General features: G+C 74.4%; 38 protein-coding genes and 2 pseudogenes (1 of these 40 running past the window's edge). 20 read left to right on the forward strand and 20 right to left on the reverse strand.

Going from position 1 to position 57,671, the window contains the following annotated elements; genetic code table 11:
• From BLR33_RS03310 to BLR33_RS03330, 5 genes are all read right to left on the reverse strand, one after another.
• Nucleotides 1-1,029 (reverse strand): hypothetical protein (locus BLR33_RS03310; protein WP_093782753.1); only part of this gene is annotated, 1,029 nt, incomplete at its 3' end.
• 242 nt (nucleotides 1,030-1,271) lie between these two features.
• Nucleotides 1,272-2,144, reverse strand: a complete 873-nt coding sequence (locus BLR33_RS03315; protein ID WP_093782754.1) for a carbohydrate ABC transporter permease — start codon at nucleotides 2,142-2,144, stop codon at nucleotides 1,272-1,274.
• Nucleotides 2,145-2,197: 53 nt separating this feature from the next.
• Nucleotides 2,198-3,145, reverse strand: a complete 948-nt coding sequence (locus BLR33_RS03320) for a carbohydrate ABC transporter permease (RefSeq protein WP_093782755.1) — start codon at nucleotides 3,143-3,145, stop codon at nucleotides 2,198-2,200.
• 11 nt (nucleotides 3,146-3,156) lie between these two features.
• The gene (locus tag BLR33_RS03325) at nucleotides 3,157-4,497 is read right to left on the reverse strand and encodes an extracellular solute-binding protein (protein WP_245771131.1); all 1,341 of its coding nucleotides are present in this window, start codon (nucleotides 4,495-4,497) and stop codon (nucleotides 3,157-3,159) included.
• Between the two features lie 670 nt (nucleotides 4,498-5,167).
• Nucleotides 5,168-6,175 carry a LacI family DNA-binding transcriptional regulator gene (locus BLR33_RS03330; protein ID WP_093783230.1) on the reverse strand — a complete coding sequence of 336 codons (1,008 nt, stop codon included), beginning with the start codon at nucleotides 6,173-6,175 and terminating at the stop codon, nucleotides 5,168-5,170.
• Nucleotides 6,176-6,485: 310 nt separating this feature from the next.
• Between BLR33_RS03330 and BLR33_RS03335 the strand changes: the two genes are divergently transcribed.
• Nucleotides 6,486-8,315, forward strand: a complete 1,830-nt coding sequence (locus tag BLR33_RS03335; protein WP_093782756.1) for a glycoside hydrolase family 2 protein — start codon at nucleotides 6,486-6,488, stop codon at nucleotides 8,313-8,315.
• Nucleotides 8,316-8,642: 327 nt separating this feature from the next.
• Here BLR33_RS03335 and BLR33_RS03340 read toward each other — a convergent pair whose 3' ends face one another.
• Nucleotides 8,643-9,521, reverse strand: a complete 879-nt coding sequence (locus tag BLR33_RS03340) for an alpha/beta fold hydrolase (protein ID WP_093782757.1) — start codon at nucleotides 9,519-9,521, stop codon at nucleotides 8,643-8,645.
• 565 nt (nucleotides 9,522-10,086) lie between these two features.
• Between BLR33_RS03340 and BLR33_RS03345 the strand changes: the two genes are divergently transcribed.
• On the forward strand, nucleotides 10,087-12,555 hold the full coding sequence (locus BLR33_RS03345) for a BTAD domain-containing putative transcriptional regulator (protein ID WP_093782758.1): 2,469 nt from the start codon (nucleotides 10,087-10,089) through the stop codon (nucleotides 12,553-12,555).
• A gap of 686 nt (nucleotides 12,556-13,241) precedes the next feature.
• Nucleotides 13,242-14,015: an SDR family oxidoreductase gene (locus tag BLR33_RS03350; RefSeq protein ID WP_093782759.1), complete on the forward strand. Its 774-nt coding sequence runs from the start codon at nucleotides 13,242-13,244 to the stop codon at nucleotides 14,013-14,015.
• Between the two features lie 102 nt (nucleotides 14,016-14,117).
• Here the strand turns inward: BLR33_RS03350 and BLR33_RS03355 are convergent, their stop codons facing one another.
• The 3 genes from BLR33_RS03355 to BLR33_RS03365 form a co-directional block, all read right to left on the reverse strand.
• On the reverse strand, nucleotides 14,118-14,972 hold the full coding sequence (locus tag BLR33_RS03355) for a fumarylacetoacetate hydrolase family protein (protein ID WP_093782760.1): 855 nt from the start codon (nucleotides 14,970-14,972) through the stop codon (nucleotides 14,118-14,120).
• 90 nt (nucleotides 14,973-15,062) lie between these two features.
• Nucleotides 15,063-17,858: an FAD-binding and (Fe-S)-binding domain-containing protein gene (locus tag BLR33_RS03360; protein WP_218136609.1), complete on the reverse strand. Its 2,796-nt coding sequence runs from the start codon at nucleotides 17,856-17,858 to the stop codon at nucleotides 15,063-15,065.
• Between the two features lie 180 nt (nucleotides 17,859-18,038).
• Nucleotides 18,039-19,220 carry a LuxR C-terminal-related transcriptional regulator gene (locus BLR33_RS03365; protein ID WP_093782761.1) on the reverse strand — a complete coding sequence of 394 codons (1,182 nt, stop codon included), beginning with the start codon at nucleotides 19,218-19,220 and terminating at the stop codon, nucleotides 18,039-18,041.
• A gap of 183 nt (nucleotides 19,221-19,403) precedes the next feature.
• Between BLR33_RS03365 and BLR33_RS03370 the strand changes: the two genes are divergently transcribed.
• The 6 genes from BLR33_RS03370 to BLR33_RS03395 all read left to right on the forward strand — a co-directional run bounded on the left by BLR33_RS03370 (nucleotide 19,404) and on the right by BLR33_RS03395 (nucleotide 26,502).
• Nucleotides 19,404-20,162 carry a hypothetical protein gene (locus tag BLR33_RS03370; RefSeq protein WP_176930105.1) on the forward strand — a complete coding sequence of 253 codons (759 nt, stop codon included), beginning with the start codon at nucleotides 19,404-19,406 and terminating at the stop codon, nucleotides 20,160-20,162.
• Nucleotides 20,149-20,562, forward strand: coding sequence for a hypothetical protein (locus BLR33_RS03375; RefSeq protein ID WP_093782763.1), 414 nt, complete (start codon nucleotides 20,149-20,151; stop codon nucleotides 20,560-20,562). The genes BLR33_RS03370 and BLR33_RS03375 overlap by 14 nt, the downstream gene beginning before the upstream one ends.
• Nucleotides 20,559-21,632, forward strand: coding sequence for an ATP-binding protein (locus BLR33_RS03380; protein WP_093782764.1), 1,074 nt, complete (start codon nucleotides 20,559-20,561; stop codon nucleotides 21,630-21,632). Before BLR33_RS03375 ends, BLR33_RS03380 begins: the two co-directional genes overlap by 4 nt.
• Nucleotides 21,629-21,823: a hypothetical protein gene (locus tag BLR33_RS03385; protein ID WP_093782765.1), complete on the forward strand. Its 195-nt coding sequence runs from the start codon at nucleotides 21,629-21,631 to the stop codon at nucleotides 21,821-21,823. Before BLR33_RS03380 ends, BLR33_RS03385 begins: the two co-directional genes overlap by 4 nt.
• A 68-nt stretch (nucleotides 21,824-21,891) precedes the next feature.
• On the forward strand, nucleotides 21,892-23,286 hold the full coding sequence (locus tag BLR33_RS03390; RefSeq protein WP_093782766.1) for an esterase/lipase family protein: 1,395 nt from the start codon (nucleotides 21,892-21,894) through the stop codon (nucleotides 23,284-23,286).
• A 45-nt stretch (nucleotides 23,287-23,331) separates the two neighbouring features.
• Nucleotides 23,332-26,502 (forward strand): CHAT domain-containing protein, encoded by a 3,171-nt coding sequence (locus BLR33_RS03395; RefSeq protein ID WP_093782767.1) that lies wholly within the window; start codon nucleotides 23,332-23,334, stop codon nucleotides 26,500-26,502.
• A gap of 271 nt (nucleotides 26,503-26,773) precedes the next feature.
• On the opposite strand, the gene BLR33_RS03400 is transcribed toward BLR33_RS03395, so the two are convergent.
• From BLR33_RS03400 to BLR33_RS03410, 3 genes are all read right to left on the reverse strand, one after another.
• Nucleotides 26,774-29,296 carry an excinuclease ABC subunit UvrA gene (locus BLR33_RS03400; RefSeq protein ID WP_093782768.1) on the reverse strand — a complete coding sequence of 841 codons (2,523 nt, stop codon included), beginning with the start codon at nucleotides 29,294-29,296 and terminating at the stop codon, nucleotides 26,774-26,776.
• Between the two features lie 103 nt (nucleotides 29,297-29,399).
• Nucleotides 29,400-29,993, reverse strand: a complete 594-nt coding sequence (locus BLR33_RS03405) for a TetR/AcrR family transcriptional regulator (RefSeq protein WP_245771133.1) — start codon at nucleotides 29,991-29,993, stop codon at nucleotides 29,400-29,402.
• A gap of 470 nt (nucleotides 29,994-30,463) precedes the next feature.
• Entirely contained in the window at nucleotides 30,464-31,330 is an 867-nt protein-coding gene (locus tag BLR33_RS03410; RefSeq protein WP_093782769.1) for an SDR family NAD(P)-dependent oxidoreductase, read from the reverse strand.
• Nucleotides 31,331-31,463: 133 nt separating this feature from the next.
• Between BLR33_RS03410 and BLR33_RS03415 the strand changes: the two genes are divergently transcribed.
• Both BLR33_RS03415 and BLR33_RS03420 read left to right on the forward strand, forming a co-directional pair.
• Entirely contained in the window at nucleotides 31,464-32,033 is a 570-nt protein-coding gene (locus BLR33_RS03415) for a TetR/AcrR family transcriptional regulator (protein WP_093782770.1), read from the forward strand.
• 570 nt (nucleotides 32,034-32,603) lie between these two features.
• On the forward strand, nucleotides 32,604-33,341 hold the full coding sequence (locus tag BLR33_RS03420) for a peptidoglycan recognition protein family protein (RefSeq protein WP_093782771.1): 738 nt from the start codon (nucleotides 32,604-32,606) through the stop codon (nucleotides 33,339-33,341).
• On the opposite strand, the gene BLR33_RS03425 is transcribed toward BLR33_RS03420, so the two are convergent.
• Nucleotides 33,335-34,972, reverse strand: a complete 1,638-nt coding sequence (locus tag BLR33_RS03425; RefSeq protein ID WP_093782772.1) for a hypothetical protein — start codon at nucleotides 34,970-34,972, stop codon at nucleotides 33,335-33,337. The two genes, BLR33_RS03420 and BLR33_RS03425, sit on opposite strands and share 7 nt — an antisense overlap.
• A 96-nt stretch (nucleotides 34,973-35,068) precedes the next feature.
• On the reverse strand, nucleotides 35,069-36,043 hold the full coding sequence (locus tag BLR33_RS03430) for an aldo/keto reductase (RefSeq protein WP_093782773.1): 975 nt from the start codon (nucleotides 36,041-36,043) through the stop codon (nucleotides 35,069-35,071).
• Nucleotides 36,044-36,554: 511 nt separating this feature from the next.
• On the opposite strand from BLR33_RS03430, the gene BLR33_RS03435 reads away from it, so the two are divergent.
• A complete protein-coding gene (locus BLR33_RS03435) occupies nucleotides 36,555-37,454 on the forward strand; it encodes a GH25 family lysozyme (protein ID WP_093782774.1) in 900 nt (299 codons plus the stop codon).
• A 154-nt stretch (nucleotides 37,455-37,608) separates the two neighbouring features.
• Here the strand turns inward: BLR33_RS03435 and BLR33_RS03440 are convergent, their stop codons facing one another.
• Together BLR33_RS03440 and BLR33_RS03445 are read right to left on the reverse strand one after the other, a co-directional pair.
• Nucleotides 37,609-39,375, reverse strand: coding sequence for a serine/threonine protein kinase (locus BLR33_RS03440; protein ID WP_176930106.1), 1,767 nt, complete (start codon nucleotides 39,373-39,375; stop codon nucleotides 37,609-37,611).
• A gap of 142 nt (nucleotides 39,376-39,517) precedes the next feature.
• The gene (locus BLR33_RS03445; RefSeq protein WP_093782776.1) at nucleotides 39,518-40,378 is read right to left on the reverse strand and encodes an aldo/keto reductase; all 861 of its coding nucleotides are present in this window, start codon (nucleotides 40,376-40,378) and stop codon (nucleotides 39,518-39,520) included.
• A 434-nt stretch (nucleotides 40,379-40,812) separates the two neighbouring features.
• On the opposite strand from BLR33_RS03445, the gene BLR33_RS03450 reads away from it, so the two are divergent.
• The gene (locus BLR33_RS03450) at nucleotides 40,813-42,810 is read left to right on the forward strand and encodes a S53 family peptidase (RefSeq protein ID WP_176930107.1); all 1,998 of its coding nucleotides are present in this window, start codon (nucleotides 40,813-40,815) and stop codon (nucleotides 42,808-42,810) included.
• 619 nt (nucleotides 42,811-43,429) lie between these two features.
• Entirely contained in the window at nucleotides 43,430-44,620 is a 1,191-nt protein-coding gene (locus BLR33_RS03455; protein ID WP_107408834.1) for a polysaccharide deacetylase family protein, read from the forward strand.
• Between the two features lie 76 nt (nucleotides 44,621-44,696).
• On the opposite strand, the gene BLR33_RS03460 is transcribed toward BLR33_RS03455, so the two are convergent.
• From BLR33_RS03460 to BLR33_RS03470, 3 genes are all read right to left on the reverse strand, one after another.
• Nucleotides 44,697-46,922 carry a transglycosylase domain-containing protein gene (locus BLR33_RS03460; RefSeq protein WP_245771134.1) on the reverse strand — a complete coding sequence of 742 codons (2,226 nt, stop codon included), beginning with the start codon at nucleotides 46,920-46,922 and terminating at the stop codon, nucleotides 44,697-44,699.
• Between the two features lie 258 nt (nucleotides 46,923-47,180).
• The gene (locus BLR33_RS03465) at nucleotides 47,181-47,765 is read right to left on the reverse strand and encodes a universal stress protein (RefSeq protein ID WP_407639627.1); all 585 of its coding nucleotides are present in this window, start codon (nucleotides 47,763-47,765) and stop codon (nucleotides 47,181-47,183) included.
• 103 nt (nucleotides 47,766-47,868) lie between these two features.
• Nucleotides 47,869-49,137: an SLC13 family permease gene (locus BLR33_RS03470; protein ID WP_093783234.1), complete on the reverse strand. Its 1,269-nt coding sequence runs from the start codon at nucleotides 49,135-49,137 to the stop codon at nucleotides 47,869-47,871.
• A gap of 982 nt (nucleotides 49,138-50,119) precedes the next feature.
• Here BLR33_RS03470 and BLR33_RS03475 point away from each other — a divergent pair.
• The 4 genes from BLR33_RS03475 to glpK all read left to right on the forward strand — a co-directional run bounded on the left by BLR33_RS03475 (nucleotide 50,120) and on the right by glpK (nucleotide 55,360).
• The gene (locus BLR33_RS03475; protein ID WP_143031616.1) at nucleotides 50,120-51,985 is read left to right on the forward strand and encodes a helix-turn-helix domain-containing protein; all 1,866 of its coding nucleotides are present in this window, start codon (nucleotides 50,120-50,122) and stop codon (nucleotides 51,983-51,985) included.
• Between the two features lie 181 nt (nucleotides 51,986-52,166).
• Complete coding sequence (locus BLR33_RS03480; protein ID WP_093782780.1) at nucleotides 52,167-52,460, forward strand: zinc-ribbon domain-containing protein; 294 nt, start codon at nucleotides 52,167-52,169, stop codon at nucleotides 52,458-52,460.
• 377 nt (nucleotides 52,461-52,837) lie between these two features.
• Complete coding sequence (locus BLR33_RS03485; RefSeq protein ID WP_093782781.1) at nucleotides 52,838-53,686, forward strand: MIP/aquaporin family protein; 849 nt, start codon at nucleotides 52,838-52,840, stop codon at nucleotides 53,684-53,686.
• A 156-nt stretch (nucleotides 53,687-53,842) separates the two neighbouring features.
• Nucleotides 53,843-55,360, forward strand: coding sequence for a glycerol kinase GlpK (glpK, locus tag BLR33_RS03490; protein WP_093782782.1), 1,518 nt, complete (start codon nucleotides 53,843-53,845; stop codon nucleotides 55,358-55,360).
• A 99-nt stretch (nucleotides 55,361-55,459) separates the two neighbouring features.
• Here glpK and BLR33_RS03495 read toward each other — a convergent pair whose 3' ends face one another.
• Nucleotides 55,460-56,146 (reverse strand): DUF4232 domain-containing protein, encoded by a 687-nt coding sequence (locus BLR33_RS03495; protein WP_107408835.1) that lies wholly within the window; start codon nucleotides 56,144-56,146, stop codon nucleotides 55,460-55,462.
• A gap of 131 nt (nucleotides 56,147-56,277) precedes the next feature.
• On the opposite strand from BLR33_RS03495, the pseudogene BLR33_RS35570 reads away from it, so the two are divergent.
• Both BLR33_RS35570 and BLR33_RS35575 read left to right on the forward strand, forming a co-directional pair.
• Nucleotides 56,278-56,745 (forward strand): annotated as a pseudogene (locus tag BLR33_RS35570) (TerD family protein); the annotation flags it as partial.
• A gap of 480 nt (nucleotides 56,746-57,225) precedes the next feature.
• Nucleotides 57,226-57,671: pseudogene (locus BLR33_RS35575) on the forward strand (VWA domain-containing protein); it runs 269 nt beyond the window's last position.

The following is a 57,671-nucleotide window of genomic DNA, read 5'->3' on the forward strand; positions in this document are numbered from 1 at the left end:
GCGTCCTGTGGGTTGGAGCCAGGTGGTGTTGAGGGTGCGGGCTGCTTGGTAGAGGGGTGTTTGCTGTCCGTCGGTGGTGATGAGGGCTTGGGTGTAGCCCTCGCCTCGGGCGGGGTCGGGGGTCCAGTAGGTGAAGTACTGGATGCCTTTGCAGCCGTAGGCGAGGGAGGTGTTGATCTGCCAGGCGAGTTGTGACGCGGTGGGGACGGCGTGGCCGTTGAAGCCGGTGGACTGGATGTAGGTCCAGGCGGGGATGCGGGCTGTGAGGGCGGCTTCGCGGATGATGGCCCAGGTGTCGAAGTAGGCGGTGTCGATGCTGCCGTCGGCCAGGATCGGGTACCGGTCGAACGAGATCAACGACGGACGCACCGCATTCACGAACCGCTGCACGAAGTCCGCGTACGCGCTGCCGTTCCCCCGGTTGATGTTCACGTACGGCAGCAGGCCGGGGGCGAGGCCGCGCAGGATCGCGGCGAGCGCCCCCACGGTCGGGAAGCGGGTGGCGGGCGGCTCGTCGTAGAGGCTGAAGCCGGCGAACGAGGGGTGGGCGGTGTAGGCGTCGAGGGCGGCCCGGGTCCAGGCGGTGGCGTCGGCAGTGGTGAGCGAGGACGGCACCGAGCGGTCGTCGGTCACCGTCAGGTAGTGCGCCATCGCCAGCATCCGCGGGTCGTCGGCGACCAGCACCTTCAGGCCCACCTGGTCGGCGAGGCCGAGGGCGTGGGCGGCGCTGCGGGCGTCGAAGAGGTAGTTGCCGGTGATCACGAAGGTGAAGCCGGCGTCGGCGATCTCCTGGTAGCGGGCGGCAGTGCTCTCGTACGGGGGCGGCGGCCAGAAGACGCCGATCGGGAAGTCGTCCCCGCCGGTCAGCGGCAGGCTCCCGGGCGCGGGCGGGTCCGCCGGGGCGAGCCGGCCGGCGGCGGCCGCGCGGCCGGTCCCCGCGGCGAGCATCCCGGCGCCGAGCCCCGCCCCCAGCAGCAGGGCGCGGCGGTCCACACCGCGGGACGGGAAGGGGGGCACGGGCTGCGGCACGATTGCACTTCCTTCGCCGGGGCCGCCGCCGGCGGCCGTGAAGGGCGCGCGCACGAGCCGATTACGGCCGCGTACGACGCGCCTGCGACAAAGGAATCATCCTGAACTTCGGGCATTCCGGACCTTTCGCCACGCAGGGCCCGCGGTGGCCCGGCGTAAGTAGGACAACCCGTCGGCTACGGCGGGCGGGTTGCGCCAAGGCGCGGCCGGGGCAGGCGCCTGCCCGGTGCCGCCGGGGCGCCCTACTTGATGCCGGTGGTGGCGATGCCCTGCGTGATCTGCCGCTGGAAGAGCAGGAACACGGCGATCAGCGGCAGGAAGCCGAGCACGGAGGAGGCCATCACCTCGGCGTACTGGATGTTGCTGTTGTTCACCAGCGAGGCCAGGCCCACCGGGATGGTCTGCATCTTCGTCTGGTTGAGCACCAGCAGCGGCCACAGGAAGGAGTTCCAGGAGGTGATGAAGGTCAGGATCGCCACCGTGGAGATCGCCGGGCGGCAGATCGGCATGCACACCGCCGCGTACACCCGCCACCAGCTCGCCCCGTCGATCCGCGCGGCCTCGATCAGCGGTTGCGGGATGCCGCGGAAGAAGGCGTGGAAGACGAAGACGGACACCGGGGCCGCGACCGAGGGCAGCACCAGTGCCCAGTACGTGCCGAGCAGGTGCAGCGAGCGGTACTCGATGAACTGCGGCAGCACCAGCGCCTCGCTGGGCAGCATCAGCCCGGCCATCACCAGCGCGATCACCGCGCCGCGGCCGCGGAACCGCAGGAAGGCGAGCGCGAAGCCGGCCATCGAGCAGAAGGCCACGGTGAACAGCACCGCGAGCACCGAGATCACCAGGCTGTTGAGGTACCACGAGCCGATCGGGTAGGTGTCCCACGCGTAGGAGTAGGCGTGCAGCGACCAGCCGCCCGCGAAGAGCGAGGTGGGGTGCTGGGTGATCGAGCCGTCGTTGCGCAGCGAGGTGGTCAGCGCCCAGACGAAGGGCACCAGCCAGATCAGGGCGAACAGTGTCAGGCACGTGCCGCACAGCCGGTTGAAGAGCCGTCCGCCGTCGACCGCGGACGCGCCCGTGCGGGCGGCCGGCCGCGGCTGGGTGATGGTGCTCAAGGGGTCCTCCCCTTCCGTGTGTTCGGGTGGCTCTGCCGGCTGTTCATCGGCCCTCAGGCCGCGGCGTGGGACGCGCGGCGGCGGCGCAGCCCGTACCAGGCCGCCGAGATCGCGACGATGACGACGAAGTAGACCATCGTGGCGGCGGCGCCGTAGCCGCCCCGGTACGAGGTGAAACCGGTGTCGTAGATGTACTCGATGACCGGGCGGGTGGACTGGCTCGGGCCGCCGCCGAGCAGCAGGTAGATCTGGTCGAAGACCTTCAGCGAGGCGAGGATCTGGAGGATCAGCACCAGGCTGGTGGTGCGGCCGAGCAGCGGCACGGTCAGGTGGCGGATCTGCTGCCAGGGACCGGCGCCGTCGATCGCCGCGGCCTCGTAGACCTCCGGCGGGATGTCCTGCAGGGCGGCGGTGTAGAGGACGAAGTTGAAACCGAAGGTCCACCACAGGGTCATCAGCGTCACCGCGGTCCAGCCGCCCGAGGTGCTGCCGATGAAGTCGGGCACCGGCAGGCCGACCGCGCTGAACACCTTGGTCGCCAGGCCCACCTGCGGGGTGTAGATCCACAGGAAGATCAGCGCGACCACCGAGGACGGCACGACGTAGGGCGCGAAGAACGCCAGCCGGTAGAAGGTGCGGCCGCGGCGCATCCGGCCGGCCAGGATCGCGGCGGCCAGCGCCAGGACCACCAGCGGCGGGGTGGTGAAGAGCGTGAAGAGCACCGAGTGCCACATCGCCTCCCAGAACAGCGGGTCCGCGCAGACCTTCGTGTAGTTCGACACGCCCACCCAGCCGCCCAGGCCGGACTTGACGGTGGTGGTGTTGAAGAAGCTCAGCACGATGCCGACCAGCAGCGGGCCGACCAGGAACACCAGGTAGACCAGGAGGAAGGGGGCGCTGAGCAGCAGGCCGGCCCGCCGCTCCGAGCGGGGCGGGCGTCCCGGGCGGGCGGCCGGGACGGCGGCGGCCGGGGCCGGTCGCGTCGAGGCGACGGTCGTCATGGGGCTGCCTCCTACTTCATCCGGACCGGCGGGCGGGCCGTGGTGTACCGCTTGAGGTCGCCGCGCATCGCCGAGACCGCGGCCTTCGGGCCGGTCCGCCCGGCGAGGACGTCGATGATCGTGGCGCCCACGGTGTTCTGGAAGTCCGAGCCGGCGCCGGTGTACCAGGCGACGGGGTCGTAGACCGCGCTGAAGGCGGCCTGCACGTAGTTGCGCTGCGGCGACTGGTCGAGGAACGCCTTGCTGCGCTGGGTCGGCAGCCAGGCCGGGACGTGGCCGCCGTGCGCCCAGATCGCGCTGTTGTCGAGCAGGCTCCGCACGAACAGCGCAGCATTGCGGGTGCGGCCGGCGGAGCGGCGCGGGTTGTGCGGGATCACCAGGGCGTGCGAGTCCGCGTACGCCACCGGCTTGGGGCCGAGCAGCGCGGGGAAGGGCACGACGTTGAACCGGAACCCCTTGACCAGGCGGTACGAGGGGATCTGCCACTCGCCGTCGAAGAGGAAGCCGGCCTTGCCGGTGCTGAACAGGGCGTTGGCGCCCGAGCCGTTGAGGCTGCTGGGCATCAGGCCGCCGGAGGTGAGGCTGCGCATGAAGGCGAAGGTCTCCTCCATGGCGGCGGCGTCGATCGAGATCTTCGTCCCGGAGTCGGTGACGACCGGCCCGGCCAGGCCGGAGTAGATCATGCTGAAGAACCGCCAGGCGGTGGACGGGTCCGCGGTGATCGACATCGCGGCGCCGTACTGGGCGCCGGCGTCCTTCATCGCCTTGAGCGCGCCGGTGAAGTCCTCGGCCCCGCTCATCGGCTTCAGGTCGTCGCCGGCCGCGTTCAGCAGCCCGGCCTTGCGGGCCAGGTCGATGTTGTAGAAGAGCACGAAGGGGTGGGTGTCCAGCGGGACCGCGTACACCGTGCCGTCGACGGTGGCCTTCTTCCACGCGGCCGGGGTGAAGCGGTCCGGTGTGACACCCATGCCGGTCAGCCCGGTGTCCGCGATCGGCTCCAGCAGGCCGGAGGCGGCGAGCAGCGGCAGCCGCGAGAGGTGCGAGATGCCGACGTCCGGGGGTGTGCCGCTCGCCGTGGCCAGGGCGAGCTTGGTGTAGTACGGGTTCCCCCAGCCGAGGATGGTCGCCTCCACCGAGGTGCGCGGGTACGCCTTGCGGAAGGCGTCCTCCATCAGCACCATGTTGGCGCCGTCGCCGCCGGTGAAGAGGTTCCAGAAGATCACGTCGGCGGTGTCCGGCTGGGAGCCGGTGAGGCCCGAGGCGAGCGGCGAGGAGCAGGCGGCGGCGAGGCCGCCGGACAGGGCGAGTCCGCCCAGCGCCAGGAACCGCCGGCGCGCCAACGCTCCGCTCATAAGAGCAATCACCTCGTTACGTCGGTGTGAACGGGTTCGATGGCGGGAACCTTGGCACACGATTTGCATCGATGCAATACCTCAGCCCGAAACCGGGGGCTGCGCCCCCTGGTCCGCCCACCCCCCACTCGGGGTGGCCCCCGCACCTGCCGGCTGCCGCCGCGATGAGCTATGGGGCGGCTTCTCGCCGTAGGGGTTCGCCGACGCTGCCGCCTGCAGGGCCCCTCTGGCTGGTCGCGCAGTTCCCCGCGCCCCTGAAAAACCTCGCCCTTCGCGCGCAGGGCGAGGACCTCAGGGGCGCTGGGGGTACCCCCAGGCGAAGCTCTGGGGGAGGGACTGCTCCCCCAGAGGGGGTACCCCCAGAAGAGACCACCGGCCTCAGGACGGCATCGGACCCCCGTGAGGCAGACGGGAACCCGAAAGGGGCGCGGGGAACTGCGCGCGACGAGCCAGGCACCGGGCGGAGGTCCGGGGACCCTCGGAACCCGGCAGACGGGGCGGGCTTTTCAGGGGCGCGGGGAACTGCGCGCGCAACCGGCCACCGGGCGGCAGACGGCGACGACACGGGAGCCCAAGCGGCGAGAAGCCGCCCCGTAGCCCAATCGCCGCGGCAGGCGGCGACGAAACAGGAACCCCGACGGCGAGAAGCCGCCCCGTAACGAGGTGGCGGCTAGGTCGGGGATCCCGGGCGAGCCCGGAGGGAGGACGCGCGGACGACCAGCCGGTACGGCGTGGCCTCCTCGCGGGGGGCCACGCCGGCCGCACCCTCCTGCTCCGCGAGAAGCGACAGCGCGCGCTCGGCGATCACGTCGAGGTCCGGCGCGATCGAGGTGAGCGGCGGATGCGTGTACGCGGACTCCTGGATGTCGTCGATCCCGACGACGGCGACGTCGTCGGGCACCCGCACCCCGGACTCGTCCAGCGCGGCCAGCGCCCCCACCGCGAGCGCGTCGTTGAAGGCGAAGATGCCGTCGGGCAGCGGCCCGCTGCCGTCCAGGAGTTCGCGGACGGCGGCCCGGCCGTGCTCGCGGGTCCAGTCCTCGACCGGCACGACCAGCCAGTTCACCCGCCGGATCTGCGCGGCCGACAGCGCCTGGCGGTAGCCCTCCGTCCGCTGCCGCCCGTTCTCGCTGCCGTTGCGGCCGAGGGCGACGATGCGGCGGCAGCCCTGCTCGACCAGGTGCCCCACCGCCGTGCGGGCGGCGGCCACGTTGTCGATGCCGACCCGCGGGAAGCGGTCGCCGACGCTGTGCTCGCCCAGCATGACCAGCGGGAAGTCGGCGGCGCGGGCCGCGTCGTCGTCGGCCGGCACGGTGAGCGCGCTGAGCAGGACCCCGTCGGCCACGTTGGTGAGCCCGCCGGACAGGATCCGCCGCTCCACCTCGGGGTCGCCGGCCGTGGACTCGACCAGCACCGTGATCCCGCGCCGGGCGGCGGCCGAGATCACCGCCTGGGCGAGCTCGGCGAAGTAGGGCTCGGCGAGGAAGGGCACGGCGAGGGCGACGAAGCCGGTGCGGCCCGAGCGCAGGCCGCGGGCGAGGTAGTCCATCCGGTAGCCGAGTTCGTCCAGCGAGCGCTGCACCCGCTCCCGGGTCGCCGGGCTGACGTGCGGATATCCGCTGACGACGTTGGAGACGGTCCGCACGGACACCCCGGCGTGCTCGGCCACGTCCCGCATCCGCACCCTGGCCACCGGCGGCTCCTTTTTTTCTCGGGTTTTTCTCGGGTTTTTCTGGGTTGTCCGTGGGGTTCCATGGGGCTCGCGCCCGGGCCGCGCGCCGCGGCGGCCTCCGGCGCCGCCGGGTCCCGTCGGCTCCCCGGAGTCTGCCGCACCGCGCGGCCCCGGCCGGCCCGTACGCGCTCCGCGCGCATGCCCGAGCCGCCTGCCCGCCCTTGCATCGTTGCAAAGGATCACTCATGATGTCAGGGCTTCGATTATAGGAATGTGTCGGCGCCGGAAAAGTGCCTGCAGGGCAGAAGGAGGGTCCGTGAGGGCGAGCGAGCAGGACGGGACGTATCCGAGGCCGCTGCTGTGCCGGCCCGGCTGGCAGAGCCTGGACGGCGCCTGGGAGTTCGGCTACGACGACGCGGACACCGGCGAGCGCGACGGCTGGTACGCCCCCGGCGCCGCGGCCGGCTTCGACCGCACCATCACCGTGCCCTTCCCGCCGGAGGCCCCCGCCTCCGGCGTCGGCGAGACCGCCCCGCACCGGATCGTCTGGTACCGCCGCGGCATCCCGCACGAGGTGCTGGCCGCGGCTCCCGGCACCCGCACGCATGTCCACTTCGGCGCCGTCGACCACCGGGCGCGGGTCTGGCTCGACGGCCGGCTGGTCGCCGAACACACCGGCGGGCAGACGCCGTTCACCGCCGACATCACCGACGCGCTGCTCCCCGGCGCCGAGGAGCACGTCCTGGTCGTGCGCGCCGAGGACGACCCGGAGAGCCTGGTGCAGCCGCGCGGCAAGCAGGACTGGCAGCCGCGGCCGCACGCCGTCTGGTACGAGCGGACCACCGGCATCTGGCAGAGCGTGTGGGCCGAGAACGTGCCCGCGCAGCACATCGCCGACCTCGCCTGGACCCCGGACCCGGCACACGGGGTGCGCGCCGAGATCACCCTCGCCCGCCCACCGGCCGGCCCGGTCGCCGTGGACGTCGTGATCAGCCTCGGCGAGCGGGTGCTCGCCGAGAGCTCCACGGTGCTGCGCACCGCGCGCGGCCGCTTCGACGTCCCGATTCCCGCGCTGCGCAACGGAATCGACCGCGAGGACCTGCTGTGGCGCCCCGAGCGGCCGACGCTGCTGGACGCGCGGGTCACGCTCCGTGACCCGGCCGGCACCGATGTCCTCGATACGGTCGGCAGCTACGTCGGAGTGCGCAGCGCCGGTGTCGGCGGCGGCCGCTTTCTGCTCAACGACCGCCCGTACTTCGTGCGTTCGGTGCTCGACCAGGGCTACCGGCCGCAGACCCTGCTGGCCAACCGCGGCACCGAGGAACTGCGCCGCGAGGTCGAGCTGATCAAGGCGATGGGCTTCAACGCGGTGCGGGTGCACCAGAAGGCGGAGGACCCTCGCTTCCTGTACTGGGCCGACCGGCTCGGCCTGCTGGTGTGGGGCGAGACCGCGGCCGCGTACGAATTCGGCGCCGACGCGGTGGAGTTGCTCACCCGCGAGTGGCTGGAGCTGGTGCGGCGCGACCGCAGCCACCCGTCGATCGTGACCTGGGTGCCGATCAACGAGAGCTGGGGCGCCTCGGACATCCCGGCCGACCCCGCGCAGCGCCATTACTCCATCGCGCTCGCCAACCTCACCCGGGCGGTGGACCCGAGCCGCCCGGTGATGTCGAACGAAGGGTGGGAGCACACCGACAGCGACATCCTCGGCGTCCACGACTACAGCGCCGACCCCGAGGTGCTCACCCGGCGCTACGGCGACGCCGCCGCTTTCGCCGAGGTGCTTGCGGGCCCCGGCCCGCAGGGCCGCGTGCTGGCGGTCACCGAGCGCCAGCTGGAGCGGTACGCGGCCGGTGAAGCGCCGCTGATGGTCACGGAGTTCGGCGGACTGTCGCTGCGTGCCGACGCGGGCGACTTCACCTACACGCGGACCAGCTCGGACACGCAGTACGCGGCGCTGCTGGGCGACCTCTTCGCCGCTCTGCGGTCGGGGACGGCGGTCGCGGGCTTCTGCTACACGCAGTTCATGGACACCGCCCAGGAGACCAACGGGCTCCTCTTCAGCGACGGTTCGCCGAAGCTGCCGATCGCGGTGATCCGCCGGATCGTGACGGGTGAGAAGGAGGAGCCCGCCGAGGAGGCGTGAAGCGGCCTGCTTTCCGGGTGATTTGAGGATCCCTTGAGGTCGTATGACGCATGTGCACCCCGCTTGACCGGCGTTGACCTGGCCCGGGCCAAGGGAGGCCCGGGCTCCGGGTGTTGGCGACGTGGCTCTGAAGTAGGCTCGCTGTGACGGGGGTTCGGGTTCACGACGTGAAGTAGGGCGATTTCCTTGATGGTTGGGGTGCGGGGTGTGAAGTCCGTTTCTGGACGCGGGAGTTGGTGGCCGCTGTACGAAGTGGCGCAGCCTGCACGGCCGTTGGTGGCAACACCGTGAACCAGCCCTTGTCCGCGGCCTGTTCGACCCGCCGGCTCAGCGGGCGAGCAGGTCGCGGAGCACCGCGGTGACCTCGGCGGGCGCCTCCTCGGGCATGAAGTGGCCGCGGTCGAGGGTGAGGTGGACGAGGTCGCCGGACCACCGCTGCCACAGCGCGCGGGCGTCGTAGCCGAGGGCGGCCCCCCAGTCCTGCTGGATCACGGTGACCGGCATCGCCAGCCGGGCGCCGCGCTCGCGGTCGACCAGGTCGTGCGCGAGGTCGATGGTCGCCGAGGCGCGGTAGTCCGCCACGATCGAGGGCACCGCGGCGCGGCTCGCCCGCAGGTATTCCGCCCGCGCCTGCGGTCCGATCGCCTCCGGGTCCCGCGTCCAGGCGTCCAGGAAGTACCCGAAGAAGTCGTCGGGGGCCGCGGCGATCATCTTCTCGGGCAGGCCGGGCGGCTGGGCCATCAGGTACAGGTGGAAGCCGACGGCTGCCGCGGTGCCGTGCAGGGCGTCCCACATCTCCGGTGTGGGCAGCACGTCGAGGCATCCCAGGTGGCTCACCCGGTCGGGGTGGTCCAGCCCCGCCCGGAAGGCGACCAGCGCCCCGCGGTCGTGCCCGACCAGGGCGAAGCGTCCGAAGCCGAGGGCGTCGGCGAGCGCCACCACGTCGGCGGCCATCGTCCGCTTCGCGTACACCTCCGGCCCGCTCGTCTCGGGCTTCCCGCTGCCGCCGTATCCCCGCAGGTCGGGGCAGATCACGGTGTGCTCGCGCGCCAGCTCGGCGGCGACGTGCCGCCACATCAGGTGGGTCTGCGGGAATCCGTGCAGCAGGACGACGGGGCTGCCCTCACCCCCCACGGCCACCCTGAGCGCGACGCCTTCGGCGACGTCCACGTGCCGATACGCGAAGCCGGGGATGCGGGGTTCCATGAGGTTCTCCTCGTGACGGGGTCCGGGTGAGGAGCCTGCCGCGGCCGAATCAGTGCCGAATCAGTCCCACCCAACCGCCCAAAGGGGCCGCACCCCTCCGCCCCGGACCTTCCCCCGTCCCGGCGGGCCGCGCAGTTCCTCCCCCAGAGGGGGCATCCCGCCGTAGGGGTTCGCCGCCGTGGCCGACTGCCGCGCCATTGTGGCTGGTCGCGCAGTTCCCCGCGCCCCTTTCGGGTTCCCGTCTGCCCGACGGGGGTCCGATGCCGTCGCAAGGACGGTGGCCTCTTCTGGGGGTGCTGCCCCCTCTGGGGGAGCAGTTCCCCGCGCCCCTGAGGTGCTCGCCCTGGGCGCGAAGGGCGAGGTTTTTCAGGGGCGCGGGGAACTGCGCGACAAGCCCAAAGCCGGGCTGGGGGCGGGAACGCGCAGAAGCACCTACGGCGAGTAGCCGTTTCTTGGGGGCGCGAGGAACTGCGCGGCCAGCCCAAAGCCCGGCTGCGGCCCGGGGCGGACGCGAACGGCCCACCCCGACCCGCTCCGTAAAAAAGAGTGCGGCAGGGTGGGAGGCATGGCGCAGCCAACCCTCGGGGTTCTGGGAGCCGTCGTGGCCTGGGGGCACGACGGGGCCGAGCTGGGGCTCAAGGGGAAGCGGCAGCGGGCGGTACTGGCGCGGCTGGTGGTCGCGCGGCGCCGGGTCGTACCTGTGCGGCGGCTCGTCGCGGAGTTGTGGGCGGAGCCCGGACCGGGAGCGGTGGGCGCCCTGCAGACCTTCGTCGGGGAGCTGCGGAAGGCGCTGGAGCCGGACCGTCCCCCGAGAGCCCCGGCGAAACTGCTCGTCACGGAGGGCCCCGGATACGCCTTGCGCCTGGCGCCCGACGCCGTGGACGCCTGGCGGTTCGAGGACGCCGTCGCGGCAGCGGCGAAGGCACCGCCCGAGCAGGCACGCGAGCGTCTCACCGAAGCGCTGGCGCTCTGGCGCGGCCCCGCCTACGCCGACTTCGCACACGAGGAGTGGGCCCGGGCCGACCGCTCCCGCCTCGCGGAACTGCGGCTGCGCGCCGTGGAGGAGCGGGCCGGGGCCCAGCTCGCGCTCGGCCTCGCCGCCGAGGCCGTACCGGACCTCGACGCCCACGTCGCCGAGCACCCCTGGCGCGAGGACGCCTGGCGGCTGCTGGCGCTCGCCCTCTACCGCTCGGCCCGGCAGGGCGAGGCGCTGGCCGTGCTGCGCCGGGCCCGCGAGGCCCTGGTCGACGGGCTCGGCGTCGATCCCGGCCCGGCCCTGCGCCGGCTGGAGGCGGACGTCCTCGCCCAGGACCCGCGCCTGGACGAGCCGCCGGGGGCCGCCGCGCGGGCGGCCCGCCTGTGGACGAGGGCCGCCGAGGCGTACGACCGTGCGGTCGCGGCAGGCGCCCGGGCCCGGCTGGAGTCCACGGTCGGCCTCATCCGCAACCTCGCGGTGACCGGCGGCGACGGCCTCGCCGCGGCCCGCGAGCACCGCCTGCCGGCGATCCGCGCGGCCGAGGAGTTCGGCGACCCCGTGCTCACCGCCCGGGTGATCGGGGCGTACGACGTCCCCGCGATCTGGCCGCGCAGCGACGACCCGGACCAGGCCGCGCAGATCGTCGCCGCGGCCGAACGCACCCTCGCCGCGCTCCCCCGCACCCCCGCACACACCGCGCTCCGCTGTCGCCTCCTCACCACGATCGCCCTGGAATCCCGCGCCACCCCGTCCACCCCCACCCCCGAAGAACCGAGCCCGGCCGCCCAAGAACCGAGGCCCGCCGAGCCCCACGGACCCGAGCCCGAAACCTACGGCTCCGCGCCCGACGCGCTCCTCGGAAAGGACCTCGCCCCCACCCCCGAGCAGTCAGCACCGACCGACCCCCACCACACCCGGCCCGAGCCGCGCGGCTCTACGCACAAGCCGAGCCCCGAACGCGCCCCCATCCCCGAAGAACCGGGCGCGGCCGAGCCCCACGGCACCGCACCCGAAACACACGGCTCCCCGCACAGCGCGGACCCGACGACCGCGCCCGCCACCGCCGAAGAACCGGTGCCCGCCGAACTCCGCAACGCCCCGCCCCCAGCACGCGGCTCCGCGCGCGACGGGTCCGCTGCCGATCCCGCGGCGGCCCGGGCGCGCGGTCGCGGAAGCGAGCCGTCCCGCGGGTACGGAGGCGAACCGTCCAAGGGTGGGCCGGGCGGGGCGGGTTCGGGTGAGGGGCGTGCGGGGTGGGCGGCTCGGGAGGCCGAGGCCATCGCGCGGCGGCTGGACGATCCCGCGTTGCTCGCTTTCGCGCTCAACGGTGTGTTCGTGCAGTCCTGCGGGCGGGCCGGGCTGGCCGGGCGGCGGGACGAGGTGGGGGCCGAGCTGGTCGGACTCGCCGCGCGGTACGGCCTGGTGACGTACGAGGTGCTGGGTCACCTGATCCGGATGCAGGCGCGGTCCGCGCTGGACGACCTGCCCGGCGCGGACGGGCACGCGGCGGCGGTGGACGCGCTCGCCGAGCGGTACGAGTTGCCGCTCGCGGGCGTGTTCACGCGGTGGTACCGGGCGATGCGGGTGGCTGCGGGCCCCGATGCGGGGGCGGCGGAGGCGGCGTACCGCGAGGCCGCGGCGGCGCTGGCGGGTTCCGGGATGCCCGGCGTCGAGCGGGGACTGCTCCCCCTGGCCCTGCTCAGCCTGCGGCTCCGCCCCGGGTCCTTCGCGAGCGCCGTGCCGTACCTGCGGGCCGACCACGACTTCGGGCCGTACCGACGCTGGGTGGAGCCGCTGCTGCGGCTCGCCGCCGGGCGGACCGGGCAGGCGCGGGCCGCGCTCGACGCCCTGCCGGAGCCGCCGGCCGACCTCTTCTACGAGGCCCTGTGCTGCCTGCAGATCGCGGCCGCCCTCGAACTCGGCGCGCTGCCGCGGCTACGGCAGGCACGGGACCGTCTGGCCCCAGCCGCGGGCCAACTCGCGGGCGCGGGCAGCGCGGTCCTCACCCTGGGCCCCGTAGACGCCTGGCTCGCCGCCGCCGACCGGGCCCTCGGCTGAGCCTCGCTTCCAGAGCCTCGCCGCAGCACCCCGGAGCCGCGTCTCGCCATCACCTCCACCACCGGCAACGGGTCCACCTCGCCCTCGCCGTTCCCAGCCGCAGGCCGGTCGGTGGCTTTGGGGGTGCCCCCGGCGCCCAGGGGTGTACGGAGCCCGCTTCGAGCACGAAGGGCAAGGTCAGGGGCGCTGGGCGTACCCCCAGGCGAAGCTCCGGGGGAGGAGCCGCGCGACCAGCCACAACGTCCCCGCAACGGCAACGGCACCCGCGAGGCCGGGGCGGACAGGCTGCCGTCAGTGCCACCCAACCCCCGCAACCGGCGACGGCGTGCCGGAGGCAGGCGGGTGCCGTCAAGAAGTCGTGAGCACCCACAGTCTGCTCGGCCGTGCTCCAGCTGTGCGCGGGTGCCGCGCACCGTGATTGCCGCCTCCGCGGCGGGTGCGAGGTCGAGGTCCCCTCCCCCAGGCGGGCGACCGGCGCATGGAAGGCGGTCCGAGGTCCGCGGCACCGCCGTACCTGGTCCACGGGGTCGTCGTCCGGGGCGAGGGCCGGACGGCGTCTCGGATTCCCTATCTGGTATCTGGTACATGGACGGCCCTTCCCAGGGCAGTCACGACGCAAGGTGGCCGGCGGCAGCACCCGCCGGACGGAATGGCCGGTGTCCCCTCCCGGCCGCAGGGAGGCCGGAATGGATCTGGGACTCGCGGGGCGCGTGGCACTGGTGTGCGCCTCGACCGGCGGGCTCGGACTCGCCAGCGCGCAGGCACTGGCGGCCGAGGGCGCCGCGGTGGCCGTCACCGGCCGCCGGGGCGAGGTCGCGGCCGGGATCGCCGCGGGCATGGAGCAGGCGGTCGGCATCGGCGCGGACCTGCTCGCCCCCGGCGCACCCGACGCGCTGGTCGACCAGGTCACGGCCGCGCTCGGCCCGATCGACGTCCTGGTGCTCAACGGACCGGGCCCCGCCCCCGGCACCGCCGCCGACCTGGACCCGCAAGGGCTCGCCGCGGCCGTGGAGCGGCTGGTGGCCCCTCATGTGGCCCTGGTGCGCAGGGTGCTGCCGGGGATGCGCGAGCGCGGGTTCGGCCGCATCGTGGCGATCGGCTCCAGCGGGATCGTCTCGCCGCTGGCGCACCTGGTGTCCTCGAACGCGGCCCGGGCCGCCCTGGCCGGCTACCTGAAGACGCTGGCCGGCGAGGTCGCCGCGGACGGCGTCACCGTCAACCTGGCGCTGCCGGGACGGATCGCGACCGAGCGGGTGGCGGGCCTGGACCGGCAGGCCGCCGAGCGCACCGGGCGCGACGCCGCGCAGGTGCGGGCGGCGGCCGAGGCGTCCATTCCGGCGGGGAGGTACGGCACGCCCGAGGAGTTCGGTGCCCTCGTGGCCTTTCTCAGCAGCGCCCGCGCCTCGTACGTCACCGGCACCGCCGTCCGCTGCGACGGCGGGCTCGTCGGCAGCCTATGACGCGGCACCGCCCCCACCCCGCCCGCAGCACCCGGACCGCCATCCCGGGCCCACCGCACGTGCCGGACCGCCGGAGCTACCGGGACCGCTGGACCGCCGGCCTTAACTCCGCCCGGAGACCACCGGGTTGGTGAGGACGCCGATGCCGGGGATGCGGCACTCGGCGGTGTCGCCCGCGGCGATCACCGCCGCGCCCGGGGTGCCGGAGGAGATGATGTCGCCCGGGTGGAGCGGCATCATCGCGCTGTGGAAGGCGATCAGGTGCGCGGGGCCGAAGATCATGTGCGCCACCGTGTCGGCCCGCCTGACCTCGCCGTCCACGACGGTGGCGACCTCGATGGCGGCCAGTGAGCCGAACCGCTCCAGCACCTCGCCGATCGGTGTGATGCCGGGGCCGAAGGAGAAGAAGCCCGGGAAGTTCTTCGACCGGGTCAGGAAGCGCGGGTTGCGCTGCAGGATGTCCTCGGCGGTCTGGTCGAGCACGGGGACCACGCCCCACAGGGCGCCGATCGCGTCCGCCTCCGCCACATCGCGGGTCGGCCGGCCGATGACGAGGCCGAGTTCGGCCTCCGCGGTGACCCGCTCGCTCTGCGCGGGCAGTGGGATCGGCTCGCCGGGGCCGATGACGGTGTGGTCGGCCTTGATGAAGGACGCCGGCTCGTCGGGGTGGACGGCCGACAGGTCGTCCGCGTGGGCGCGGTAGTTGAGGCCGATGCCCCAGATCTTGTGCGGCCTGCGGTAGGGCGCGGTGAATTCCCGGCCCTCGGCCGGTGCGAAGCGCGCGGTGGGAGTGGCCCGCACCCGGTCGGTGAACTCCCCCGGCGGCACGGCCGCGATGACGTCCAGCGCCCCGCCGCCGATCGGCTCGGCGAGGTCGGTGAGCCGCACCAGACCGCGCGGCGGGTCGAGGGCCACGGCGATCTCCTCGCCGCCCTCCAGGATCGTGGCCAACTGCATGGGGACAACTCCTGGTTGCGGGTTCACTGGTGGGCCGGGTACGGGTCCGCGTTCCTTGTGCCGGTCGGCGTTTGCAGCTGCCGATCCGCCCTACTCCTGCCGGGAGGCGAGAAGTTCGGCCAGGTGGAGGGCCGGGCGGTGGGCGAGGTGGTCGAGTTGGGTGCGGCAGGAGAAGCCGTCGGCCAGCAACACCGTGCCGGGGCCCGCCGCGCGGACCGCGGGCAGCAGCGCGGTGTCCGCCACGGCCGCCGACACCTCGTAGTGGCCCTTCTCCATACCGAAGTTGCCCGCCAGTCCGCAGCAGCCGCCGACCGCGGCCACCTCGGCGCCGGCCTTACGCAGCAGGCCCGCGTCGGCGTCCCAGCCGAGCACCGCGTGCTGGTGGCAGTGCGGTTGGGCCACCGCCTGGACGCCGGTGAGGTCCGGCGGCCGCCAGCCGGGTGTGACGGCGAGCAGTTCGGCGAGCGTCCTGGTGGCGGCGACCACCCGGGCCGCGCGCGGGTCGTCGGGCAGGAGCGCGGCGACCTCGTCCCGCAGCACCGCGGTGCACGAGGGCTCCAGGCCGACGATCGGCCAGCCGGCGTCCAGGGCCGGCTGCAAGGCGTCCAGGCTGCGCCGCAACTGGGCTTTCGCGCCGTCGAGTTGGCCGGTGGAGATCCAGGTCAGGCCGCAGCACACCGCGCGGTCGGTGAGGTGCACCGCGTAGCCGGCGTCCTCCAGCACGCGGACGGCGGCCTGCCCGACCTGCGGCGAGAGGTGGTCGGTGAAGGTGTCCGCCCACAGCAGCACCGGGGTGCGGCCGGTACCGCCGGCGGGGGCGCGGCCGGCGAACCAGCGGCGGAAGGTGCGGCGGGCCAGGCGCGGCAGCGGGCGGCGCCGGTCGATGCCGCCGCCCCACCGCGCGAGCGCGGCCACGGGCGGCAGCGCGAGCAGCGCGTTGAGCGGGCCGGCCAGCGGCGCGGCCGCCCGCAGCAGGCGGGGCAGCCGGCCGAGCGCGTAGTGGCTGCGCGGCCGCAGCCGGCCGCGGTACTTCTGGTGCAGCACCTCGGCCTTGTAGGCGGCCATGTCCACCCCGGCCGGGCAGTCCGAGGAGCAGCCCTTGCAGGACAGGCACAGGTCGAGCGACTCGGCGACCTCCGGGGCGCGCCAGCCGGCCGGGCCGAGGCTGCCGCCGGCCAGTTCCTGGAGCACGCGGGCGCGGCCGCGGGTGGAGTCCTTCTCGTCGCGCGTGGCCAGGTAGGACGGGCACATCACGCCGCCGGTCGCGGTGGTGTCGGCCCGGCACTTGGCGACGCCGACGCAGCGGTGCACGGCCGTGGCGAAGTCGCCGCGGTCGTGCGGGAGGGCCAGGGCCAGCCGGCCGGGCGGGGAGGCGGCGGCCGGCACCCGCAGGTCGGCGTCGAGCGGGCGGGGGCGGACGATGACGCCCGGATTGAGCACGTCGGCGGGGTCGAACAGGTGCTTCACCGCGGCCATCGTGTCGATGGCCGCGGCCGAGTACATGTGCGGCAGCAGGGCGCCGCGGGCCCGGCCGTCGCCGTGCTCGCCGGACATCGAACCGCCGTGCCGCCCGGCGAGTTCGGCGGCCTCGTGCAGGAACTCCCGGAAGACGGCGGGCCTTTCGGCGAACGGGAAGTCGATCCGCACGTGCAGGCAGCCGTCTCCGAAGTGCCCGTACATCAGCCCGTCCAGGCCGTGCCGGCCCATCAGGGTCCTCAACTCCCGGATGTAGCCGCCCAGTCGCTGCGGCGGCACCGCGGAGTCCTCCCAGCCGGGCCAGGCCGGCGCGCCCGCCGGGGTGCGGCCGCCCAGGCCCGCGCCGTCCTCCCTGATCCGCCACAGCGCGCGGGCAGCCGGGCCGGTGACGACGGCGGAGTCCAGGCAGCCGGTGGCCGCGGCCAGCCGGCCGGCCGCGGCCACCGCCGCCGCCTCGCTCTCGCCGCCGGTCTCCGCGAACAGCCAGCCGCCGCCGCGCGGCAGCCCCGCGGGCACCGCGGCGGCCCCCCGCCGGGCGCGCACCACCTCCACCAGCCGGGCGTCCATGCCCTCCAGGGCGATCGGGCGGTGCGGCAGCACCGCGGGCGCGTGGTCGGCGGCCTCGGCCATGTCGGCGTAGCCGAGCACGGCGAGCGCGGTGTGCCGGGGCGGCCGCACCAGCCGCACGGTGGCCTCCAGCAGCAGGGCGAGGGTGCCTTCGGTGCCGACGAGGAAGCGGGCGAGGCCGGCGCCGTTCTCCGGCAGCAGGTGCTCCATGGCGTAGCCGGACGCCTGGCGCGGCAGACGGCCGAACTCGGTGCGGATCAGGGCGAGACGGTCGCGTACGAGGGTGTCGAGGGCTGTTCGCAGGGCGGGTTCGGGGGCGGCGGCGGTCATCCGGGTGCCGGTGCCGGTGAGCAGGTCGAGGTCCACGACGTTGTCGGCGCTGCGGCCGTACGCCAGCGCGCGGGCCCCGCAGGCGTTGTTGCCGAGCGCGCCGCCGACGGTGGCCCGCGCGTGCGTGGACGGGTCGGGCCCGAAGCGCAGGCCGTACGGCGCGGCGGCCGCGGTCACGGCGTCCAGGACGGCGCCGGGCTGCACCACCGCGGTGCGCTCCTCGGGGTCCACCCGCAGCACCTTGCCCATGTGCCGGGAGAAGTCCAGGACGATGCCGGGGCCGACGGCGTTGCCGGCGATCGAGGTGCCCGCGCCCCGGGCGGTCAGCGGCACGCCCCGCGCGCGGCACACCTCGAGGGCGGCCGCCACCTCGTCCGCGTGCCGCGGGAAGACGACGGCCTGCGGCAGCACGCGGTAGTTCGAGGCGTCCGAGGAGTACTCCGCGAGGCGGCGCGACCCCGTCTCCACGTGTCGCACCCCCGCGCGCCCGAGCTCCTCCTTCACCCCGCTCACGTCACCCTCCTCACCGCGCCGCCGATCCAGCGGACACCGTATGCCACACACGCGCCGGGTGATCCGTACGGCGGCACCCTCCACGCCCACGGGCACGGCTTACCGAGGCGAGCATCCGCGCCGTGTGCGCCCGCCCCACCGTGACACGGCGGGACCCTCTCCCCCGTGTGCGCCGCGCGGCTATTCGCTGCGCATGCGGCCGTCCTTCGTGAGCGGCGCGGCCTCCAGGTGGGGGAGGTAGAAGCGGCGGAAGAGGTCGCCGGTGAACTCGCGCCGGCTGCGCACCCCGGCCTTCGAGAAGACTTGGCGCAGGTGGTCCTGGAGTGTGTACTCGGCCATGTGCAGCCGCGCCGCCGCCTCGGTCGTGGAGTGGCCCATCAGCACCTGCTGGGCGACCTGCCGTTCGCGCGGGGTGAGCCCGTAGGCGTCGAGGACGATCGGCGTCAGCTCGTCGGAACTGCTCGCGGCCAGCGAGACGTAGGTGAGCATCTCGCCTCCGTCCCCGCCGCTGCGCTCGCGCCACGCGCTGAGCGTGATCCACGTGCCGGTGTGGCTGATCGCGCGGGACTGGACCTGGACGCCGGGGGCCGCGGCCGACGCGCGGCTGACCAGGGCGGTGAGCGCCAGCGGGTGGCGCAGTCCCGCGGCGGGGTGGAACTCCTGGACGAGGTCGAGCCAGCGCTCGGCGGTCGCGGTCACCAGCCGCACCTCGTGCCGCGCGTCGAGGACGACCAGCCCCGCGGCGTCCGGCACGTCGCCCCGGTCGATGCCGGACACCAGCAGCGAGCGGCGCAACTCCAGCGTCGCGGGCGTGCTGAACGCCCCGGCGAGCGCGACCTCGGCGGCAGTGAAGGGCGGCGAGTCCTTGTGGCGGCAGAGCACCAGCAGGCCCCAGGTGCGCGAGCCGTCGCGCAGCAGCACGCGTAACTCGTCGGCCAGGTCCAGCGGCCGCAGGACGTCCCGGTAGTAGACGCTGTCGTCCATCCGCCCGCCGGAGGAGCGGCTGAGCAGGCTCGCGGGTGTCGAACGGGTCGCCAGGGCACGGATGTTGTCGACCCCGGCCTGCTCGGTGTGCTCGATCTCGAACAGCCGCGGCATGACGCGCTGCGGGAAACCGTGCTCGTGTTCGCCGCCGGTGTCGAGGAAGGTCGCCGGATCGAGCATCACGGCGCACCAGATGTCGGCTGAGACGGCGCCCACGAGGGTGGCGGCAGCGGTCCGCAGGACGTCGAGAGCCCCCGTGGAGCCGGACCTGCGCAGCCGGTAGGTGAGGGTGCGGGACAGTTCGTTGCGGGCGGCGGCGGGGCTGGCCGCCGCGCGGGAAGCAGCGGCCGAGCGCCGTCTGCCATCGCTTTCGGTCACACGAAAAGGCTACGGCGTACCCCCAGACATCTGGGATGGGAACCGCACAAATGCCCGCCTACCGTGGGTGTCGGATCCCGGGGATCGCGGCGGACCGGGGAAGCCCGCCGCGCTTTCGGTACGGCAGTCGCCGTACGTGACGGGAGCCGACCGGACACACGGAAGTGAAGGGGGGCGCAGGTCGTGGCGAGCAGAAGCGGAATGGTCGCACGGTTCGTCGAGGAAGGGGGGCGGACCCTGGTGGAGGTGCGGGGGGCCCGGCCCGGCGAACCGGTGCGGGTGCGGCTGGTGGGGGACCGCGGGGGGCGCGGCGTGCTGGCGCAGTGCCCGGCGCGGGCGGCCGACGAGCAGGGCCGGGCGCTGGTCCCGGTCCCCTTCGAGCCCACGGTGCGGGCCCGGGTGGTCGTCCACGGGGAGCACAGCGGCGAGGTCGCGCCGGGGAACGTGCCGCGCTGGGAGCGGGAGCGGGCGGCCCGGCGGGAGGAGGTGAAGGACGCGCTCGGCGGGGTGCTCGGGGGGCTGCGGGACCTGGCCGGCGAGCTGCTGCAGCGGCGCGGCGGGCCGATCGGCTCGGGCGTGGAGCTGGACGACGCGGTCGCCGAGGCGCGGCGGCACGGCCCGGGCCGGGTGAGCGTGGCGCAGGCCCGGCTGAGCGACGGGCGGCCGGTACTGACGGTCAGTCATCAGGCGCCGGGTGGAGGGCCGTTGGTGGTGGCGCACGTGGCGGTGGACACCGCCGGCTGGTCGCGGGCCCGGCTGGAGCTGTGGCCGCAGACGGGATCGCCCGAGGCGGAGGTGTGGTTCCTGCCGGAAGAAGGACAGGAACAGCCCGAGGAGGCAGGGAAGGCGGCCGCCGGGCAGAACGCGTCCGCCGCCGATTCCCGTCCGGCGCAGGGCACTTCGGCCTCGGCGGAGGGGGTGTCCGGCGATGAACTTCGGTGAGCTCTTCGAGCGGGCGGTGGACTGGCTGCGGGAGATGTGGCGGCGGCTGACCGACTGGGTGGACCACCGGCTGCGGCGCCTGCTGGACTCGCGGGTGCTGGACTGGCTGGCGGCGAACCTGGACACGATCCTGGCGATCCGCGACTTCACCGTGCACATCACCAACGGGCTGATCAGGGTGGTCGACCAGCGCGAGGTGGCGCGGCTGCTGCAGCACTCGCAGTTCCAGGGGGCGTCGACCGACGCCGAGATGGCCCGGCGGTACCGGCAGGCCATCGCGATGGCGCCGGCCGCGAGCCAGACCCGGGTGCCGATGAACTGGCGCGAGTCCAAGGCGATGCGGGACACGTACGGCGGCTCGCTGATGATCGACGTGCACAACCCGATGGAGGGGCTGTGACCGCCGTCGTGCCCGAGGGGCCGCGGACGGTCTCGCTGCTCGACCCCGAGCCCACCCGGCAGCTGGTGGCCGCGCTGCGCGACCGGCTGCCGCAGTGGGCGGTGCGCGAGCGCACCCACCTGGTGCTGGCCGCCTCCGCCGACGAGGCCGCCGTGGTGGTGCGCGGCGGCAGCACGCTGCAGGTGATGGCCGCGCAGACCGCGTTCAGCCCGCGCCGCTCGCAGCTGCGGGCGGTCTCGGTCTCCGGGCACCCCGACGAGGAGTGCGGCCGGCGGCTGCTGGCGCGGCTGCTGGAGCAGCCTGTGCAGCTCGGCGAGGAACTGCCGTGGCTGCACGTCCACTTCGCGGACCTGAGGGGAGCCGCGGAGGCCGGGGGCGGGGGCGGGGGGCAGGGGGGTGCGGCCCCGCCCCCGGACAGCTCTCCCGCGTACACGCTCCTCACGCCCCGGGTGCGGCTGAGCGACGTCGAGTTGCCCGCGCAGGTGCGCGACCGGGTGCTGCGGGCGCTGGCCGTCTTCCGGCGGCGGGACCTGCTGGCCTCCTGGGGCGTCGGCGAAGTGCCGGGCTTCGCGGGGCGGTTGGGCGGCTCGCTCAACCTCGTCGGCCCCTCGGGGACCGGCAAGTCGTTCACCGCGGAGGCCATCGCCGGCGAATTGGACCGGCCGCTGCTACGGGTGGACTACGCGCGCCTGGAGTCCAAGTACGTCGGCGAGACGTCGAAGAACATCACGGCCGTCTTCGCCGCCGCCCGCGAGCACGGCGCCGTCCTCTTCTTCGACGAGGCCGACTCCTTCCTCGGGCGGCGGGTGCAGGACGTCCGCCAGTCCTACGACACGGCGGTCAACAGCACGCGGGCCGTCATGCTGCTGGAACTCCAGGAGTTCGCGGGGATGTCGCTCTTCGCGACGACCTGGTCACCAACTACGACCCGGCGTTCCGGCGCCGCATCCTCGACCACATCGAATTCCCGCTGCCGGACGCCGCCGCCCGCGCGCGCATCCTGCGGGCCCACACCCCGCGGCTCCTGCCCGGCGCCGAGGCGCTGGACTTCGCCGCCCTGGGCGCGATGAGCCAGGGGTGCAGCGGCGGCGACCTGGCCAACGCGGCCTACCAGGTGTGCCTCGCCCTGCTCCACCGCTGGGAGTCCGCCCCGGGCCCGGCCACGACGGAGGACTTCGCGGCCGCGATCCGCGCCTCCCTCGCCGCCCAGGCCCTCTTCGAGGGCCCCGGCACGTCCTCGGACGCGAACGAGGAGTCCTGAGCACAGCCCTGCGCACCCCCGGGCACGTCCCCGGGGGTGCCCCGCGAGAAGAGAGAGGTGACCGCGGGATGGAGCCCTTCGGGGACGTGGTCGTGCTCGTCCCGGGCATCGGGGGCAGCACGCTGGAGCGGGACGGGCGCACCGTCTGGGGGGTGAACCCCCTGGCGGCGCTGCGGGCGAGGACCGGGCTCGCCCTGGCGGGCGACGGCACCTCGGAGGAGGCCGGCACCTCCGCGACCGCCGTCCTCAAGGGCGCCGCCGGGCTGCCCGGGATCGCGCTGCTGGACCTCTACGGCCGCACCGAGACCGCCCTGTGCACCGGGCTCGGCCTCGAACGGGGCCTGAACTACCAGGAGTTCCCCTACGACTGGCGGCTGGACAACCGGGTCGCGGCCCGCCGGCTGGCCGCAGAGGCCCCCCAGTGGCTGCACCGGTGGCGATCCCACTCGGGGAACACGGCCGCCCGGCTCGTCCTCGTCGGGCACTCGATGGGCGGCCTGGTGGCGCGGTACGCCGTCGAAGTGCTGGGCCTGTGGCAGCACACCGCGGCGGTGGTGACGATCGGGACGCCGCACCGCGGCACCCCGAAGGCCGCCCGCACCCTCGCGCACGGCCTGCCCGGGCTCGGACTGGCGAGCCGCCTGACCGAGGCGCTGCGCTCGATGCCCTCGGTCCACCAACTGCTGCCGGTCTACCCGTGCGTGACCGTGCCCGGCGCCCGCGCGCCCCTGCGGCTGACCGCACTGCCCGAGGAGGCCGCCCTGGCCGGGCTGCGGCCGGCCGCGGTCCGCGCGGGCGAGGCGTTCCTGCGGGAGATCCAGTGGGCGGCCACCGTCAACCGCAGCACGCCCGCCTACCGGCGGCAGGACGTCGCCACGTACGCCGTCGCCGGGGTGCGGCAGAGCACCGTCGGCATGCTGGAGTGGACCGGCGGCGCGCTGCGGCCGCACGCGGAGCAGCCCGCCGGGATCGGCGACGGCGACGGCACCGTCCCCCACCCGCCGGCCTACCCGATCGAGTGGGACACCGCGCCCGCGGGCCGCTCGGCGCGCGTCGCCGGGCGCCACACCACGCTCGCCGCCGCCACCGCCACCCTCGACCAGGTGGTGTGGTGGCTGCGTCGCGGCCCCGACCTGCGGGTCTACCGCGGCGCCGGCGGGAGCCACGCCGACCGCGCGGCGGGACCGGGCCCGCGGACCGCTCTCGCGCTGGACTGCCCGGAGATCGTCGAGGGCGACGTCCTGGAGTTCTCCGCGCACGTCGCCCACGGGCCCGATGTCCCGCTGGTGGCCTCAGTGCGGCCCGCGGACGGCTCCGCGCCGCTGCTCCCGCCCACCGTGCTGCCGCACGGCCACGCCGTCCTGCCCCGGCCGGCACCCGGCTGGCACCGGGTGACGGTCGCGGCGGCCGACGGCTCGGCGGAGCCACTGTCCGACCTGGTCCTGGTCCTGCCCGACGCGTGAGCGCGAGGACCTGGCGGGAGCCCGCACACCTTGGAGGGGGAAGGCATGTTCGAGGCGACACGGGCCGTCGCGGAGCGGCGGCGGGGCAGCAGGGCCCGGGCGGAGGGGCGGGCCGAGGCCGCGTACGGGCATTTCCGGGCCGCCGCGCTGCTCCACCCGGACCGGGTGCTGGCCGCCTGGTACTGGGTGCAGGCCGCGGCCGAGGCGGCGGCGATCGAGCACCGCGCCGAGCAGGAGGAGTGCGCCCGGCAGGCGCTCGCGCCGCTGGCGGCTCGCAGGCGGCTGACCGGACTGGGCCGCGAGGTACGGCGGGACGCCCTGGTGCTGCTCGCCGACGCGCTCACCGCGCTCGGCCGGCTGGTCGAGGCGGAGGCGGCGGCCCGCCGGGCCCTGGCCGCAGCCGAGGCGCCCCAGGACCGGCTGGCCGCGCTCGGCGTCCTGGCCCAGGTGCACCACCGCCGCGGCGACGCGGTGGCCGCGCACCGCACCGCCGGCCTGGTGGTGGCGGCCGCGCGGGAACTGGGCGTACCGGTCCTGGCGGCCGCCTCCTGGTGCGACCTCGCGCTGGCCGCCTTCGGGGTGGGGGACGCCGCGGCCGCGCAGGACGCCTGCGACCGGGCCGCCGCGCTCCTGGACGGCATGCCCCGAGGCGAGCGCGGGCAGCCGGAGCTGGCCCTGCTCACCCTGCGTTCCATGCTTGCCCGCCACCGGGGCGACACCGAGGCCGCGTTCACCTACGCGCGTGCGGCCGTGGAGCAGGCCGAACGCATGGGCGCGGCGGAGCAGAGCGTGGAAACCCGGATCACGCTCGCCCTGGCGCTCGCCGAGGCCGGGCAGCCCGAGGCCGCGGTCGGCATCATGGTGCCCGACTTCCGCCGGGCCGAACGGGACGGACCGCGCCCGCTGGCGGGCCGTATCGCGATGAACCTCGCCGCCTGCTGCTCGATGCTGGGCGACGACGCGCAGGCCGCCCGCTGGGCCCGCAACGGCGTGGACCAACTCGCCGCGGGCGAGGACTCCTTCGGCCTGGCGGGCGCCCTCCACAACCTGGGCACGCTGCTGGTCGGCACCGGCCGCGCCCAGGAGGCGGAGACCCTGCTGCTGGAGTCCGTACGCCGCCTGGAGCACATCCGCGCCGCCGCGTCCCTGGAGCGCCACGACATCGGCATGCTCGACGTCCACGCCCAGGTCTACCGCTCCCTCCAACTGGCCCGCGCCGCCCGCGGCGACGCCCCCGGCGCCCTGGACGCGGCCCTGCGCGCCCGCGGCGAGTCCCTGACACGAGAGCGCGTCGACGAAGGCTCCGCCCACCAGGACCGCACGGGCGAACGACCCCCCGCGAACACCCCCGCACGAGCCGCTACAGCGAGGGCGAGCGACCCGGTCTCCCCGGACGACCCCGCGCGGGACCACACGGTCCCCACACAGGCAGCAGCCGAACCCGCGCTGGCAGGACAACGGACCAGCGCCACAACGGAAACCCACCGGCCCACGCCCCCGGCACGCGAGCGGACACACGCCGGTGACCCCACGTCCCCGGACCAGCCCGCGCGGGACCGCACGGCCCCCACCGCGACAACAGAGGAACCCGCACCCGCAGGGCAACAGATCAGCACCACAACGGAAACCGACCAGACCACGCCCCCCGCACGCGAGCCGGCACCCCCAACCGCACACGCGGGCGAACCCGCCGCCGCGGACCGCCCAGCGCGGGACCGCACGGCTCCTACAGCGACGGCAGACGAACACGCGGCCGTAGGGCAACGGACCAGCACCACAACCGAAACCCACTCACCCGCGCCCGCGGCACGCGAACGCACACCCTCCCCCGCACACGCCGGTGACCCCACGTCCCCGGACCACCCCGCGGAAGTGCGGGTGGGAGCGCCGGCGGGGACGGAACCGCTCGTGCGGGAGCGCGGAGGCGCGCTTGTGGAAGCCGGGCGGCTCGGGCGCCGTTTCGTCGCCGGGCTGCTGGCAACTCGGGGACTGCCTCCGGCGGTCGCGGTGCCCGCGCCCGCGACTCCGGTCGGCGGGTACGCGGACCCGGCGGCCGGGCCGCCGTCCGCGCACGAGGAGTCGGCCGCCCGGTTGCTGCGCGAGGAGGCCGAGCGCAGCGGCACCGTGTTCCTCGTGACGGGACTGCTGGGCGCGCCGGCGGAGGGCGACCGGTTCGGGATACCGGTCGCCGTCGATACCTGGGTGGTGGCGCCGGGACGGGACATCGCCCTGCAGCGCGTCTCGTTGGACGGCCTCGCCCGCGAACTCGTCGCCCTGGAGGCCGAGTCGGAGCCGACCGGGCTCGACGTGTGGCGGCGGGCGGGCTACCGGCCCGCCGGGGCCGCCGCGACCGAGGCCCATCGCGATCTGATGAGCAGGGTGTTGGAGATGCCGCTCGCCAAGGCGGCGCAGGCAGCGGCCGAATGCGGGCAGCGCCTGGTGATTTTGCCGGACGGCTTCCTGCACACCGTGCCCTTCCCCGCGCTGCAACTCCCCGACGGCAAGGTGCTGGTGGAGCACTGCGCGGTGTCGGTGCTGCCCGCGCCCCGGCTGCTGCGGCGTACGGCTCCCGCGCCGCTCGACCGGCCGCCGGTCCTCCTCGCCGTGGGCGACCCGGCGCCCGCCACCGCCGAACCGGCCCCCGCGATGCCCGCGCCCGGCCTGGCGTCCCTGCCCGGCGCCCGCGCCGAAGCCGATGCCCTGGCCGAGCAGTTCGGCACCACCGCGCTCACCGGGACCGCGGCCACCCGAGCGGCGGTGACGGCCGGGCTGCCCGGCTGCGACCTCGCCCACTTCGCCGCCCACGCCCTCCAGGGCGGCGACGCCTTCGTCCCCGGCATGCTCTGCCTCGCCCCCTCCGACCGCGACGACGGCTACCTGCGCGCGGACGACCTCGCCCGGCTGAGCCTCGCCCACTGCCGGTTGGTGGTGCTCAGCGCGTGCAGCTCCGGCCTGGGCCGCGCCACCTTCGAGGGCAACCTGGGACTGGCCCGCGCCTTCCTGACCGCGGGCGCCGCCACCGTCGTGGTCTCCCTGTGGGACATCCCCGACGCGGACACCGGCCCCCTCATGTCCGCCTTCTACGCCCGCCTGCGCGCCGGCGAACCCGCGGCCCAGGCGCTGCGCACCGCCGTCCTGTCCGCCCGGGCCACGGGCGCCGACCCGGCGGCGTGGTCCGCCTTCGTCCTGATCGGCGACCCGAACACCCGCCTGTGACCGCGCCACCAGCCCAGCCTCGCCCCCTCGGCCAGCACTCCGCCGCACTCGGCCGACGGCGCCTCGCCGACGGCGGCCTGCGCCCGCCCGCAGGGCGGAATGCTCCCTTGCCCGCACGCGCGCCAGAAGCGAGGCAACCGCCCCCGCACAGCGGCACCTTGGGCGCGAAGCCCAGGCACTGGGCTTCTCCCCGACCCGGAGGGTTGCCACCGACGTGCCGTACCCCCGGCCCCCGCACGGCGCCCCCGCACTTGGCACCCGCCCGCGGGACTTACCCCTTCAACCGCTCCGCGAGATACCGCGCTGTGCGGCTCTCCTTCACGCGGGCGACCTCCCGGGGTGAGCCCGACGCCACCACGCGGCCGCCCTCCTCCCCCGCGCCCGGGCCGAGGTCGATCACCCAGTCGGCGGCGGCCACCACGTCCATGTCGTGCTCCACGACGACCACCGTGCCGCCTGCCTCGACCAGCGCGCGGATCTGCCGCATCAGCAGGGCCGTGTCGGCGGGGTGGAGGCCGGTGGTGGGCTCGTCCAGGAGGTAGAGGGTGCGGCCGCGGCGGGCGCGCTGGAGTTCGGTGGCGAGCTTGATGCGCTGGGCCTCGCCGCCGGAGAGTTCGGTGGCCGGCTGGCCGAGCGCGAGGTAGCCGAGGCCGACATCGCGCAGGGCGCGCAGCGCGCGGGCGGCGGCGGGCACGTCGGCGAAGAAGTCGGCCGCGGTGTCCACCGGCATCGCCAGCACGTCGGCGATGCTGCGGCCGCGGTAGGTGATCTCCAGCGTCGCCGGGTTGTAGCGGGCGCCGCGGCAGGTGGGGCAGGGCGCGTAGGTGCCGGGCAGGAAGAGGAGTTCGACGGCGACGAAGCCCTCGCCCTGGCAGGTGGGGCAGCGGCCGTCGGCGACGTTGAACGAGAAGCGGCCGGGGGTGTACCCGCGGGCGCGGGCCTCGTCGGTGGCGGCGAAGACACCGCGCACGGCGTCGAACAGCCCCGTGTACGTGGCCAGGTTGGAGCGCGGGGTGCGGCCGATCGGCTTCTGGTCCACCCGGACCAGGCGGTCCACGGCGTCCAGTCCCTCGGCCGCGGCCACGACCGGCTCGGCCGTCACCTCCTCCGGCTCCCACGCGGAGCCGTCCTCCTCGTCGCCGTCCCCCTCCTCGGCGGGCACGCCGGGCTCCAGCCGGGCGGTGAGCACCTGCGCCAGGACGTCGACCAGGCTCGTCTTGCCCGAACCCGACACGCCCGTCACGGCGGTGAGCACGCCGAGCGGCACCTCCACGTCGAGGCCGCGCAGGTTGTGCCGGGCCACCCCGCGCAGCCGCAACGTCCCCGACGGCTCGCGCGGCGGCCCGCCGCCGTCCACCGGGGCCGCGTCCGTCTCGAAGACGTACGCCCGCGTGACCGACGCCTCCACGTCCCGCAGACCCGGCACCGGCCCGCTGTAGAGGACCTGCCCGCCGTACCGCCCCGCGCCCGGGCCGACGTCGACCACCCAGTCGGCGCGGCGGACCACGGCCATGTCGTGCTCGACCACGAAGAGCGAGTTGCCCTCCGCGCGCAGCCGGTCCAGGACGTCCAGCAGCGGTTCGGTGTCGGCGGGGTGCAGCCCGGCGGAGGGCTCGTCCAGGACGTAGACGACGCCGAACAGGCCGGAGCGCAACTGCGTGGCCAGCCGAAGCCGTTGGAGCTCGCCCGGGGAGAGGGTGGGAGCGGTGCGGTCCATGCTGAGGTAGCCCAGGCCCAGGCCGAGCAGCACATCGATGCGGGCCACGAGGTCGGCAGCAAGGGCGACGGCGGCCTCGGTGCCCTCGCCGGAGCCCGCGGCGGGGAACGCCGCGCCGGGCGCGGTGAGTTCGGCGGTGGAGCGCAGCACCCCGGCGAGCGCGGTGAGCGGCATCGCGGTCAACTCGGAGATGTCGTGGCCCGCGAAGGTGACCGCCAGCGCCTCGGGCCGCAGCCGGCGTCCCCCGCACACCGGGCACGGCGCGCTCTCCAGGTAGCGCTGCACGCGGCGCCGGGTCGCCGCGCTCTTGGACTCCGAGTAGGCGCGCAGCACATAGCGCTTGGCGCTCATGAAGCGGCCCTGGTACGGGCGTTGGATGCGGCCCGCCTCGCGCACGGGGTGCACGGTGACCTCGGGCTGCTCGTCGCTGAAGAGGATGAAGTCGCGGTCCTTCTGCGGGAGTTCGCGCCAGGGGCGGTCGATGTCGTAGCCGAGGGCGGCGACCACGTCGCGCAGGTTCTTGCCCTGCCAGGCGCCGGGCCAGGCGGCGATGGCGTGCTCGCGGATGCTCAGCGAGGGGTCGGGGACGAGGGACTGCTCGGTGACGCGGTGCACCCGGCCCAGGCCGTGGCACTCCGGGCAGGCGCCGATCGCGGTGTTCGCCGAGAAGGCGTCGCTGTCCAGCCGCTCCTCGGTGCCCGGCGGATAGGAGCCGGCGCGTGAGAACAGCATCCGCAGCAGGTTGGACAGTGTGGTGACGGTGCCCACGGTGGAGCGCGAGCCGGGCGTGCTACGGCGCTGCTGGAGCGCGACGGCCGGCGGCAGGCCGCGGACCTCCTCCACCTTCGGGGTGCCGACCTGGTGGATCAGCCGCCGGGCGTAGGGGGCGACGGACTCGAAGTACCGCCGCTGGGCCTCGGCGTAGAGGGTGCCGAAGGCGAGCGAGGACTTGCCCGAGCCGGAGACACCGGTGAAGACGGCGAGCGCGTTGCGCGGCACATCGACGTCCACGCTCTTCAGGTTGTGCTCGCGCGCGCCCCTGACCTCCACGAACCCCCGGTACCCGGCCCCGCTCACCGCTGCCGCGCATCCATCAGGGCGCCCCTTCTGTCGGCCTCGCGCCCATCCTCCCCCAGCCGCGGCCGGCTGTCGCTCCACGGGGGCCGGGGCGCCCCACGGCTCACTCCGTGTAGTGCAGGCCGTCGATCAGGAGGGTGACCATGCGGCGGCTGTAGGTCAGGCCCTCGTCGTCGGTGGGGACGCACAGGGCGGCCACCGCGTACAGGAGGTCCTTGGGGGTGACGTCCTTGCGCACCTCGCCGGTGGCCGCGGCCGCGTCCAGGAGGGCGCCGAGGGTGGGGCCGAGGCGCTGCATGAAGTAGCCGGGCAGGGACTCGAAAGCGGGGTCGCCCGAGTGGAGCGCCCCGGCCAGGCCGCGCTTGGTGGCCAGGAACTCGGTGTAGCGGTGCAGCCATGCGGCCAGGGCCGCGGCCGGCTCGTGCACGTCCGCCAGCGCCGGGCCCGCGTCGGCGCAGGCGTCCACCTCGCGCCGGAAGACGGCCTGCACCAGGTCGGAACGCTGCGGGAAGTGCCGGTAGAGGGTGCCGACGCCGACACCGGCCCGATCGGCGATCTCCCTGGCGGGGGCGTCCACCCCGGAGGTCACGAAGACGGTCTTGGCCGCTTCGAGCAATGCGTCGACGTTGCGGCGGGCGTCGGCGCGGATGCGGCGTGCGCCGCTTTCGGCCGCCGTGTCTATTGCTTCGTCCGCCACCAAGCACCCTCCTCGCGCCGGAACCGCGTTCCGGAACACTTCCGGAACGGCTTTCCGCTTACCTCCACCCTACGGCATCCCGCCGTTGGTAGTCCCGGACGCTCCCGGCCGCCAGGCCGGTCCTGGGCTGGTCGCGCAGTTCCCCGCGCCCCTGAAAAACCTTGCCGTTCGCGCGCAGGGCGAGGTGTTTGGGGGCGCGGGGAACGGCTCCCCCAGAGGGGGGACCCCCAGAAGAGGCCACCGTCCTTGCGACGGCATACAACCCCGTGGGGCAGACGGGAACCCGAAAGGGGCGCTGGGGGTACCCCCAGGCGAAGCTCTGGGGGAGGAACTGCGCTCGCAACCGGCCACCGGGCGGCAGGCGGCGACGAGACAGGACCCCCGCGGCGAGAAGCCGCCCCATAGCCCCATCGGCGCGGCAGGCGGCGACGAGACAGGAACCCCAACGGCGAGAAGCCGCACCCGCGTAATCAGGACGCGTGGCCGAGGGGATCGATCTGCTCGGGCGTCGCGTCGTCGGCGGCCGTGGACACGCTCAGGTCGCGCCATTTCTCGTCCTCCGCCAGCAGCGCGCGGCCCGCCGCCGTGGCGTAGGCGAAAGCGTCCGGCCCGACCAGCAGCCGCAGGGGCGGCTCGGGGAGCGCGACGACGTCGAGGACGAGGCGGGCCACCTTCGCGGGGTCGCTCGCCTCCGTGAAATCGTCACTGTGCATCCGCGCCATCACGCCGACCGTCGGCTCGTACTCGGGCCGGATCGGGTCCACCCGCATCGAGGAGCCCGCCCAGTCGGTGCGCATGCCGCCCGGCTCCAGCACGGTGACCTTGATGCCCAGCGGCGCGACCTCGGCCGCGAGCACCGACGAGAAGCCGCCGACCGCCCACTTGGCCGTCTGATAAGCGGACAGGCCCGGTGTGGCCAGGCGGCCGCCGACCGAGGAGACCTGCACCACGTGCCCCGAGCGCTGCTCGCGCAGCACCGGCAGGGCGGCCCGGGTCAGCCGGACGACACCGAGCAGGTTCGTGTCGATCTGGGCCCGGAAGTCGTCGAAGTCGATGTCCTCGACCGAGGCGACGTTGGCGTACCCGGCGTTGTTGACCAGCACGTCGAGCCGGCCGAAGCGGTCGACGGCGGTGCGTACGGCGGCCGCGGCCTGCGCGTCGTCGGTGACGTCGAGGGGGACGGCGGCCAGCCGGTCGCCGTACTCGGCGGCCAGGTCGTCCAGGACCTTCGGCGAGCGCGCGCCCGCCACCACCTGGTGGCCGGCCCGCAGCGCCGCGACGACGATCTCGCGCCCGAGGCCGCGCGAGGCGCCGCTGACGAGGAAGACGGAAGGCATGGGAGGGCTCCGTTCGAGAGGCTAACTTACTAACCGGTTGATTAGCACCTGCTCCCATGGGACACCCGGTGGCCGCGATTGTCAACTATCCGGTTAGTCGATAACCGGTACGGGGCCGGATAGCATGGGTGTCATGAACAGGGACGCCGAGGCCACCCGCCGCAGACTGCTCGACGCGGCGACCGAGGAGTTCGCGCAGTACGGCATCGCGGGCGCCCGGGTGGATCGGATCGCGGCCGCGGCCCAGAGCAACAAGGCGCAGATCTACCACTACTTCGGCAGCAAGGACGGGCTCTTCGACGCCGTCTTCGACGTCATGTGCCGCGAGACGCTCGACGCCGTCCCGATCGACCCCGCGGACCTGCCCGAGTACGCGGGCCGGCTGCACGACTCCTACCTGGCCCGCCCCTGGGTGCAGCGCCTCGCCACCTGGTACCGCCTGGAGCGGGCCGGGACCGGGACGCTGCTGCCGATCGTCATGGACAGCTACGCCGCGAAGATCGAGGCGGTGGCCGCCGCCCAGAAGCAGGGGCTTCTCCCGACGCGGTTCTCCGCGCCCGAGCTGCTCGGGCTCGTCGTCCACCTCTCGGGCTTCTGGAGCACGCAGACGCCCGAGCTCGACGTCAGCCTTGGCGCTGACGCTGGTCAGCGGCGGCGGGCTGTCGTGGTGGAGGCCGTCTCAGCGATCCTCTCCGAGGGTTAGCGGGGGTACGGCGGTACCCCCCGCGGTCTCCCCGGCCCTCCGGCCGGCCCCCTCGCTCCCCAGCCGCAGGCCGGTCGGCCCCACGGGGTACGAGGCTGCCCCGACCCCGCCGTTCCCGGCCACAGGCCGGCCGGCCCTACGGAGCACGAGGCTGCCCCGACCCCGCCGTTCCCGGCCACAGCCCGGCGGCCGGTTACTCGCGCAGTTCCCCGCGCCCCCAAAAACGGCAACCCCGTCTGCCCACACCCCGCCCGTTCCCGGCCGAAGGCCGGTCGGCCCTACGGGGCACGAGGCTGCCCCCGCCCCGCCGTTCCCGGCCGCAGGCCGGTGGCCGGTTGCTCGCGCAGTTCCCCGCGCCCCCAAAAACGGCAACCCCGTCTGCCCACACCCCGCCCGTTCCTGGCCGAAGGCCGGTCGGCCCTACGGGGTACGGGGCTGCCCCCGCCCCGCCGTCCCCGGCCGAAGGCCGGTCGGGCCCCTGGGGGTATGACGGGGCTGGTCGGCGGGCTGGGGGTCACTCGAATGGCTGGTGGGGTGGGGGTGCGGGGGGAGGGGGCGCATCGTGGGGGGATGCGGGGTCGCTGGGTGAAGGGGGCGGCGCTCGCGGTGTCGCTCGTGTTCCTGGTGACGTGCGGGCCCGCGGCGGGGCGGCATGTGCGGGCGGCGCCCAGAGGGGCGCCCGTGCTGCACGTGGCCGCGCTGGAGCCCGCCGTCGTGGGGCGGCGGATGTGGCACGCGGACGAGCGGGCCGTCAAGGAGAAGCCCGAGTACGACGGCACCGTGAAGGCCGTCTTCGTGCACCACACCGACAACCCCAACACCTACGACTGCCGCAAGGACGTCCCCGCCATGCTGCTCGCCATGGAGCGCAGCCACATCGCGCTCGGCTGGGACGACCTCGGGTACAACTTCGTCGTCGACCGGTGCGGCACCGTGTACGAGGGCCGGGCCGGCGGCATCGGCAGGGCGGTGCGCGGCGCCCACACCGAGGGGTTCAACGTGGACACCGTCGGAATAGCGGCCCTGGGCAACTTCGGCCCCGGCCGCAAGGTGCCCGAGCCGATGCTGCGGGCGATCGCCCGGATCGCCGCCTGGAAGCTCGCGCCCGGCATCGACCCGCGCGGCAAGGTCCGCCTGGTGTCCACCGACAGCCGCAGCCGCTTCCGCAAGGGCACCGCCGCGCAGCTGCACGCGATCTCCGGCCACCGCGACGCCTACGAGACCGACTGCCCCGGCGACGCCCTCTACGCCGCCCTGCCCTGGATACGGCGCACCGCGGCGAGCCTGCGCCAGGGTGCCACCTACTGACGGCCGGCCGGGCGGGCGACGTACGCCCGGTAACCGTGGAAGGCGGGCAGGTCGGGCAGCCGCAGCAGCCGCCAGCCGCGGGCATAGGACGGCCGGCCGCCCCGGACGAGGAGGGCGACCGGGCGGTGGAGAGCGGTGCGGCGCAGGCCCGCGGGGGTGATGCTCCCGTCGGGGCCGCCGACCTGGCGTGAGGAGCAGCCCGCGTAAAAGGCCATGGGCACCGCGTGGTCGCCGCTGAGCACGCACGGCGGCCGTACGCCCGCGCTGTGCAGGCTGGCGGCGACAGTGCCGTAGTCCCGCCGCATGGTCCGGTTGCTGCGGACGTCCGAGGTGAGGACGGCGGCCTGGACGGCGAGGTGCCCGCACAGCAGCACGGCGAGGACGGCGCCCGCCGAGCGACGCAGCACAAGGGCCCGTCGCCGCGGGTGAGGGAGCGGTGTCCGCTGTGTGCCGGGCGCGGCGGCGTCGGCCGGCGACGGCGCCGCAGGTGGGCGCTCCGGCGCCGCGGAGGTCCGGGAGCCGGTCCCCACGGTCCCCGGCGAGCCCGCCCAGAGGAACGCGGCCCGCAGGCACCAGGCGACCGGGATCGCCGCGAGCGCGTAGGCCGGCAGGAGGAAGCGGGGGGCCGCGTAGCCGATGAGGAAGAGGTAGGGGAAGGCCGTCGAGGCGGCGGTGAGCAGGGGGAGCAGGGCCGTGGCGCGGCGGCCGGCGCGGTGTGCGGCCCACAGTCCCGCGACGGCCAGGACCGGCAGGACGAAGAACCAGATGGAGTCGGCGGGGTGGCGCCACGGCACCGTGCAGGGGCGGCACAGCGTATGGCCGTCGAGCGCCCTGACCTGGTCGTCCACGGCGAAGTTCCAGCCCGTGCCGCCCTGGATCGCGCTGGCCCGGTCCAGCCGCTCGCTCAGTCCGCCGTAGCGCACGTACGCCTCGATGACCCATTCGGCGCAGCCGAGCACGACCCCGGCGGCGAGCGCGGACCAGACCAGGGGGCGCCGCCCGGCCCGCAGCAGCAGGGCGGTCGCGGCGATCGGGAGTACCAGCCAGAAGGCGTCCGGCGGCCGCATCAGCCCGGAGAGGGTGACCGCGGCGGCGAGGCCGGCGGCGCTGCGGCGGTCACCGGGGTCGCGCAGCAGCCGCAGGAAGAAGGCGACGGCGGCGAGGGCGCCGTACGCGCTCCACAGGTTGGGCATGACCTGCGGGCCGTAGTAGAGGCTGATCCACAAGGTGGCGAACAGCCCGCCCGCCAGGGCGACGACGGCCGGCGGGACGAGGGTGCGCCAGGCGCGCAGGGCCAGGAAGAGGCCCAGCGCGGACAGCACGGCGAACCAGACGCGCAGCGCGGTGGTGGAGCCGGTCCAGGAGGCGATGGGCGCGGCGAGGAAGGAGATGCCGCGGGCGCGCGGGGCACTGAAGAAGGCGGCCGGCACCGAGCCACTGACCTGGCTGGTGTAGACGGTCTCGTCCCAGCCGAGCCCGCTGCCGGGCACCACCGCGACGAGCTGCACCACCCCGTAGACCGCCGCCACGGCCGCCGCCCACCGCCCGGCCCGCCGGGCCTGCGCCTCGCGGTCCGGTCCCGTCCCGTGCGGCGGCCGGGGGCGGACGAGGGTTCCGGTGATCTCCGACATGTCCCCACCCTGTCAGGGGGCCGCCCGCGGTGGGCGGCGCCGGGCCGGGGCGGGGCGGATGGCGGCGAAAATCACACACCCCCGCCCGATCCGGCGTCAGGAGTAGTAGTTGCGCTGCCAGCGGTGGCGCGCCAGGATCGCCAGCTGGTCGGCGCCCAGGGTGCGGCCGTCGCTCACCGCCGCGTTGCGCTCCACGTTGCGGACCGTGCGCATGCCCGGAATGACCGTGGAGACCTGAGGCGCGCTCAGGACGAAGCGCAGGGCGGTCTCGGCGATGTCCGCGACGGGGATGGCGAGGTCGGCGGCGATGGCCTCGACGTGGCGCTCGACCTCGGCGGGGCGGTCGCCGCGGAAGTAGCGGTTGCGGAAGTCCCCTTCGGGGAAGGTCGTGCCGGCCGTCACCGCGCCGGTCAGGCCACCCTCGTCCAGGGCGACGCGGACGATGACGCCGACGCCGTGCTCCTCGCAGGCCGGCAGCAGCGCGTCGGCCGGAGCCTGGTCGAAGATGTTGTAGATGACCTGCACGGTGTCCACAGCGCCGCTGCGCACCAGGGCGAGCGCGCTGTCGGGCTCGTGGTCGTTGATCGAGACGCCGAACAGGCGGATCTTGCCCTCGGCCTTCAGGTCGGCGATCGTCTCCAGCCAGTCGCCGCGGCCGACCCACTCGTCGCTCCACACGTGGAACTGCAGGATGTCGAAGTGGTCGAGCCCGCTGGCGCTCAGGCTGGTCTCCAGGCTCTGCCGGATGTGCGCGCCGGGGAAGGCGTCGGCGGGGGCGACGCCCGCGGGGGCGGGCCACCGGCCGTTCTTCGGCGGCACCTTGGTGGCCACCAGGATCTCGCCGCCGTCGCGGCCGGCCCGCTCGCGGACGAAGCGGCCGACGATCCGCTCGCTCTCGCCGTAGCCGCGGGCGGTGTCGATCAGGTTGACGCCGAGGTCGGCGGCGCGGTGCAGGGCGCGCAGCGACTCGTCCTCGGCGGCGCCGATCCACGCCGAGGCGCCGATGCCCCAGGCGCCGTAGCCGATCTCCGACACCGACAGCCCGCTGCGGCCCAGTTCGCGATAGCGCACGGTGATCCTTTCCTGCTGGGTTCCGACGACGGCCCCAGCTTCGTAGGCGACCGGCGGCACCGTCCAATAGAAGAAACCGAAGGCATTCAGAAGCGCGGGCGATGAGTGCCGCGCGGCCGCACGAGGCGGTGACGACGAGCGCCGTGCGCCCGCGCGAGGCGGCGCCGACGAGCGCCGTGCGCCCGCGCGAGGCGGCGCCCGTGGGTGCCGATGAACGCCGATGCACGCCGACGAGCAGCGACGAGCACCGCCGCTGCACCGAGCCCGCACCGGGGCCGCACCGGGGCCGCGCCGAAGGGGCCACCCGGACCCGCGTAGGGCCGTACGAGTGAGGGAGGGCGTAAGGCATTCGGGTCGCAGCCGCCGGCAGGCCGCGCCGCAGCGCGGGCCGGGCGGTCCGAGGACCGACGCTGGGGTCACTCCCGTCCCAAAAGCAGACAAAAAGCTCATCAGGCAAGAGGTGCGGTCCCGCGCGGGGCCGCCCGAGCCCCCCACACCCTGGAGGTACCCCATGGACCGCCCGGACCACCGTCCGCGCCCCGGTGCGCACGCCGGTGCCGAGCCCCACGCCCGCACCCGGCCCCGGCGGGCGGCCCGCCGCCGCACGATGCTCGCCCTCGCGGCGGCCCTGGCCGCCCTGCTCGCGCTGCCGGCGGCCGGCACCGCCACCGCCGAGCCCGGCCTGCACGGCCGCGGCCGGATCGAGAACTACCACTGGATGGGCTCCAGCGTGGCCACCCACGAGGGCCGCTCGCTGAACCGGGTCCGCTCCACCACGCGCGTGCCGCAGACTCCCGGCATGGACGTCAGCAACTGGCAGGGCACGGTGGACTGGCCGGCCGCCTACGCCAAGGGCGCGCGCTTCGCCTACATCAAGGCCACCGAGGGCACCACCTACCGCGACCCGCAGTTCAACGCCAACTACGTCAACTCCTACTACGCCGGGTTCATCCGCGGCGCCTACCACTTCGCCACGCCCAACACCTCCAGCGGCAAGGCCCAGGCCGACTACTTCGTGGCCCACGGCGGCGCCTGGTCCAAGGACGGCAAGACGCTGCCGCCGCTGCTCGACATCGAGTACCCCTCGGGCTCGACCTGCTACGGCCTGAGCCAGAGCGCGATGCGCGACTGGATCAGCGACTTCGTCAACGAGGTGCACGCCAAGACGACCCGCTGGGCGACCATCTACACCACCACCGACTGGTGGACCACCTGCACCGGCAACACCTCGGCCTTCGCCGCCAATCACCCGCTCTTCATCGCCCGTTACGCCTCCAGCGCCGGCAAGCTCCCGGCCGGCTGGCCCTTCTACAGCTTCTGGCAGCACTCGGACTCGGGCACCTTCCCCGGCGACCAGGACTACTTCAACGGCCCGATCAGCGGCCTGAAGAACCTCGCGAACAACACCTGAGCGGCGCCAACAGCCGCCGGTCCACTGACCGTTGCGGGGCCCACGTCCCCGGGCCCCGCAACACCCCCGCCTCCCGCCGGCACCGCGGCACACCGGCCCCGCCGCACCGTCCCCGCGGCGAGCCCCCGCCTCCCGTAGGGCGCCGTAGGGCGGTTCAGCGGGCGAAGCCCGCCAGCGACAGCAGCAGGTGCGCCGACTCCGGGTGCTGGAAGTCGGAATGGGCACCCGAGGGGTGCCACCAGCGGCCGCGCCGGAACCGCCAGGTCGCGTCCACGTTGACGATCCGCTCCCCGAAGTGCGCCCGGACGTAGGGCTCGTGGGAGCGCAGCAGGGGCGCGGCGGCGATGTGCTCGGCGGGCGCGGTGGCGCCGGCGAACCCGATGCCGGGGGCACCCTCGGCGAGCCGGTGCCACAGTCCCGTGGCCCGGTCGGCGCGCGAGGAGGTCAGCGCCACGGGGCCGTTGATCGGGGCGTCGTGCAGGATGCGCGCGAAGCGGTCGGCGAAGATCGCGGGCGGCGCGGCCATCTGGAAGACCAGCAGGGTGTCCACCGTGTAGGGGTAGCGCGGGTCGGCCCGGTTCCAGCCCAGCACGGCGGGCCGCTCGCCCGCGGCGGCCTGCACGGCCTCGGTGAGGAAGCGCCCGCCGAAGGAGTGGCCCACGCAGTGCAGGTACTGCCCGCCGGCGCCGCGCAGGGTCGGCGGCCGGCCGGGCGTCCTGCGCCGGGAGTTGAGGTAGCCGAGCAGCTGCCCGAGCACCTGCCCGGCGTGACCGGTGGTGGTCATGGCGTGGGCGCGCTCGCGCACTCGCCGGTAGCCGGTGAGGAAGGGGTCGCTGGTGGAGGGCCAGCGCACCGCCACGTAGTGCCCGCGCCAGGCGCCGAGCGTCGGGTAGCGGCGCGGGTCGGCGGCGCAGGCGGCCTCCACCAGCGAGAAGAAGCGGGTGGCGCGGGTGAGCGCCTGGGTACGGGTGTTCCGCCAGCCGTGGACGAACACCACGACGTCGGTGGCGTCCTGCGGCACGTGCAGGTGCCGGGCGAGGAAGTCGCCGGCGGCGGCCGCGGGCACGGCGGCGCCGGTGTCCGGGTCGAGCAGGTCGCCCCACTCGTCGAGGTCGACCACCGCGTGGGGGGCTGCGGCCCGTCCGGTCAGCTGTCCGTCGCCGGCCACAGGTGCACGTCCATCCCGCGGTAGAGGGAGAAGATCAGGCCGAGCGGGTTGCCCTGCTCGGCGGCGAAGGAGCGGGCGACCGACGATGACGTTGTCCGGTTTCAGGTCGCAGTAGAGCAGCCCCTGGTCGTGCAGGTGGGCGAGGATCGCGGCGGCGTCGCGCAGCACCGCGAGCAGGGTGGCCAACGTCAGCCCCACCTGGGCGAGTTCGCGCAGGGAGGGTCCTTCGACGTACTCCATGACGATGTACTCGGGGTACTCGGACGCCTCGCCGGTGCGCGCGTCGTGGTGTCGGACGAAGTCGAGGATGCGGACGATGCCCGGGTGGTCCTGGGCGTCCAGGAACCCGCGTTCGGCGCGGGCCGCCGAGCGGGCCTGCGGATCGGCGCTGTCCAGCAGGCCCTTGAGGACGACATGGGTGCCGGTGGAGCGGTCCTGGGCCAGGTAGAGCCACTCGCGGCCGCCGCGGGCCAGGCAGCCGAGCACCTCGTAGCGGCCTGCCACCAGGTCGCCCCGGGCGAGTTGGGGCCGGAAGGAGAAAGGGGTGCCGCACGAGGGGCAGAAGCCTTCGGTCCTGCCGGGCTGCCCACGGTAGGAACGGTCCACGTACGAACCGCAATTGCCGCACACACGCCGGTGCTCGGGCAGGACGGGGTCCGTCAGCAGCTTGGCCTCGGGCACGGGTTCGGCCCACTGCCCGCCCCACAGCGGCGACTCTCCCCCGGGCTGGGAGGACGTGTCCTCCCCAATCACCCTTCCCACGATACGCAGAACCGTGCGGCCCATCACCCGAACGGCCACCCGAAGGGGCACACGCGCGTGCCCCTTCGGGACCGCCCGTCAGGCGGAGGCGGCCGCAAGAAGCCGGAAGAAGCCGCAAGAAGCGGCAGCGGCCTCAGGCGTGGGCGGACAGCTCCGCGATCTCCTCGGCGGTCAGCGTCAGTTCCGCCGCCTGCACGGAGTCCTGGATCGAGGCGGGCCGGCTGGCACCGGGGATGGGGACGACCTGCTCGGACAGGGCGAGCATCCAGGCCAGGCAGACCTGGTAGGGGCTCACCCCGTGGGCGGCGGCGACCTTGGCGAACGGGGCGAAGGTGGAGCCGAGGTCGCCGGCCCGGCTGATGCCGCCGAAGGGGCTCCAGGGCAGGAAGGCGATGCCCAGCTCGTCGCACAGCGCCAGCTCCGGCTCGCTGGAGCGGAAGGCGGGCGAGAACTGGTTCTGCACGGAGACCAGCCGGCCGCCCAGGATCTCGTTCGCCAGCCGGATCTGCTCCGGGTTCGCGTTGGAGATGCCGGCCATCCGGATCTTGCCCGCGTCGAGCAGGTCGCGGATGGCGCCGACGGAGTCGGCGTAGGGGACCTTGGGGTCGGGCCGGTGGAACTGGTAGAGGCCGATCGCCTCGACACCGAGCCGCCGCAGCGACGCCTCGCACGCCTGCTTGAGGTAGTCGGGGTCGCCGTTGAGCGTCCACGAGCCGTCTCCGGGGCGCAGGTGGCCGCCCTTGGTGGCGACCAGGACCTCGGCGCCGGCCGGGTGCGAGGCCAGCGCCTTGGCGATGAGCGACTCGTTGTGCCCGACCTCGTTCGCGTCGCGGTGGTACGCGTCCGCGGTGTCGATGAAGCGCACACCGGCGTCCAGCGCGGCGTGGATCGTGGCGACGGACCGGGCCTCGTCCGGGCGGCCCTCGATCGACATGGGCATTCCGCCCAGACCGATCGCGCTCACCTGGACGTCACCGATACGGCGGCTCTGCATGGCTCTGCCTTTCTCCGGACGGGGGGACCGGGTGCGCCGGGGGGACGCACACACCAACCAGCATTCCCCCGCGGGCGCTGAACCGTCCAATAGAAGAAAGCGAACGAATTCAGCGCTGCGGACGCACAATCCCGGCAGGCGCAAAACCACCGTCCCGCGCCGCCGGCCGGCCCACCGCAGGCCACACCGAACGCCCTGGTCTGCGGCGTTATCGGACCCCCCGTTTCCTCGCGATTGGGTAAAGGGCGGCCACTTGGGGCCTGCCCGGTATTCCCACAATCCTCACGTGGCGTGCACACTACAGGCCAGCGTCGGCCATGCGATCTGGTCGTGCACGGCCGGCGGCTTCGGTTCCCGTTCCCCTGATGAACCTTCACGTTGGAGTCGTCATTACCGGCATACACAAACCCCGTGCGTTCAGCGCGCGCGTCGGTGTGGTCGCGGCTGCGTCGCTCGCCACACTGTCCGGCTCGCTGATGCTCGCCGGCCCGTCGCAGGCGTCCACCCCCGCCGCCACGCCCAAGACGATCACCGGCAGCCACCCGTCCTGGGCGACCGCCGCCGCCGACGCCGGCGCGCTGTCGTCCGGCACCGAGCTCACCGGAACCGTCTACCTGGCCGGCCGCGACGCGGCCGGCCTGACCGCGTACGCGACGGCGGTCTCCGACCCGTCGAACGCCGCCTACGGCAAGTTCCTGACCCCGGCCCAGTTCGACGCGCGCTTCGGCACCACCGGCGCGCAGGTCACCGCCGTGAGCAAGTGGGCGAAGGACGCGGGCCTGACCGTGGTGAAGTCCACCGCGCACGCGCTCACCGTCAAGGGCACCAACGCCGCCATCACCAAGGCGTTCGGTACGTCCGTGCACAACTACCGGGTCTCCGGCACGGTGCGGCACGCGCCCGCCGGGAACATCGTCGTGCCGTCAAAGGTCTCCGCCGACGTGCTCGGGGTGACCGGCTTCACCTCCGCCGGCGCCAACGTCGTCAAGCCCGACTCGACCAAGGTCTCGGACGCGGCCCCGGCCGCCACGGGCGACCACAAGACGCCGAACAGTGGCCTGCCGACCACCGCGACCTGCTCCGACTACTGGGGCCAGAAGCTCGCCACGGGCGCGCCCGCCGGCTACACCAAGAGCCCGGTGCCCTACGACCAGTGCTCGTTCTACCCGTCGCAGATCCGCAAGGCGTACGGCATCACCGCCTCCGGCCTGACCGGCAAGGGCGCCACCATCGCCATCGTGGACGCCTACGGCAGCTCCACGATGCTGGCCGACGCGAACCAGTACGCCACGAACCACGGCGACAAGCCGTTCCGCAGCGGGCAGTACAAGGAGATCGTCGACCCGTCCCAGTGGACGAACGAGGACCTGTGCAGCGGTGCGGCGGGCTGGGCGCCCGAGGAGGCGCTGGACGTCGAGATGGCGCACGGCCTCGCGCCGGACGCCAACGTGGTCTACGTGGGTGCCAACTCCTGTGAGGACAGCGACCTGCTGGCCGCCATCAGCACCATCGTGGACAACCACCTGGCCGATGTGATCTCGAACTCCTGGGGCGAGATCATGCACACCACCGACGACGCGGACGTGACCGCCTCGGAGATCGCCGCCTACGAGCAGGTCTTCAAGCAGGCCGCCGTCGAGGGCATCGGCATCGGCTTCTCCGCGGGCGACTGCGGCGACTCCAGCCCGGCCGCCGCGGCGACCGGCGCCAACTGCCAGGCCGACACCTCGCGCGCGCAGGCCAACTGGCCCGACTCCGACCCGTGGGTGACCTCGGTCGGCGGCACCGCGCTCGGCATCGCGAACAAGACCGGCAGCTACGGCTTCGAGACCGACATGGGCACCCTGCGCTCCAGCCTGTCCGCGGACGGCAAGAGCTGGACCCCGTCGGTTCCCGGCCCGTTCTACTTCGGCGGTGGCGGCGGTACCAGCGAGGACTTCGCGCAGCCGTTCTACCAGCGCGGCGTGGTGCCCGGCTCGCTGTCGCACACCCTGATGACCGGCCAGAAGGTGCGCACCGCGCAGCGGGTCACCCCGGACATCTCGATGGTCGGCGACCTCTACACCTCGGTGCTGGTCGGCCTCTCCGACGGCGCGCCCTACAGCGAGGGCGGCTACGGCGGCACCAGCGTCTCCTCGCCGGAGTTCGCCGCGGTCCAGGCCGACGTGCTGCAGGCCCGCCACCACGCGGTCGGCTTCGCCAACCCGTCGATCTACGCGCGCTCGCACGTGGTCACCGACGTCATCGACCGGCAGGCCCAGCACTCCACGACCCCGCTGAGCAGCGTCCACGACGCCGGTCTGGTCAACGGCACCCTGGTGGCGCGCCTGATCGCCTACGGTCAGGACACCTCGCTCAACGCGGTCCGCGGGTACGACGACGCCACCGGTGTCGGCTCCCCGAACCTGGACTACTTCCGGTCCTTCCGGTAACCCTCGCGGCACCTCGCGAGCGGCACCGGACCGAGGGCCCCGGCGGAGCGTTTCCGCCGGGGCCCTCGGCGTTCTCTTGCGTTCCCTTGTGTCCTCCGGGGTCCTCTTGCGTCCTGCGGCGAAACCGCCCCCGCCCGGCGACCGTCTTACCCACGGTGGTGCTTTGGCCCCAAGGGCCACGACCAGGAGCGCCACGCGACAGCGACAGGCTGGGGGCCGTAGGCCAGTGGGGACGAACGACCGCGAGACGCAGCAGGACCCAGGACAGGAAGGGGAACAGGAAGAGGCGCGGAACCGGGAACACGAGGGGGAGCCGGAAGCGACGCGGGGACGGGGAGAGGAACGGGGACCGGGACCGGACGCGCGGCAGCAACCCGGGCCGGAGCAAGCCGACTCGGAGCCGGAGGAGCCGGAGCCCGGCGGGGAAGCAGCAGAGGAAGCACCAGGGGAACCGGCACAGGGAACAGCGGCGGAACCAACAGCGGCAGCCCACGCGGCCGAAGCGCCCGAGGAACCCGCTCCCGCGAAAGCGGCCGGGCCGGGGCGGCGCCGGTGGAAGCGCGGGGCCGTCGCGGGGGCCGCGGCCTCGGGGCTCGCCATCGCGATCGCGGTCGTCCTGGTGGCGACCGGCACCGGCGGTGACGGCGGCGGCAAGGCGCACGCGGCCGAGCACCCGCCCCGCACCCCGGTGCGGCACGCCCCGACCGCGAGCAGCACCCCCTCGTGGGACGGCACGACGCAGCTGATCGGCGACGGCTCCACCTCGTACACCGGGCCGCAGCCGCACCAGCCGGTGCCGCAGAAGCTCAAACCGGGCGAGAAGCCGCCGCAGTTCGTGGTCTTCTCCTGGGACGGCGCCCTGGAGGGCGACGACCACATGTTCTCCCGCTTCCGCGAGCTGGCGAAGTCGAACCACGCGAACATGACGTTCTTCCTCAGCGGGATCTACCTGCTGCCGAAGGACAAGCGCACCCTCTACCACCCGCCGCGGCACGCGCCGGGCGCCTCCGCCATCGACTTCCCCACCGACCAGCACATCAAGTGGACGCTGTCCCAGCTGAGTCAGGCGTGGGAGGACGGCGACGAGATCGGCACCCACTTCAACGGCCACTTCTGCGCCCCCGATCCGGGCGCCGGCGGCACCTGGTCGACGCAGGAGTGGAAGAGCGAGATCTCCCAGGCGTACTCCTTCGTGCAGAACTGGAAGACCAACACCGGCTTCACCAAGCTGCCGGCGCTGCCCTTCGACTACGCGCAGGAGCTGGTCGGCGGCCGGGCCCCGTGCCTGGAGGGGCAGAAGAACCTGCTGCCGGCCGAGAAGTCGCTGGGCTGGCGGTACGACGCCAGCTCGCCGGGCGACTTCCAGCTGTGGCCGGCGAAGAAGGACGGCGTCTGGGACTTCCCGCTGCAGCTGGTGCCCTACCCGGGCAAGGACTTCCAGGCGCTGTCGATGGACTTCAACTTCCTCTACAACCAGTCCGGCGGCGACGTCACCGAGGGCGACCCGGCGAAGTACCCGCAGTGGGAGAAGGAGACCCGCGAGGGCTACCTCAACGGCTTCGAGCGGGTCTACAACGGCAGCCGCGCCCCGCTGTTCATCGGCAACCACTTCGAGGACTGGAACGGCCAGATCTACATGCAGGCCGTCGCGGACGTGGTCAAGGACGTGTGCACCAAGAAGGGGGTGCGCTGCGTGTCCTTCAAGGAGCTGTGCGACTGGCTGGACGCGCAGGACCCGGCGGTCCTGGCCAAACTGCGCGACCTCGACCCGGGCGAGTCCCCGGACTGGTCGACCTTCATCACCAAGTAGGCGACGACGAGGGCCTGTCCGGCGGATCACCCCGCCGGACAGGCCCTCTCGTTCGGCCTCCTAGGCCGATCTCGACTCACCGCGCGGGCGAACCGCCCGCGTACTTCTCCGAGTTGGCGTCCTTCCCGTCCTTCCCGTCCTTCGCGTCGTCCTTCGCGGTGGGCGCGGCCGCGCGGCCCGAGGGGGCCTGCGAGACCGGCGCCGACCCCATGTACTGGGTCCAGATCGACGTCGGCAGGTCGCTGCCGGGCTGCTTGGGCGATCTGCCGCCGATCCCGTCCAGCGGCATCAGCTGCTGGGACTTCGGGTCGATGCGGAACAGCTCCACCGAGGTGGCCATGGTGCGGTCGTAGCCGACGAAGGACGCCGAGGTGTTGTCGGGCGCGGTGCCGGGCAGCCCGGCCAGGTCGGGGCCCGCCTTCGCCGCCGCCGTGGCCGCCCCTGACCGCACCGCGTCGTGCAGCGCCTGGTCCACCTCGCCGGCCACCTTCGGGGTGAAGGGGTGCGTCACCGTGCCGTGCCGCACGGGGACGTCGGCGCCGTCGAGGGTGACCCGCCGCACCGAGTACGGCTCGGTGTGGGTGCCGGCCGCGGCGAAGGTGGCGTACGCGCCGGCCATCCGGATCGGGCTCGGCGTGGCGGTGCCGAGCGAGAACTGCGGCACCTGCTCGCCGAACCCGCTGTCGGGCAGCAGCCCGGCGTCGACCGACGCCTGCCGCACCTGGTTGAGCCCGACGTCCATCCCGAGCTGCATGATCGGCCCGTTCACCTGCTCGGCCACCGCCTGCCGCAGCGTGATCGTGCCGTAGCTGCGGTGGCCGGCGTTCGCGGTGGTGACGATCCGGCCGTCACGGTTCCAGTACGGGCCCTCGGGGGTCTGGATGGGCACCTTGTCGTCGCCGTTGTAGGGCGATTCCGGGGTGACCCGCGCACGGGGCGCGTCGCGGGATCTGACCACCCCGTCGCGCAACCCGGCCGCGTAGACGAAGGGGCCGTAGGTGGTGCCGGCGGGCACGATGGCGATGTCGGCGTCGTCGAAGCCCTGCTTGATGTAGTCGGGCCCGCCGTACAGGGCGAGGATCCGCCCGTCGGTGGCCACGGAGGCCGCGCCCACCCGCACATTGCGGTCGGCGGCGCGCCCGGCCGGGTCGAGGGTGGCCAGCTTGCCGCTGACGGCGTCGGCGAGCGCGTCCACCTTGGGCTTCTCGAAGGTGGTGTAGATCTGGAAGCCGCCGAGGTCGAGCCGGGCCGCCGAGATGCCGCTGTGGGCGGTGACGTAGGCGCGGGCGGTGTCCACGAGGTAGCCGGTCTGGCCGCCGAGCCCGGCCGGCCGCGGCGGCGGTATCGGCTCGGGGAACGTCGTGTACGTGGCCCGCTGGGCGGCCGACAGGTGGCCGGTCTTGACCATCCGGTCCAGCACCCACGTCCACCGCTGCACCGCCCGGGCGTGGTTGGCCGGGCTGACCGAAGGGTCGTACAGGCCCGCGCCCTTGAGCAGCGAGGCCAGGAACGCGCCCTGGCTGGGGTTGAGTTGGGAGACATCCTCGCCGTAGTACGCCTTGGCGGCGCGCTGCACCCCGTAGGCGCCGCGGCCGAACCAGCTGGTGTTCAGGTAGCCGTCGAGGATCTGCTGCTTGCTCGTTCTGCGGTCCAGCTTCACCGAGATGAAGATCTCGGAGATCTTGCGGGAGATCGTCTGGTCCTGGTCGAGGTAGACGTTCTTCACGTACTGCTGGGTGATGGTGGAACCGCCCTGCACGCTGCCGCCGAAGGCCATCGTGGTCACCGCGCGGGCGATGCCCTTCGGGGAGACGCCGTGGTCGGAGTAGAAGGAGGCGTTCTCGGCGGCGAGCACCGCCCACTGCACGCCCTGGGGGATGCGGTCCAGCGGCATCGCCTGCCGGTCCACCGGGCCGACCCGGGCCATCTCGGTGCCGTCGGCCCAGTAGTAGACGTTGTCCTGCTGGGTGGCGAAGGCGTTGAGGTCGGCCGGGATCTTCGTACGCTCGTATCCGACGGCGACCAGCGCGGTCAGCGCCAGCAGCCCCCATACGCAGGCCAGCAGCCACTGGCGCGGCGAGGGCAGCCAGCGGCGCACCCCGGTCCGGCCGGGCCGGGGATAGCGCGGGGTGATCCGCCGCACCACGGACGAGCGCCGCACCCGGCCGGCCCAGCGCGCGGCTGCAGAGCCGCGCAGCGGCCGCCACAGCCGGGCGGCGGCCGCTCCCCGCGCGGCCGCCCACCCTCGTATCCCCTTGCGCTGTAACACCCGCCACTTGCGCACCATCGGACGCACTGACATCCCCCACCCCCATGACCCCGTATGGAACAGGCGTTCTCCCCCGCCTCGGTCGGTTCGACCCTATGGGTGCTTCCGGACGGCCCCTTCGCCGTATCTCCACAGCTCTGTAACAACGCGCAAACATCGAGGGGTTGCCGGCCGGGACGAGTTCGGGGGCTGGTTCGGGGGTGCAGGGGGTGGTTCGGGACGGGTTCAGGACCGATTCGGGGCTGGTTCGGAGTCGGTTCGGAGTCGGTTCAGGGCGCCTTCAGGGCGCCTTCAGGGTGTCGGCGGGGGCGGAGGCCGATGCGGCGGCGGGGGTGGGGGCGGGGGCTGATGCGGATCATGCGGGTGGTGCGGCCGATGCGGATGGCCGGGGTGGTCCGGGGGCGGCGGGATGTCGGCGGGGCTCGGCGGGTGGGCGGTCGGCCAGACGAGCAGCACCGGGCAGGGCGCGTGGTCGACGATGAAGCGGCTGTGCGGGCCCAGGCTGTGCGGCCCGAGCCGGGTGCGGTCGCCGTCGCGGGCGAGCACCAGCAGGTCGGCGCCCTCGGCGGCGGCCACCACCTCGCGCTCCACGCGGCCGGTGCGCTGCCGCGTCTCGCACGGCCGGCCCAGCCGTTCCGCAGCCGCGGCCAGCAGGTCCCGGCCGGAGGCGGCGGCCGCCTCGGTGAGGGCGGCGCCCGGGTCGTGGCCGCCGCCGCGGCCGAGCAGCCCGGCGAAGGCGCCGTGCGCGGCGGCGGGCGCCTCGGGGTCGGGCACGTGCAGCAGCACCACCCGCGCGTCGTCCGGCGCGTGCCTGCGCACCGCCTCGACGCAGGCCGGCCAGGTGGCCTCGACGATCCACGCGATCACGGTCGTCACGCCGTATCCGCCTCCCATGGTGTGCGGGCCCCGCGGCAACTGATGGGGCGTCGGCTTCGGCCCCTTCGCTCCTCGGCCGGAGCGAGGGGGTGTTGGAGCACTGCTAGAACACTGCCAGCGACAGCCACAGTGCCGGAACCGCCACGGCGAGCGCGGCAGGCACGGCGAGCGCGCCGAGCCGGCTGAACTCGCCCAGCGCCACCTCGCTGTCGTGCTCGTGCACGATCCGCCGCCACAGCAGGGTGGCCAGCGAGCCGGCGTAGGTGAGATTGGGGCCGATGTCGACGCCGAGCAGCACCGCCAGGACGGCGCCCTCGCCGTTCGGCGCCGCCAGCGGCAGCAGCACCAGCACGGCGGGCAGGTTGTTGATGAGGTTGGCCAGCAGCGCGGCGAGGCCGGCCAGCGCGAACAGCGCGGGCAGGCCCGTGCCGGAGGGGACCGCGTGGCCGAGGGCGGTGCCGAGCCCGTGGTCGACCAGCGCGCGCACCACGATGCCGAGGGCCAGCACGAAGGCCAGGAAGGGCACCGAGGCGGCGGCCAGCAGCTTCCGCGGGGTGGTGCGGCGCCGTACGAGGGCGCGCACCGCGAGGACGGCGGCCCCGGCGAAGGCGGCCCAGGCGGCGTTGACGCCGAAGGCCGAGGCGACGACGAAACCGGCCAGGGTGCCGGCGACCGTGGCCAGCGCGAACCGCGGGACGGGCGGCCGCTCGTGCGCCGCGTCGGCCGTGCCGGCTGCCGACGGGTCGGCGCCCGCGGCCAGGTCGCCGGCGAAGAAGCGGCGCAGCACCACGTACTCCACGCCGATCGCGGCCAGCCACGGCAGCGCCATCAGGGCCGCGAAGCGCGTGAAGCTCAGGCCGCTCGCGGCGAGGGCGAGCAGGTTCGTCAGGTTGGAGACCGGCAGCAGCAGCGACGCGGTGTTGGACAGGTGCGTGCAGGCGTAGACGTGCGGCCGGGGCCGGGCGCCGAGGCGGGCCGCGGTCGCGAACACCACCGGGGTGAGCAGCACGATCGTGGCGTCCAGGCTCAGCACCGCGGTGATCACCGAGGCCAGGACGAAGACCTGCCCGAGCAGCCGCTGGGTGCTGCCGCGGGCGGCCCGCGCCACCCAGGCGCCGCACGCCCGGAACAGTCCTTCCTCGTCGCACAGCGCTGCCAGCACCAGTACGGCCGCGAGGAACCCGACGACCGGGCCGAGCCGGGCCGCCTCGTCGCGTGCGTGGTCCAGGCTGATCGCGCCGGTGCCCACCGCGATCGCGGCCGCCGGCACCGCGACGACCGCCTCCGGCAGCCCCCACGGCCGCACCACCGCGCACCCCAGCACCAGGGCGAGCAGGAGGGCGCTGAGGGCTTCGGCGGACGCGGTGTTCATGCAGGCCATGGTGCCCGCTCCGGCCCGGCCCACCGCACCCGCCACGGCGCCGGCCGACCGGCGCGGGCCGCGATGGTGCACAGGTGGCAGGTCGCGGGCGGCAATTGGTGCACCGGTGACGTAGTGGGGTGGCCGATCGGGCCGTACGGTGACGTCAGACCGGTGGCCCGGAACGGGGGACGGCCACGCCGAGGGGAGGGGGGCCTCCGGTCGCTCGGGCGCGGAGGTCCTTCGCCGCCGCCATCCGGCTGCACGGTCGGCCCACTGTGCAGCCGGACATCGGACCGGGCGCCGCCATCCGACGGGGGAGGATGGCGGCGCCCCCGCTCCACGGTTCGTGGCAGACGCCCATGCCTGGCCGACACAACCTGGCGCGCGCCCTGCCGCGCGCTCCCCGCACACGTCTGCGCCCGCCCGGCACCGCGTAGCTCGGGCCCCGCTACACGCTCCGTCGCAGACGCCTGCGCCCGCCCGGCACCTCCTGGCGCGCGCCCGCCCCACGCCGCTCACCTCGCGGGCCGACGCCCTCGCCGACTGCCCGCGGCGAATCGGGCAGCCGCGCGTCCTCGCCGGACCGCGGGGCCGACGGGCTGCCCGCCCTGGTGAAGAGCCCCGGGCGCGGACCGACCCCGGAACGCACCCTCGACGCAAGCGCCTTGCCCACCCGCCCTGCGCGGTACCCGCCCCATCGGCCGCAGTCCCGCTGCGTGTTCGCCCGTTGCCGCCCCTCCCCGCGCGCCTGCGCTCATGGCCGCGCGGGCGGCCGCCCCGATCGGCTGCCCCTGCAAGGAGGGTGCTCCGGCCGTCATCTTCGACCGCTCCCGCTCGTGTCCGGGCCGACACGGCGTGTTGTACGGTGCACGCCCGACCGGAATGTCCCGCGCCCCCGGGCCGGGGGTGGGCGCAGCCGGTCGGCGGGCGTCCCGCGAACCCGCGGGGACCCCGCGAAGACCCGCACACCCCGGGGGATGACGTGCTGACCGTGCTGACGTCGCAGGATCTGGCCGGCTACGAGGAGTTCGGCGCCGCCGTCGTCGTCGGCGGGGAGCGCGAACTCGAGCGCGCCCTGGTCCTGGCCGGGGCCGAGGTGCCCGCCGGCGGCTGCGAGGGGGCCCTGGTCGTCGTCGGCCCCGGTCTCGAACACCCCGCAGTCGCCCGCCTGGTGCGGATTCTGGCGGAGAGCGGCGCCGCGGGCCTGGTGCTGGCCGGGACCGCCCCGGACGACCCAGCGGCCACCGAACTGGCCGCGACGGCAAAAGAGTCCGGCCTGCCGCTGCTCGCCTCCGGCCGCACCCTCGCCGAGTGGGAGGTTCTGGCCCCACAAGTCGCCGCCCTGCGCGCCGGGTTGCTGGAGCGGCAGTACGCGCGGCTGGCCGGGCTGCTGGACCGGCTGCCCGCGCCCGGCACCGGCGGCGCGGCCGCCGACGAGCGCGGCACCGTAAGGAAGTTGGCCGCCTACCTGTCCGAACAGCTCGACGCCCAGGTGCTGGTGCGCGGCGCCGGCGGCGTGCTCGCCGCGGCCCCCGAGGCCCGCCCGCCACGGGATCAAGAGGCGGACACGCAGGGGCGGTTGGCGATACCCCTGAACGGCGACGCGACCTTGCTGGTGGCCACCGACCGCCCGGCCGCGGCACCCGACCGGGGCCTGGCCGCCTACACCGCCAAGGCGATCGGGCTCGCCCTGGCCGGGCTCGGCGAGCGGCAGGCCGGGCAGGCGGTGGACGAAGCGGTGCGGCGGGTGCGGGTCTCCGCGCTCCAACTGCTCATGAGCGGCCACCCGGTGCCCGCCCAGCGGGTGATCCAGGGCATATCCGGCGACCTGCTCGACAGCGACACCGCGCGGGTCTACATCATCGACTGCGCGGGCGCCCCCCGTGACGCGGTCCTCACCGAGGCCGAGCGGGCGCTGCGGGACGCGGCGCTGCCGGTGCGCTGCCCGGCGTTCAACCGGCACGTCATCATCGTCGCCCCCCAACTGCCGGGCCGGGACCCCGAGCCCGCGCTGCTGCGGCTGCTCGGCGTCTTCGCGCAGGAGCGGGTGATGCTCGGCGGCAGCCTGCCGCACCCGATGGAGGCGGTGGCCGACGCGTACGGCGAGGCCATGGACGCCCTGGCACTGGCCGCCCGCACCCCCGCCCGGCACGCGACGGCCTCCCGCACCACCGGCGTGCTGGACGTGCTGCCGCCGGAGGAGACCCGGGCCTGGGCGATCCGGCTGCTGCGGCCGGTGCTGGCGATGCCGCGCGGCGGACGGCAGATCCTGGAGACGGCCGCGCTCGCCGTGGAGTTCGAGAGGTCGGCGGCCGCCCGGGTGGTCGGGGTGCACCGCAACACGGTCACCCGCCGGGTGCAGCAGGTCTTCGACGCGGTGGGGCTGGACCACGAGCTGATCCTGCACCGGGTGGTGCTGTCGCTGGCCGCGCAGGTCGTCGGGCGGTACGGGGTGGGCCCGGCGCCCGAGGGGCCGGGCCTGCACGCGCTGCTGACCGCACCCGAGGTGCGCTGCTGGGCGGAGAAGGCGCTGCGGCCGCTGGCCGGGGACCGCAGGGACCTGCTGCGCACGCTGCGCGTGTGGGTGGGCCACGGCTGCCGGTTCGAGCAGGCCGCGGCGGAGCTGGGCATCGCCACCAAGACGGTCCGCTCGCACATCCGCGCCGCCGAACCGCTGCTGCGCCGCGACCTGGTGGCGAACCTGCCGGACCAGGCGCCCGACGAGAGCGAGCACCGCCTGTCCAGCGTCCGCCCGCTGGCGCTGGCCCTCTACGCCACGACGCCGCCGGGCACCGCGCCGCCACCGCTGCCGGTGCACCACGAGCCGGCCCCGCCCCGCCCGGCGACGGCCCCATGAGCAGCGCCGGCACCACCAGCACCACGCGCCCCGGGCCGGCGGCCGGCCTCCGACCTGACGGTGGGTAAAGCGCTGGGTAAAAGGGCTGCCCCCGGGTCGGACTGACATCTCCGTGCGGCACACTCTGCTTCGCACGGAGTCCGCCGCTGGGGCGGGGCTCGAGGGGCGGGAGGAACCCATCATGATCATCTGGGGTACCAGGAGCTACATCTACCAGCTGGCGATGCTGACACTGCTGTGCGGGCGCTGCGGCAACCCCGCGGCGCACGCGCTGCGCAAGCGGGTCATGAAGTTCACGCTGTTCTTCATCCCGCTCTTCCCGATCAGCACGAAGTACTCGACGCAGTGCACCTTCTGCGGCGCCCAGAGCCAGGTGCCCAAGGAGCAGGCCCTCGCCCTCCAGGCGCAGATCGCCGCCCCCGCGGCCCCGGCACAGCAGCCGCAGCAGCAGGGCGCGAACCCGTACCAGAACTGACCTCTCGCGCGAGGAGCGCCCCCGCGGCCGGCCGGCCGCGGGGGCGCTCTTGCGTGTCCGGGCGCCCGCCGGTTCTCTCCGATGCTCTTCGGTGTCCTTCGGCGTTCTTCGGCGTTCTTCAGCGTTCTTTCGATCCGGCCCGGTTGCCCGCCGGATGTGTCCGGATCATCGCCGATTTTGTCCGGCACGCGTCAACGCGCGAAACGTGTAGGAAACCTCGCAGCGGGAACCGAACTGACGTACCGCCGTATCCGAGGCACCCCCGAACGGCTCAGCCTCACAGGCCCCCAGGGGCCACCCCGTGCTTCCGTGAATGGAGCACAAGCGCGTGACAAGCCACAGCCGGCCCGCACGGAGCCGGCGGGAAGCAGGCATCCATGGCGGAACGTGACCTCAGATCAGGGCTTCTCGGCGAACTGACCGCAGAGTTCGCCGGCACCATGATCCTGATCCTCTTCGGCGTCGGTGTCGTGGCCCAGGTGGTCGCGGGCGGCGCCCTGACCGTCCCGCCGGGCGGTCTCGGCAACCACGACAGCATCGCCTGGGCCTGGGGCCTGGGCGTCACGCTGGGCGTCTACACCGCGGCCCGACTCAGTGGTGCGCACCTCAACCCCGCGGTGACCCTCACCCTCGCGGTCTTCAAGGGCTTCTCCTGGAAGAAGATCGTGCCGTACTGGGCCGCCCAGTTCCTGGGCGCCTTCGTGGCGGCGCTGCTGGTGCGGTGGAACTACACCGAGGTCCTGGCGCGGGCCGATCCCGGACACACCATCAAGACCCAGACGGTGTTCTCCACGCTGCCCGGCAACGGCAACCCGGCCACCGGCATCCACGAGTGGGGCGCCTTCCGCGACCAGGTGATCGGCACGGCGATCCTGCTGATCCTGATCCTGGCGATCACGGACGTGCTCAACAACCCGCCGCGGGCCAACCTCGGCCCGTGGATCATCGGCCTGGTGGTCGTCGCGATCGGCATGGCCTGGGGCACCGACGCGGGCTACGCCATCAACCCGGCCCGTGACCTCGGTCCCCGGCTGGCCAGCTACATCACCGGCTACGGCACCGCATGGCGAGATCAATGGGGCAACCTCTATTGGTGGGTGCCCATTGTCGGGCCGCTGGTCGGCGGCATCGTCGGCGGCATCTTCTACAAGCTCTTCGTCGGCTTCTGGCTGCCCACCGCCGCGCCCGAGCCGCCCGGCCGCGCGCCGATCCCCGACGAGGCCTGAGCACCGGGCCCGGCCCGGGCCCCGCGCCGTACCCACCGGACGGGGCCCGCGCCGCAGCGGCCCGCATTCCCGCGCGCGCCCCACCCGGCGCGCGCCCAGCCGCGGACGGTCCCGTCCGCGCGCCCGATTACCTCGACCCACGAGAGGCAGCACACCATGCCGGACTTCGTCGGCGCGGTGGACCAGGGGACCACCAGCACCCGGTTCATGATCTTCGACCACGACGGCAACGAGGTGGCCCGGCACCAGCTGGAGCACACCCAGTACCTGCCGCGCCCCGGCTGGGTCGAGCACGACCCGACCGAGATCTGGGAGCGCACCAACGTCGTCATCCAGACCGCGATCCGCAACGCGGGCATCACCGCGGCCGACCTGGCCGCCATCGGCATCACCAACCAGCGCGAGACGACGGTGGTCTGGGACCCGCGCAACGGGCGCCCGTACGGCAACGCGATCGTCTGGCAGGACACCAGGACGGACTCCATCGCCAAGGCGCTGGAGCGCGACGGCCACGGCGACCTGATCCGGCAGCGGGCCGGCCTGCCGCCGGCCACGTACTTCTCCGGCGGCAAGATCAAGTGGATCCTGGAGAACGTCGACGGCGTGCGCGAGGCCGCCGAGGCGGGCAACGCGGTCTTCGGCACCACCGACTCCTGGGTGCTGTGGAACCTCACCGGCGGCCCCAACGGCGGCATCCACGCCACCGACGTCACCAACGCCAGCCGCACCATGCTGATGGACCTGGAGACGCTGGACTGGGACGACGAACTGCTGGGCGTCTTCGGCATCCCGCGCGCGATGCTGCCGAAGATCAACCCCTCCTCGCACCCCGAGGCGTTCGGCAAGACCCGCGCCTCGCGCCCCACCAGCACCGAGGTGCCGATCGCCGGCGTGCTCGGCGACCAGCAGGCGGCCACCGTCGGCCAGGTCTGCTTCACCCCGGGCGAGGCGAAGAACACCTACGGCACCGGCAACTTCCTGCTGCTGAACACCGGTACGGAGGCGGTGCGCTCCGAGCACGGCCTGATCACCACCGTGGCCTACAAGTTCGGCGACGCCCCCGCGGTCTACGCGCTGGAGGGCTCCATCGCGGTGACCGGCTCGGCGGTGCAGTGGCTGCGCGACCAGCTGCACGTCATCACCAACGCCGCCGAGAGCGAGCGGCTGGCCCGCACCGTGGACGGCAGCGACGGGATCTACTTCGTGCCGGCCTTCTCCGGCCTGTTCGCGCCCTACTGGCGCTCCGACGCCCGCGGCGCGATCGTCGGCCTGGCCCGCTTCCACAACGACGGCCACCTGGCCCGGGCCACGCTGGAGTCGATGTGCTACCAGAGCCGCGACGTGGTGGAGGCGATGGAGCAGGACTCCGGGGTGCACCTGGACGTGCTGAAGGTCGACGGCGGCGTCACGGCGAACGACCTGTGCATGCAGACCCAGGCCGACATCCTCGGCGTGCCGGTCAGCCGCCCGGTGGTGGCCGAGACCACCGCGCTAGGCGCCGCCTACGCGGCCGGCCTCGCCGTCGGCTTCTGGCAGGACACCGACGAACTGCGCGCCCACTGGCACGAGTCCAAGCGGTGGGAGCCGCAGTGGAGCGACGAGCAGCGCGCCCACGGCTACACCGGCTGGAAGAAGGCGGTCGAGCGGACCCTGGACTGGGTGGAGGTCGAGTAGCCGCGAGGCCCCCTCGGCTGTGAGCGGCCGCAGCCGTCTGCGGCCGTCCGCTGCCCTTGCCGTGCGGACCCGTCGGACAGCGCCCGGACCCGGAAGGGGTCAGGGCCTGCTCGGCGGGTCCGTCGGCTGCCGGGCCTCGGTCGCGTCGGGGTGGTGCCAGGCGGTGACGTCGAGGGTGCCGGTGGTGCCGAGGTCCACGGTGAGCGGCACCTTCTGCGGGGCGCCCGCGACCGTCAGCTCCACCGCGGTGCCGGTCACGGCGGTCACGGTGGAGTCGGTGACGAGGTTGCGCCAGACCAGGGCCGTGATCGCCCGCTCGCCCGGCCGCAGCGTCAGCGTGGTGGGCGCCGGGTCGTCGATGCCGCCGGTGACGGTGACGCCGTGGTGCACCTCGACGTCGAGCCCGCGCCCGTCACGGCCGAGCACCCGCAGCCGCGGGTAGCCGCTGATGGTACGGGGCGCGGTGCCGCAGTCGGTCAGGCTGACCGTCACCGCGCGCAGCCCCATGGCCGCGTCGGGCACTCCGAGCGCGGCGCGCAACCCCGAGGCGGGGCACGGCAGTCCGGCCGTCCCGGTCGGCTCGTCGACCGGCGGCCCGGGGTACTGTGCGATGCCCGGCGGGGTCGCGGAGCGCGGGGGGTACGAGGTCGCGGGCCCGGACGGCGCGGCGGCGCCCGGGGTGGTGTGCGCGCCGCAGCCCGCGAGGGCGAGGGCGGCAGCGGCCGCCGCGGCGACCGGTGCGGCCCGGACGAGACGGCCGTGGGTGCTCCCCCACCGTGTGCTCACCCCGTGATCATCACATATTCGGGACCGGGAACCGCCCCGGAGCCGCGAGGTGTGACAAGAATGGGAAGTTCCTCCGCCCCGGCACGGCGGCGCAGGAGCGGAACATTCCGGGCGACAGGGGGAGTTGGACCATGGACGGCGGTATCGCGCTCACACCCGGCGGCAACGCGGCACTCGACGGCCCCGAGGCCCGGGCCGAGGTCACCGCCCGGGGGACGGCCATCGACGTCTCCGCGGTGCTGCTCACCGCGGAGCGCAAGGTCCGCGGGGACACGGACCTGGTCTTCTACAACCACCCGGCGCAGGACGGCGTCACGGTCGCCGGCGGCACCGTCCGCCTGGACCTGCCGCGCCTGCCCGCCGCGGTGCACACCGTGGCGGTGGTGGCGAGCGTGGACGCGAACCGCCCGGGCACGACCTTCGACGCGGGCAGCGGCCTGCACGCCGCCGTCACCTCGGGCCAGGCCGCCGTCACCTTCACCCCGCCGCCCGCCCGCCTCGGCGAAACCGTCGTCGTGGTCGCCGAGTTCTACCGCCGCGGCCCCGGCTGGAAGGTCCGCGCGGTGGGCCAGGGCTACGCCGACGGCCTGGCGGGCCTGGCCCGCGACTTCGGCGTGACGGTGGACGAGGCACCGGCACCCGGCGGGCAGGGCGGCGGTGTTGCCCCGGTGCCGTCCGCGGCGGCAACGCCGGGTCCGGGCGTGAACGGCGAGCCGCGGACGCCCGCGGCCGGATCGTCCGCGGGTCGCCCGCCCGGCGCCGGTGGTGCCCCAGTGCCGTCCGCCGGGGACCCGGCGCCCTCGTACGGGCAGCCGCCGGTGCCGCCGAGCCCGTACGCACCGGTGCCACCCGCCGGCGGGCAGGGGTTCGGGCCCCCGCAGACGGCCACCGGGCCGCAGGGCTGGGCGCCCCCGCCCTCGGGAGCGGCCGCGGCCCCCCTGCCCCCACCCCCCGCCGCGCCCCCGGCACCTCCTGCGCCGTACCCGCCCCAGCGACCCCCGTCCCCCGCAAGCCCGTACGGGCCCCCGCCAGTGCCGCCGGCCGGCGGACCGTACGCGCCCCAGCCGCCGCAGCCGCACGTGCCGCAGGCGGCCGCCCCGGCGATCAGCCTGGAGAAGGTGCAGCGCTCCGCCCCCGCGCTGGTGAACCTGTACAAGCAGGCGGGGATCTCGCTGCAGAAGCAGGGCATCACGGGGCAGCGGGCGGCGGTGTACCTCGTGATGGACCACTCCGCGAGCATGCGCAGCTACTACCGGCGCGGCACCATGCAGCACTTGGCCGAGCAGGTGCTCGGGCTCTCGGCGAACCTGGACGACGACGGCGTGGTCCCCCTCGTCTTCTTCAGCAGCAGCGTCAACCTCGTCTCCGAGATCTCACTCGACAACCACCACGGCCGCCTGGACGCCGTGCACCGCAACCTCCCGTGGGGCGGCACCGCCTACGCCCCCGCCATGCAGGCCGTCATCGAGCACTACCGCGGCTGCGGCGCCACCGACCCGGCGTTCGTCGTGTTCCAGACCGACGG

It is taken from the genome of Actinacidiphila guanduensis (assembly GCF_900103985.1).
GTDB classification, from domain to species: domain Bacteria; phylum Actinomycetota; class Actinomycetes; order Streptomycetales; family Streptomycetaceae; genus Actinacidiphila; species Actinacidiphila guanduensis.

Excerpts from the sequence above, each read along its gene's own strand:
- BLR33_RS03425 (WP_093782772.1), bottom strand. The coding sequence starts at position 34,972 with ATGTCGGAGATCACCGGAACCCTCGTCCGCCCCCGGCCGCCGCACGGG.
- BLR33_RS03460 (WP_245771134.1), bottom strand. The coding sequence starts at position 46,922 with ATGTCAGTGCGTCCGATGGTGCGCAAGTGGCGGGTGTTACAGCGCAAG.
- BLR33_RS03385 (WP_093782765.1), top strand. The coding sequence starts at position 21,629 with ATGAGCCAGGGGTGCAGCGGCGGCGACCTGGCCAACGCGGCCTACCAG.
- BLR33_RS03435 (WP_093782774.1), top strand. The coding sequence starts at position 36,555 with ATGGACCGCCCGGACCACCGTCCGCGCCCCGGTGCGCACGCCGGTGCC.
- BLR33_RS03470 (WP_093783234.1), bottom strand. The coding sequence starts at position 49,137 with ATGAACACCGCGTCCGCCGAAGCCCTCAGCGCCCTCCTGCTCGCCCTG.
- BLR33_RS03395 (WP_093782767.1), top strand. The coding sequence starts at position 23,332 with ATGTTCGAGGCGACACGGGCCGTCGCGGAGCGGCGGCGGGGCAGCAGG.
- BLR33_RS03480 (WP_093782780.1), top strand. The coding sequence starts at position 52,167 with ATGATCATCTGGGGTACCAGGAGCTACATCTACCAGCTGGCGATGCTG.
- BLR33_RS03390 (WP_093782766.1), top strand. The coding sequence starts at position 21,892 with ATGGAGCCCTTCGGGGACGTGGTCGTGCTCGTCCCGGGCATCGGGGGC.
- BLR33_RS03325 (WP_245771131.1), bottom strand. The coding sequence starts at position 4,497 with ATGAGCGGAGCGTTGGCGCGCCGGCGGTTCCTGGCGCTGGGCGGACTC.
- BLR33_RS03340 (WP_093782757.1), bottom strand. The coding sequence starts at position 9,521 with ATGGAACCCCGCATCCCCGGCTTCGCGTATCGGCACGTGGACGTCGCC.
- BLR33_RS03345 (WP_093782758.1), top strand. The coding sequence starts at position 10,087 with ATGGCGCAGCCAACCCTCGGGGTTCTGGGAGCCGTCGTGGCCTGGGGG.
- BLR33_RS03330 (WP_093783230.1), bottom strand. The coding sequence starts at position 6,175 with ATGCGGGACGTGGCCGAGCACGCCGGGGTGTCCGTGCGGACCGTCTCC.
- BLR33_RS03410 (WP_093782769.1), bottom strand. The coding sequence starts at position 31,330 with ATGCCTTCCGTCTTCCTCGTCAGCGGCGCCTCGCGCGGCCTCGGGCGC.
- glpK (WP_093782782.1), top strand. The coding sequence starts at position 53,843 with ATGCCGGACTTCGTCGGCGCGGTGGACCAGGGGACCACCAGCACCCGG.
- BLR33_RS03445 (WP_093782776.1), bottom strand. The coding sequence starts at position 40,378 with ATGCAGAGCCGCCGTATCGGTGACGTCCAGGTGAGCGCGATCGGTCTG.
- BLR33_RS03355 (WP_093782760.1), bottom strand. The coding sequence starts at position 14,972 with ATGCAGTTGGCCACGATCCTGGAGGGCGGCGAGGAGATCGCCGTGGCC.
- BLR33_RS03375 (WP_093782763.1), top strand. The coding sequence starts at position 20,149 with ATGAACTTCGGTGAGCTCTTCGAGCGGGCGGTGGACTGGCTGCGGGAG.
- BLR33_RS03350 (WP_093782759.1), top strand. The coding sequence starts at position 13,242 with ATGGATCTGGGACTCGCGGGGCGCGTGGCACTGGTGTGCGCCTCGACC.
- BLR33_RS03420 (WP_093782771.1), top strand. The coding sequence starts at position 32,604 with ATGCGGGGTCGCTGGGTGAAGGGGGCGGCGCTCGCGGTGTCGCTCGTG.
- BLR33_RS03415 (WP_093782770.1), top strand. The coding sequence starts at position 31,464 with ATGAACAGGGACGCCGAGGCCACCCGCCGCAGACTGCTCGACGCGGCG.
- BLR33_RS03485 (WP_093782781.1), top strand. The coding sequence starts at position 52,838 with ATGGCGGAACGTGACCTCAGATCAGGGCTTCTCGGCGAACTGACCGCA.
- BLR33_RS03320 (WP_093782755.1), bottom strand. The coding sequence starts at position 3,145 with ATGACGACCGTCGCCTCGACGCGACCGGCCCCGGCCGCCGCCGTCCCG.